This window comes from Sphingomonas folli (assembly GCF_019429525.1).
GTDB lineage: Bacteria > Pseudomonadota > Alphaproteobacteria > Sphingomonadales > Sphingomonadaceae > Sphingomonas > Sphingomonas folii.
Genome location: NZ_JAHXZL010000010.1, coordinates 167,858 through 208,970 on the forward strand (window position 1 = coordinate 167,858; position 41,113 = coordinate 208,970).

The 41,113-nt window shown below is 72.9% G+C and carries 38 protein-coding genes and 1 pseudogene; 12 read left to right on the forward strand and 27 right to left on the reverse strand.

The features are described 5' to 3' along the window. Window positions 1-478 precede the first annotated feature (478 nt). The 6 genes from KZ813_RS15645 to KZ813_RS15670 form a co-directional block, all read right to left on the reverse strand. Window positions 479-1,774 (reverse strand): DUF1996 domain-containing protein, encoded by a 1,296-nt coding sequence (locus tag KZ813_RS15645; RefSeq protein ID WP_219755911.1) that lies wholly within the window; start codon window positions 1,772-1,774, stop codon window positions 479-481. A gap of 95 nt (window positions 1,775-1,869) precedes the next feature. Then, window positions 1,870-3,225: an O-antigen ligase family protein gene (locus KZ813_RS15650; RefSeq protein ID WP_219755912.1), complete on the reverse strand. Its 1,356-nt coding sequence runs from the start codon at window positions 3,223-3,225 to the stop codon at window positions 1,870-1,872. Continuing rightward, window positions 3,222-3,947 carry a glycosyltransferase family protein gene (locus KZ813_RS15655; protein WP_219755913.1) on the reverse strand — a complete coding sequence of 242 codons (726 nt, stop codon included), beginning with the start codon at window positions 3,945-3,947 and terminating at the stop codon, window positions 3,222-3,224. The genes KZ813_RS15650 and KZ813_RS15655 overlap by 4 nt, the downstream gene beginning before the upstream one ends. A 10-nt stretch (window positions 3,948-3,957) precedes the next feature. After that, window positions 3,958-5,169 (reverse strand): glycosyltransferase family 4 protein, encoded by a 1,212-nt coding sequence (locus tag KZ813_RS15660; RefSeq protein WP_219755914.1) that lies wholly within the window; start codon window positions 5,167-5,169, stop codon window positions 3,958-3,960. Next, window positions 5,166-6,149 carry a glycosyltransferase family 2 protein gene (locus KZ813_RS15665; RefSeq protein WP_219755915.1) on the reverse strand — a complete coding sequence of 328 codons (984 nt, stop codon included), beginning with the start codon at window positions 6,147-6,149 and terminating at the stop codon, window positions 5,166-5,168. Before KZ813_RS15665 ends, KZ813_RS15660 begins: the two co-directional genes overlap by 4 nt. Next, the gene (locus tag KZ813_RS15670; protein ID WP_219755916.1) at window positions 6,149-7,492 is read right to left on the reverse strand and encodes an oligosaccharide flippase family protein; all 1,344 of its coding nucleotides are present in this window, start codon (window positions 7,490-7,492) and stop codon (window positions 6,149-6,151) included. Before KZ813_RS15670 ends, KZ813_RS15665 begins: the two co-directional genes overlap by 1 nt. A 133-nt stretch (window positions 7,493-7,625) precedes the next feature. On the opposite strand from KZ813_RS15670, the gene KZ813_RS15675 reads away from it, so the two are divergent. After that, a complete protein-coding gene (locus KZ813_RS15675; RefSeq protein ID WP_219755917.1) occupies window positions 7,626-8,720 on the forward strand; it encodes a glycosyltransferase family 4 protein in 1,095 nt (364 codons plus the stop codon). A 95-nt stretch (window positions 8,721-8,815) separates the two neighbouring features. Here KZ813_RS15675 and KZ813_RS15680 read toward each other — a convergent pair. After that, window positions 8,816-9,438, reverse strand: a pseudogene (locus KZ813_RS15680) (IS110 family transposase). 238 nt (window positions 9,439-9,676) lie between these two features. Then, window positions 9,677-10,225, reverse strand: a complete 549-nt coding sequence (locus KZ813_RS15685) for a hypothetical protein (protein ID WP_219755918.1) — start codon at window positions 10,223-10,225, stop codon at window positions 9,677-9,679. Between the two features lie 355 nt (window positions 10,226-10,580). Here KZ813_RS15685 and KZ813_RS15690 point away from each other — a divergent pair, with 355 nt between their 5' ends. The 5 genes from KZ813_RS15690 (at window position 10,581) to KZ813_RS15710 (ending at window position 14,883) form a co-directional block, all read left to right on the forward strand. Next, window positions 10,581-11,252 (forward strand): glutathione S-transferase family protein, encoded by a 672-nt coding sequence (locus KZ813_RS15690; protein WP_219755919.1) that lies wholly within the window; start codon window positions 10,581-10,583, stop codon window positions 11,250-11,252. Beyond that, window positions 11,252-11,623, forward strand: a complete 372-nt coding sequence (locus KZ813_RS15695) for a tRNA-binding protein (protein WP_219755920.1) — start codon at window positions 11,252-11,254, stop codon at window positions 11,621-11,623. Before KZ813_RS15690 ends, KZ813_RS15695 begins: the two co-directional genes overlap by 1 nt. Before the next feature lie 165 nt (window positions 11,624-11,788). Continuing rightward, window positions 11,789-13,180, forward strand: coding sequence for a vanadium-dependent haloperoxidase (locus KZ813_RS15700; RefSeq protein ID WP_219755921.1), 1,392 nt, complete (start codon window positions 11,789-11,791; stop codon window positions 13,178-13,180). Between the two features lie 50 nt (window positions 13,181-13,230). After that, on the forward strand, window positions 13,231-13,647 hold the full coding sequence (locus tag KZ813_RS15705) for a secondary thiamine-phosphate synthase enzyme YjbQ (protein WP_219755922.1): 417 nt from the start codon (window positions 13,231-13,233) through the stop codon (window positions 13,645-13,647). 267 nt (window positions 13,648-13,914) lie between these two features. Further along, entirely contained in the window at window positions 13,915-14,883 is a 969-nt protein-coding gene (locus tag KZ813_RS15710; protein WP_219755923.1) for a glucokinase, read from the forward strand. A 181-nt stretch (window positions 14,884-15,064) separates the two neighbouring features. Here KZ813_RS15710 and KZ813_RS15715 read toward each other — a convergent pair whose 3' ends face one another. After that, window positions 15,065-15,793, reverse strand: a complete 729-nt coding sequence (locus KZ813_RS15715) for a class I SAM-dependent methyltransferase (protein ID WP_219755924.1) — start codon at window positions 15,791-15,793, stop codon at window positions 15,065-15,067. Window positions 15,794-15,812: 19 nt separating this feature from the next. Further along, window positions 15,813-16,187: a GtrA family protein gene (locus tag KZ813_RS15720; protein WP_219755925.1), complete on the reverse strand. Its 375-nt coding sequence runs from the start codon at window positions 16,185-16,187 to the stop codon at window positions 15,813-15,815. Window positions 16,188-16,321: 134 nt separating this feature from the next. Between KZ813_RS15720 and KZ813_RS15725 the strand changes: the two genes are divergently transcribed. Next, entirely contained in the window at window positions 16,322-18,139 is a 1,818-nt protein-coding gene (locus KZ813_RS15725; protein ID WP_258046843.1) for an AcrB/AcrD/AcrF family protein, read from the forward strand. A gap of 95 nt (window positions 18,140-18,234) precedes the next feature. Here the strand turns inward: KZ813_RS15725 and KZ813_RS15730 are convergent, their stop codons facing one another. The 7 genes from KZ813_RS15730 to KZ813_RS15760 form a co-directional block, all read right to left on the reverse strand. Next, window positions 18,235-18,690 (reverse strand): TM2 domain-containing protein, encoded by a 456-nt coding sequence (locus KZ813_RS15730; RefSeq protein WP_219755926.1) that lies wholly within the window; start codon window positions 18,688-18,690, stop codon window positions 18,235-18,237. A gap of 111 nt (window positions 18,691-18,801) precedes the next feature. Next, a complete protein-coding gene (locus KZ813_RS15735; RefSeq protein ID WP_219755927.1) occupies window positions 18,802-19,572 on the reverse strand; it encodes a 3'-5' exonuclease in 771 nt (256 codons plus the stop codon). Window positions 19,573-20,081: 509 nt separating this feature from the next. Continuing rightward, window positions 20,082-20,762, reverse strand: a complete 681-nt coding sequence (locus KZ813_RS15740; protein ID WP_219755928.1) for a DUF1013 domain-containing protein — start codon at window positions 20,760-20,762, stop codon at window positions 20,082-20,084. A gap of 189 nt (window positions 20,763-20,951) precedes the next feature. Beyond that, complete coding sequence (locus tag KZ813_RS15745) at window positions 20,952-22,001, reverse strand: glycosyltransferase family 4 protein (RefSeq protein WP_219755929.1); 1,050 nt, start codon at window positions 21,999-22,001, stop codon at window positions 20,952-20,954. A 10-nt stretch (window positions 22,002-22,011) separates the two neighbouring features. Further along, a complete protein-coding gene (locus KZ813_RS15750; RefSeq protein WP_219755930.1) occupies window positions 22,012-22,950 on the reverse strand; it encodes a UDP-2,3-diacylglucosamine diphosphatase in 939 nt (312 codons plus the stop codon). A 219-nt stretch (window positions 22,951-23,169) separates the two neighbouring features. Continuing rightward, window positions 23,170-23,649 carry a DUF1440 domain-containing protein gene (locus KZ813_RS15755; protein WP_219755931.1) on the reverse strand — a complete coding sequence of 160 codons (480 nt, stop codon included), beginning with the start codon at window positions 23,647-23,649 and terminating at the stop codon, window positions 23,170-23,172. A 478-nt stretch (window positions 23,650-24,127) separates the two neighbouring features. Beyond that, the gene (locus KZ813_RS15760) at window positions 24,128-24,958 is read right to left on the reverse strand and encodes an arylamine N-acetyltransferase family protein (protein WP_219755932.1); all 831 of its coding nucleotides are present in this window, start codon (window positions 24,956-24,958) and stop codon (window positions 24,128-24,130) included. A 100-nt stretch (window positions 24,959-25,058) separates the two neighbouring features. Between KZ813_RS15760 and KZ813_RS15765 the strand changes: the two genes are divergently transcribed. Continuing rightward, window positions 25,059-26,186, forward strand: coding sequence for a zinc-binding dehydrogenase (locus KZ813_RS15765; protein ID WP_219755933.1), 1,128 nt, complete (start codon window positions 25,059-25,061; stop codon window positions 26,184-26,186). A 249-nt stretch (window positions 26,187-26,435) separates the two neighbouring features. Here KZ813_RS15765 and KZ813_RS15770 read toward each other — a convergent pair whose 3' ends face one another. Continuing rightward, the gene (locus tag KZ813_RS15770) at window positions 26,436-26,885 is read right to left on the reverse strand and encodes a DUF2721 domain-containing protein (protein ID WP_219755934.1); all 450 of its coding nucleotides are present in this window, start codon (window positions 26,883-26,885) and stop codon (window positions 26,436-26,438) included. Between the two features lie 199 nt (window positions 26,886-27,084). Between KZ813_RS15770 and KZ813_RS15775 the strand changes: the two genes are divergently transcribed. The 4 genes from KZ813_RS15775 to KZ813_RS15790 all read left to right on the forward strand — a co-directional run bounded on the left by KZ813_RS15775 (window position 27,085) and on the right by KZ813_RS15790 (window position 30,777). Further along, on the forward strand, window positions 27,085-27,525 hold the full coding sequence (locus tag KZ813_RS15775; protein WP_219755935.1) for a hypothetical protein: 441 nt from the start codon (window positions 27,085-27,087) through the stop codon (window positions 27,523-27,525). Beyond that, the gene (locus KZ813_RS15780) at window positions 27,526-28,269 is read left to right on the forward strand and encodes a TorF family putative porin (RefSeq protein WP_308461913.1); all 744 of its coding nucleotides are present in this window, start codon (window positions 27,526-27,528) and stop codon (window positions 28,267-28,269) included. It abuts the gene before it with no gap. 108 nt (window positions 28,270-28,377) lie between these two features. Then, the gene (locus KZ813_RS15785) at window positions 28,378-29,271 is read left to right on the forward strand and encodes a LysR family transcriptional regulator (RefSeq protein ID WP_219755936.1); all 894 of its coding nucleotides are present in this window, start codon (window positions 28,378-28,380) and stop codon (window positions 29,269-29,271) included. Window positions 29,272-29,337: 66 nt separating this feature from the next. After that, the gene (locus KZ813_RS15790; RefSeq protein ID WP_219755937.1) at window positions 29,338-30,777 is read left to right on the forward strand and encodes an MATE family efflux transporter; all 1,440 of its coding nucleotides are present in this window, start codon (window positions 29,338-29,340) and stop codon (window positions 30,775-30,777) included. 199 nt (window positions 30,778-30,976) lie between these two features. Here the strand turns inward: KZ813_RS15790 and lptG are convergent, their stop codons facing one another. The 9 genes from lptG to obgE all read right to left on the reverse strand — a co-directional run bounded on the left by lptG (window position 30,977) and on the right by obgE (window position 40,789). Next, window positions 30,977-32,032, reverse strand: a complete 1,056-nt coding sequence (gene lptG, locus KZ813_RS15795) for an LPS export ABC transporter permease LptG (RefSeq protein WP_219755960.1) — start codon at window positions 32,030-32,032, stop codon at window positions 30,977-30,979. 35 nt (window positions 32,033-32,067) lie between these two features. Then, window positions 32,068-33,246 carry an LPS export ABC transporter permease LptF gene (gene lptF / locus KZ813_RS15800; protein ID WP_219755938.1) on the reverse strand — a complete coding sequence of 393 codons (1,179 nt, stop codon included), beginning with the start codon at window positions 33,244-33,246 and terminating at the stop codon, window positions 32,068-32,070. Window positions 33,247-33,542: 296 nt separating this feature from the next. Further along, on the reverse strand, window positions 33,543-35,477 hold the full coding sequence (locus KZ813_RS15805; protein WP_308461914.1) for an ATP-binding protein: 1,935 nt from the start codon (window positions 35,475-35,477) through the stop codon (window positions 33,543-33,545). 35 nt (window positions 35,478-35,512) lie between these two features. Further along, window positions 35,513-36,802, reverse strand: a complete 1,290-nt coding sequence (spt, locus tag KZ813_RS15810; protein WP_219755939.1) for a serine palmitoyltransferase — start codon at window positions 36,800-36,802, stop codon at window positions 35,513-35,515. 5 nt (window positions 36,803-36,807) lie between these two features. Then, window positions 36,808-37,050 carry an acyl carrier protein gene (locus tag KZ813_RS15815; RefSeq protein WP_183946111.1) on the reverse strand — a complete coding sequence of 81 codons (243 nt, stop codon included), beginning with the start codon at window positions 37,048-37,050 and terminating at the stop codon, window positions 36,808-36,810. Between the two features lie 43 nt (window positions 37,051-37,093). Next, window positions 37,094-38,011: an SDR family oxidoreductase gene (locus KZ813_RS15820; protein WP_219755940.1), complete on the reverse strand. Its 918-nt coding sequence runs from the start codon at window positions 38,009-38,011 to the stop codon at window positions 37,094-37,096. Beyond that, the gene (gene proB / locus KZ813_RS15825) at window positions 38,008-39,111 is read right to left on the reverse strand and encodes a glutamate 5-kinase (protein ID WP_219755941.1); all 1,104 of its coding nucleotides are present in this window, start codon (window positions 39,109-39,111) and stop codon (window positions 38,008-38,010) included. The genes KZ813_RS15820 and proB overlap by 4 nt, the downstream gene beginning before the upstream one ends. A gap of 35 nt (window positions 39,112-39,146) precedes the next feature. Continuing rightward, complete coding sequence (locus tag KZ813_RS15830; protein ID WP_219755942.1) at window positions 39,147-39,710, reverse strand: Uma2 family endonuclease; 564 nt, start codon at window positions 39,708-39,710, stop codon at window positions 39,147-39,149. 26 nt (window positions 39,711-39,736) lie between these two features. Further along, window positions 39,737-40,789 (reverse strand): GTPase ObgE, encoded by a 1,053-nt coding sequence (gene obgE, locus KZ813_RS15835; protein WP_219755943.1) that lies wholly within the window; start codon window positions 40,787-40,789, stop codon window positions 39,737-39,739. Window positions 40,790-41,113 lie beyond the last annotated feature (324 nt).

The window sequence follows — 41,113 nt, forward strand, 5'->3', positions numbered from 1 at the left end:
GATTGCCGCGCGGCGGCCGGTGCATCAAGGCGCGACCGTTACGCCCCTGTCCCGGTATCGGACCCGTGCGACACTCGGCACGTCGAGCCCCGGTACGCCCCTGCGCGGAGGCCGGGACCCGGACGCGCGGGCCTGTGATGGAGGCGGCACCTCACCCCACCCGTGTCATCCCTGCGGAGGCAGGGACCCGGACGCGCGAGCATGTGGAAGGAGGCGCCGCGTCACGCCACCCGCGTCATCCCTGCGGAGGCAGGGACCCAGACGCGCGGGGCTGTGGATGGAAGGCGGCACCTCACCCAACCGCGTCATCCCTGCGGAGGCAGGGATCCAGACGCGCAGGCCTGTCGATGGAGGCGCCACGTCCGCGCGTCTGGATCCCCGCCTGCGCGGGGATGACGGGACGGGCGACGATGGCGTCAGCGAAGGGGACCGCGACGCCGCCGCGACCGACATCGCGGCGCCCGCCCGGCTCCCCCGCTCACTTCGGCAGCGCGACCACGTGCGGCGTGCTGGTCCAGGCGAAGGCGTCGAACATCTTCATCTGGCGGCCGTTGCCGAGGTCGCCGCCCGAGCAGTTGAGCAGCTTGTTGATGCAATTGTCGACCCACATCTTCATCACCTCGTCGTCCCAGGCGCCGAACCAGTCGGCGTGGAAGGTCGAGCCCGGGCGCATCGTCGCCATGCCGGGCATCTCGTCCGAGGCGAGGTGCCAGCCGCTCGTGCCGCCGTCCCACGTGCCGCTGCGGTTGAGGTCCGAGTCGACCGTGTACCAGGCGCCCATGGTGAAGGTGGGGATCACGTACGGGTGGTCCGCCGGGCACTTCTCGTAACCCCAGTCGCCGTAGCTGGTGTAGGCGACGTGCGAGCGATGGTCGGCGCTGTCGAGGTTCTTGCCGTCCCAGCAGTTGGGCGCGTTGATCACCGCGCCGATCTGGTTGCCGACGCCGCAATGCTTCCCCGCCTCGATCAGGTCGGCGTAATGGCCGGGCTCGGCGGTCGGGCCCTGGCAGTTGTAATAGCCCGCGCCGGTCGGCGGCGTGCCGTTGATCATGTCATAGCCGAACACGAAGCGCAGCCCGCGCGGCAGGTCGACGCACGCCTTGCCCATGCGCTGGCACTCGGGGTCGCTCGCGGGGCGGCGCTTGTAGTAGATCGAGACATAGTCGGGGCGCACCACGCCGCTTTTGCCGTTGAGCATCGCCGGCATCCAATAGGCCGAGCGGTTGAGCGCGTTGGTGCAGGTGCTGTCGCCGGTGGTGCGCAGGCTGCGATAGGTCGAGTTGGCGTCCGCGAGCGAGTTGCCGAAGAACTGGTGGAGGTGCGAGCGGCCGGGCTGGCCCGGGAAGACGATCGGGTCGTCCTTGGCCTCGTGGCTGGGCGTGCAGATGAAGCGGAAGGCACCGACCACGTCGGGCGCGCCGCTCGACGGGATCGCGCCCGTGCCCCAGGCCGCGACGAGCTGCTGGCTGACGTCGAAATTGCTCGGGATCGAGTCATAGTCGCCCACCACCGGCAGGCTGCCCGGCGCCACCGCCGCGCCGCCGCCGGCGGGGCTGGGGGTCGGGGTGGGGGAGGGGGTCGGCGTCACTGTCGGCGCGGTCGGCGCGCTCGCCACCGGGGTGGTCCCCGCGGTCGCGCCGCTGCCGCCGCCGCCGCAGCCGGCGAGCGCCAGCGCGAGCAGCAGCTGCGGCACGAGGCCCGCGGCGCGCGTCGGCATGGTCCCAGGGGCGCGCGTCAGCACAGGGCGCGCGCGCGCGCCCAGCAGCGTCATCATCCGAGTAACTCCCAGTCGCCGCGGGCGAAATCGAGCCCGGCAGCCGTTCAGGCCACGCTAGGGGCGCTGGGTTAAATTGACGTAGATGATGAGGCTTAAGCGATGTTAGGGATTGGCTCCGCGTGGATCTCCGCCGCCTCCTCGGGCGCCGCCACCGCCGCGCGCTTCCGCCGCGGCGCCCAATAGCCCATCTCCGCGGCGATGCCCGCGATCAGCCCGACCGCGATCGCGTACATATATTGCGTGACGTAGAGCACGAAGATCCACTCGTAGAGCGAGTGCAGGCTCACCATCACCAGCGCCACCGCCAGGCCGAGCAGCACGTCGCCGCGCGGGTCGCGGCGGAAGCGCCAGGCGCAGCGCAGCGCCACGATCACCGGCCACACCAGCATCAGCACGAAGGCGACCACGCCGGCATAGCCGGTCTCCGCCGCGGACAGCAGATAGGCGTTGTGGACGTGCGCGCTGCGGCTGCCGAACACCGCCGCGACGCCGGCGCGGTCGGAATAGCCCTGGGTGTTGGCGACGATGACGTAATGGTTGCCGCCGACGCCGAGCGGGTGGTCGTGGACGATCGCCTTGGCGGCGCGCTCGAAGGCGGCGCGCTCGTCATAGTCGCCGGTGTCGGTCGACTTGCTGAAACGCTCGCCCAGCGTGGCATAGGCCACCGGGGCGGCGACCGCGAGCGCCAGCACGCCCGCGAGCGCCACCGTGGTCTTGCGCCCGCTCGGCTGGCGCATCATCGACAGCAGCAGCGTCAGCACCACGCCTATTGCGGAGAAAGCGATCGTCGCGCGCGAGGCGGTCAGCACCACCGCGGTGAGCCCGGCGACCGGGCCGAGCCACAGGCCGCGCGACTTCCTGGTCGCCAGCAGCATCGCCAGCGACGGGAAGATCACGAAATGGGTCAGCATGCCCAGCAGGTTCTGGTGCCCCAGCGTGCCCGCCGCCTGGATCGCGCCCCCCGCGTGCGCCTTGAGCGACATCACCGCCTGGAAGCAGATGCCGATGATCAGCCCCAGGATCAGCCCGCGCACCGCCCTCGGGTCGCGGCAGGTCATCGCCACCGCGGTGAGCACCAGCACCATGCGCGCGAGCTGCCAGACGTAGAAGAAGGTCGACATCGGCACGTCGTTCTGGAGCATGCTCAGCAGCACCAGCAACGTGTAGGCGACCAGCGGCCAGCGCAGGTGGACGCGGCGGAACTTGCGCGGGGTGGAGACGATCAGCGCGATCGCCAGCGCGTCGATCAGCGTGACCTCGGCGCCCTTCACGAAACCCGGCCAATAGGCCCAGGAGATCGGTGCGACGAGCAGGTGCCAGGTGCTGGTGACGAACGGCAGCGCGCCGAACACCATCATGACGCGCGGCAGGTGGCGCCGGTTGGTGCGCAGCCAGCCGATCAGCACCGGCAGCATGCCCAGTACTGCGAGGAGCGCGACCCACTTCATGCGAACACCGCCACCAGCGCCGCCGCGCCGCCCACGCCGACGACCGCGAGCACGATCGACTCGCGCAGCCCGAAGCTGCGCCGCGCCGCCGCCCGCTTGAACGCGCGCGCCGCGCCCGCGCCCTCGCGCAGCAGCGGCAGCCGATCGAAGAAGCGCAGCGCCGCGATGTCGGTGCGCGACGGGCGCTGCTCGGCCAGGACCGGTTCGGCGAAGACCGTGCGCACGTGCGGGTGGGCGCGGCGGTACCACACATAGGCGCCGTCGACCGGCGGGTGGTCGTCCAGCGTCAGCAGGTGGCGCAGATAGGCGGCGAGCGGCGCGACCGTGTCTGCGCTGAACGCCATGCAATGCGCGCCGATGATGTCGCTGGCGGGCAGGTCGTCGGGCGTCGCGGCATCATAGCCGCCGTAGAGGATCTGCCAGCCCGGCGGCACCGTCACGTCGCGCGCGGCCGGGGTGAAATCGGCGTCGTCCTCGAGGATCAGCACGCTCTCGCCCGCCGCCGCGGCCTCCTCCAGGATCGCGAGATGGCTGTGGTACACGCCGCGCGCGCCGCGCGAGGTGAAGCTGCCCGCGTCGTCGAAGCGGCACGCGTCGAAGAACGCGACCCTGGAGTCATGCTCGGCGCCGAGCCGGCGCAGCTCGCCCAGCATCTGCGCGCGCCGATCGGTGCGGTGCGCCAGGTTGATGATGCGGACTCGGTCGACATGGTCGAACAGCATGAGGATCAGCCTATCGGGCGGCGAAGCGGGAGACGAGCGGGGCGACCGCGGTGGCGATGTCGAACTCGCGCTCGACCTTGGCGCGCGCGGCGGCGGCGAGCCGGTCGCCCAGCGCGGCGTCGTCGCGCAGCCGCGCGATCTGGCGGCGCAGGTCGTCCCAGTCGCCGGGGCGGAAGAGGAGGCCCTCGTGGCCGTCCTCGATCAGCTCGGGCACGCCCGCGACTCGGCTGCCGATCACGGGCAGGCCGAGCGCCATCGCCTCCATCAGCACGATCGGCAGGCCCTCCATGAAGCTCGGCAGCACCAACATGTCGTGGCGCGCGATCTCGGCCAGCGTCGCGGCCTCGTCGAGCCGGCCGGCGAAGCGGACGCGCTCACCCAGCCTCAGCCGCGCCACCGCGGCGTCGATCTCGCCGCGCAGCGGGCCGTCGCCCACCAAAGTGAGGTCGACGTCGAGCGGCGCGATCGCCTCGAGCAGGCCGAGATGCCCCTTCTCCGCCGACAGCCGCGCGACGCACACCAGCCGGCGGCGCTCGCCGGCCGCGCGCGCGCCTGGCGCGGCGAGCGCGGGCGCGGCCAGGTCGAGCCCGCAGCGCACCACCTGGAACTTGTGCCAGTGCGCCGGCGCGGTGACCCGCATCGCCTGGGCGCGGCCGAACCAGGAGACGCAGGCGGCGAACTCGGCCTGCTCCAGCTTGGCGCCGAGCGTCAGCCCGGCGGGATAGTCGGTCTCGGAGATGCCGTGCAGCGTCAGGCTCCACGGCACGCCGGCGAAGCGCGCCGCCATCATGCCGACGGTCGCGCCCGCGTTGGCGAAATGGTTGTGGACGTGGTCGACCCGGTCCGCGCCGAACATGCGTGCCAGCACCACCGCCTCGGCGAAGTGGAACAGCGCCCACAGCGCCGCGCGCAGCCCCGGCGCGCGGTGGCGCAGCGCGAGCCGCAGCAGCGCGAGATAGGCGCCCGGCCGGCGCACCATCGCGCCGAGATGCGCGCCGAGCAGCGCGCCCGCGCCGAGCGGCAGCACGAAGCGCGTCGTCTCGGCCGAGGCGCGGTCCTCGGGCGCGACCAGCTCGGCCGCGCCCGGGCGCCGGACGCTGTAGGTGCGCACGTCGACGCCGTGGCGGCGCAGGCTCTCCACCTCGCGGCGGATGAAGGTGTGCGACGAGGCCGGATATTGGCTCACCACATAGGCGATGCGGGGCGAGGGGGCGTCGGTCATTTGTAGGTGATCGCCGACCCGGCGGCGCGGCGGCGGCGCGCGTAGCGCAGCATGCCCTGCAGCTCGGGGAATTTCGCCAGCATCGTGTAGAAGGCGTTGGGCCAGGCCATCGCCCCGTCCCCCGCGTGCCGCCCGCGCCGCGCCACGCGCGTCACCTGCAGCGCGAGCAGCAGCACGGGCAGCAGCAGCAGCGAAGGGTGGACCAGGAGCGCCAGCACCACGCCCGCGAGCGGCAGCGCGCCCGCCCACAGCGCAGCGCGGCGGCGCTCGGCGCGGTAGAGCGGGTGCGACAGCGCGCGCGTCGCCTCGCCCGCCTGGGCATAGCCGAAGCCGCCGCGCACCGCGCGCCACCACCATTGGCCGAGGCGGAGCATCGCGGCGTCGTGCAGCGTCATCTCGGCGTCGATCCGCCACACGCGCCAGCCGGCGGCGCGCAGCCGCGCGCACAGCTCGGGCTCCTCGCCCGCGGTGAGATCGTCGCGGAAGCCGCCGACCGCGCGCACCGCGTCGGCGCGCATCAGCGAGTCGCCGCCGCACGCCGCGGCCACGCCGACCGGCGTGTCCCACTCCAGGTCGCACAGCCGGTTGTAGACCGAGGCCTCGGGGTGGCGCTCGCGCCGCCGCCCGCACACCACCGCGACGTCGGCGTGCGCGGCGAGGAAGCCGGTCGCCGCGGCGAGCCAGCCCGGCGCCAGCTCGCAGTCGCCATCGATGAACTGGACCAGGTCGCAGTCGGCGGGCAGCGCCGCGAGACCGGCGTTGCGCGCGCGCGCCGCGGTGAAGGGCAGCGCCATGTCGAGGTCGACCACCCGCGCGCCGAGGTCGCGCGCGCGCGCGGCGCTGCCGTCGGTCGAGGCCGAGTCGACGTAGACCACCGCCGCGGCGCCGCTGCCGGCGAGCGAGCGCAGGCAGCGCACCAGCCGCTCGCCCTCGTTGCGGCCGATCGCGACGATGCCGATCCGGGGTGTCGCGCCGCTCATCACCACGGCAGCAGGCTCGTCACGTCGCCGGTCAGCCCGACGCCGTACAGCGCCTCGCGGAAGAGCACGGCCAGACCCAGCATGACGAGCGTCATAGCAAGGTCCTGCCGCGCGAACGACAGCCCCTCGCGGCGCTGCGCGACCCACAAAGGCACGTAGCGGACCAGCTCGGCGCTGGCGATCACCACCACCGCGCCGGCGATGCCGTAGAAATTGACCGCGAGCGGCAGGCCGACCAGCAGCCAGGCGAACTTACCGATATTGGCGCTGGCGCCATAGACCGGCTTGCCGATGCCGAGCAGCACCGACTCGTTGATCGTCGACAGGATCGCGAACCACACGCCGAACGACAGCGCCGGCAGCATCTGCCCGGCCGCCTGGTAGCGCTGGTCGTACAGCAGCGCGGTGAGCAGGTCGGAGATCGCGATGAACCCGGCCACCGCGCCCGCCGCGCCGAGCAGCAGCAGCGGGCGGTGGCGCGCCAGCCGCGCGCGCAGCTCGGCGGTGGTGTCGAACGAGGCCGCCACCATCGGGAACACGATCATGTTGCCGAAGCGCGCGACCAGCAGGTTGAGGATGTCGGCGAGCGAGCGCGCGATGCCATAGGTGCCCAGCACCGCCAGCGACACCGCGCGCGCCATGTACAGCCGGTCGAAGTTCATCGCCAGGAAGTAGACGATCGACGACAGCGCCACCCAGCGGCCGAACGACAGGATCTCGCGCATCGCCCCGCGATCGATCAGGAAGCGGTGGCGCATGCCGGGGATCAGCAGGTAGCTCGCCACCATCACCGCCGCGCTGGAGGCGATGCCGCCGAACACCAGCGCCCAGATCGTCGGTGTCGCCAGCGCGAACAGGATGTGCGCCACGGTCGACACCGCGGTATAGCCGACCTCGAACGCGGTCAGCGCGGCGAGCCGCAGGTGCTTCTGCGCGATGAACCGCCCGGTCGATTCGAACCCGGCGAAGACGAAGAACAGCGACGCCACCGCGAAGATGCCGGCGAGCTCGGGCTTGCGGTAGAACCACGCCACCGGCCAGGCCAGCGCCGCGCACAGCATCCCCAGCGCGATGCCGCGGACCAGCTGGAGCGTCCAGGCGGTGTCGTAGAAGTCGGGCTGCTCGGCGCGCGGGTTGCTGATGATGTTCTGGCCGATGCCGATGTCGGAGGCCAGCTCGATGCCGGTGCGCACCGTGTTGACGATGATCATGATGCCGAACAGCTCGGGCGCGAGCAGCCGCGCGAGCACGACGTTGTTGACGAGGCGCAGCGCTTGCACCACGCCATAGCCGGCGGTGGACCAGCCCAGCCGCGTCAGGATCGATCGGGAAAGCAACTTCATGCGCGGGCGGACGATCCCAGGAACGAGCCGCCCGACGCGGCCGAATCGACTCGCGCCGGATCGGCAGCGCGGTCTCTAGCAGCCCAAGCCTTAAAATCGAGCACACGACCAGCCAGGCGTTTGAGGAAGAGTGATGCGGATCCTGTTCGCCCTGCCGGGCTTCCATCGTTTCGAGCGCGGCGCCGAGGTGGCGCTGCTCTCGCTCGCGACCGAGCTGGCGCGCGGCGGCGACGCGGTGACCGTGATCGGCGCGGGCGCGCCCCGCGCGGACACGCCCTATCGCTTCCGTCACGCCGGCGCGCTGCGGCGCGAGCGGCTGGAGCGGATGCCGCGCGTGCCCGCGCTGCGCAGCGAGACCGGCTGGGAGGAGGCGAGCTTCGTCCCCGGGCTGCTGCGCGCCTATCGCCCGCGCGACCATGACGTGACCGTCACCTGCTCCTTTCCCTTCACCAACTGGGTGCTGCGCCGCCCGGTGCTGTTCGGCCGTCGCCCGCCGCACGTCTTCGTCACGCAGAACGGCGACTGGCCCGCCTTCTCCGACGACGCCGAGTATCGCACCTTCGGCTGCGAGGGACTGGTGTGCACCAACCCCGACTATCTCGAGCGCAACCAGGACAAGTGGCGCTGCGCGCTGATCCCCAACGGGATGGACGCCGAGCGCTTCACCCCCGGCTCGCCCGAGCGCGCGCGCTTCGGCCTGCCCGCGCGCGGCACGGTGGTGCTGATGGTGAGCGCGCTGATCCCGACCAAGCGCGTGGCCGACGGCGTGCGCGCGGTGGCACAGCTGCCCGACGCGCACCTCGTCGTGGCGGGGGACGGGCCCGAGCGCGAGTCGGTCGACCGGCTCGCCGCCGAGCTGCTGCCCGGCCGCTTCAAGCGGCTGACGGTGGGGGCGGCGGAGATGCCGCTGCTGTACCGCTCGGCCGACGTGTTCCTCCACCTGTCGCGCGAGGAATCGTTCGGCAACGTCTATATCGAGGCGCTGGCGTGCGGCGCGCCGGTGGTGGCGCATGACTCGCCGCGGCTGCGCTGGATCGTCGGCGACGACGCGGTGCTGCTCGACACCGGCGACCCCGCGGCGGTGGCGGCGGCACTGGCGCACGCGATCGCGGCGCGCTCCGACCTCGCCCCGCGCGGCCGCGTCCGCGCGCTGCGCTACGCCTGGCCGCGCGTGGCGGCGCAGTATCGCAGCTTCCTGGCGGAGGTGATCGCGGCGGCGCGGAAGTAGGGAGCATCTGCCCCCGCGGTGTACGAGGGCTTCTCATCCTTCCCTGCAAGGCAAGGTGGCACGCCGAAAGGATGACGGAGCGACCATCTGGGGGGTCAAGTAGAGGAGGCGAGGGCCAGGCGGGTTTCTCGCGCCACGGCGTTCAGGCGGACGAGCAGCGTGCGTGCGAGGGCGAGACGGACGACCATGTTGGGCTGGCCCTGGGCGAGGAGCCGGTCGCGGAAGGCGGCGAGGTCGCTGTCGTATTCGCGGGCGACGTGGGCGACGAGGAAGAGGATGGAGCCCACCGAGGCGCGACCGCCGCGGATGGCGCGTGCGCCGTGACGTTGGCCGCTGTGGTCGGCGAGCGGGGCGAGGCCGGCCATTTCGACGACGGCCTTGTTGGGGAAGGCGGTGGCGTGGCGACGGGCCGGCGCGCCTCGGCGTAACGCGCGATCATCTCGGCGTCGATCCGGTCGGTTTTCTCCGGCCGGCCCATCGCGCACCGCCCGCGGATTGGTGACGGTGCAGGGCTGGCCCTCGCGCCATAGCGCCAGGAACGCGGCCCCCTCGACCCCGCCCGACGCCTCCATCACCACCAGCCGGACCGCCGCTCGCGGCAGAACGCCAGCAGCTCGGCCACGCCGGCGGCGGTGTTGGCAAAGCGCTGATACTGCCCCGCCGCCCAGCCATCGAGCCGGGCCTCGGACGCGTCCACTCCACGAAGGGTCTGCGTCACGGTAACCTGCTGTCTGTACGATAGGAGACCAACCGCCTGTTCGGTCGTACGTGACAGCGGCGCTGATCCCAGGCTCCGTCGCGGTGAGCGCCTGAGCGGTAACGGGCGTCAGCGCCGCCGCGCCGGAGAGGGTGGCCACCCTCCCCGGCGCTTCCTCCTTCCCAGCGGAAACTCGTCGGGTGCGTCCAGATACATGGGGTGTCGCGGGTCGCGGGTCCATCGCTCCTCACCGACCGGGTCAGCCCTTCGGGCCGCCACCTCCCCTCGCACGGGAGGACGAACGCCCCCGCACCACCGCGACCGTCGCCGCGCCCACCAGCGCGAGCACCGGCCAGCCGCCGGGATCGTGCCACAGGTAGCGCAGCGCAGCGGCGAGCGCCGCCACGCCCACCAGCGCGCGCGCGAGCGGGGCGTGGAGCCGCCGCGCGCACCACGCCGCGAGCAGCAGCGCCGCCGCGGCGTTGAGCGCGAGCCAGGCGTAGGACTCGAGCGGCGACAGCGCGCCGAGCAGCGGCAGCTTCACCGTGGCATAACCGATCATGCGCCGCGGGAAACAGTCGGCGGCGAGGTGCACGCCCACCCCCGCCGCGATCCCGCAGGCGGCGGCGCGCTGGCGCCAGACGAGCGGCAGCAGCGCGGGCAGCAGGCTGTGGGTCAGCGCGCTGCGATGGCCGAGCCCGAGCCGCAGGTCGACGTCGGGCAGCGTCAGCCCCACCGCGAGTGCCACCAGGGTGACGAGCGCGGCGAGCGCGGTGGGTAGCGCTGGGGAGGGCTCGGTGGACGGCATCGGCGCCGCCGCTGCCACGCCGCGGCGCCACGGTAACCCCGAAGCGTGACCCGGCGGGGCGGGCGCGCCTTCGCCCTCATAACCTGGCGTCATCCTGAACTCGTTTCAGGATCCACGGTGCTGCGCATCCAGAGCCGGGAGGCACATGCCGCCTGGTGGATCCTGAGACGAGCTCAGGATGACGCCAGTTCGTCGGGGTAGCGCTCGCCATGTACCGCTCGCCACCCGCGACCCACTCACGCCCCCGCCCGCGCCGCCCTCTCCCACCCCCACCGCGCCACCCCGACACACCGGCGCGCCGCACGCCCACGAAGCCGCTTCCCCCGCGCCGCGCTTTCGGCCTAAGCGGGCGGGCATGTGGCAGCTCTACCAGTTCCCTCTGTGCCCGTTCACGCGCAAGGTCCGCACGCTCCTCAACGAGAAGGACGTCGGCTATCAGCTGATGCGCGAGAACCCGTGGGAGCGGCGCGACGCCTTCATCGACATGAACCCCGCCGGCCAGACCCCGGTGATGACCGACAATGAGCGCGGCGTCGTCCTCGTCGATTCCATGGCGATCTGCGAGTATTTCGAGGAGACCGTCGAGCGCGTCGCGATGATCAACGGCACCGCCGCCAACCGCGCCGAGATCCGGCGGCTGGTCGCCTGGTTCGACACGCATTTCTACCGCGACGTGACCCAGCCGCTGCTCGACGAGCGGATGATCAAGCGAGTCGTCCATCGCACCGCGCCCGACGCGTCGCGGCTGCGCGAGGCGATGAAATCCTCGGTCGGCCACCTCGACTACATCGATTTCCTGCTCGACCATCGCAAGTGGATCGCGGGCGCGACGATCAGCCTCGCCGACCTCGCCGCGGCGGCGCAGATCTCGGTCGCGGACTATCTCGGCGGGATCGACTGGACCGGGCACGCGCACACCAAGGCGTGGTATTCGGCGTTCAAGAGCCGGCGCAGCTTCCGCCCGCTGCTGGCCGAGCGCATCACCGGGATCGAGCCGCCGAGCTACTACGAGAACCCGGACTTCTGATGCACGTCACGCACGATCCCGCCGCCGCGGCCGAGCCGACCATCGCCTTCGACGACTTCCTCAGGGTGGACGTGCGGGTCGGCACGATCGTGTCCGCCGAGCCCTATCCCGAGGCGCGCAAGCCCGCCTACAAGCTCGTGATCGACTTCGGCGCCGCGATCGGGCGCAGGCGCTCCTCGGCGCAGATTACCGAGCATTACGCGGTCGAGGAGCTGGTCGGGCGCCAGGTCGCCGCGGTGGTCAACTTCCCGCCGCGCCAGATCGGCAAGTTCCTCTCCGAGGTGCTGACGCTCGGCTTCCCCGACGCCGACGGCAAGGTGGTGCTGGTGTCGCCGAGCGAGCGCGTGCCCGACGGCGGGCGGCTGTTCTGAGCCGAGCCGCGCGGATAGTAAGAAGAGTCCGTTCCGGCCCCGTCCCGCGCGTGCTATAACGCGGGCGCTCGGTCGGCAGAGATCAGCCACGATCCAGTCCGCGTTCCACGTCCGCTGCCCGGACATCAACCATAAGGGTCGCTTGCTCTAGCGAGAGGAAGCGAGATGAATCCCGTTCTCTACTGGAATGCCGTGCTGCTCGAGGCATCACGGCGCGACTTCACGCGCGGCTTCACCGGCGGGCAGCAGCCCGGCCCGATCCGCACCGCCTACGCCATGGCGATGGTGCATCTGGCGATCCACGACGCGGTGGCGTTCAAGCAGAAGCCCGGCGCGGCCTATCTCAACAAGAAGGGCTTCGCGCACGGCATCACCGCGCCGCTGACCGGCGACCTCGAGGACATCATCGCCGGTGCCGCGGTCACCGCGCTCAAGCGCCTCTACCCCCGGTTCGAGCAGCAGTTCGACGACGCGCTCGAGGCGGTCGGCGCCGCCGCCTTCGCCGAGGGCGCGCAGGTGGCCGACGCCCTCTTCCTGGAACGACAGGGCGACGGGGCCGACCATATGCTGATGGGCGCGCAGCCGGCGATGGCCGCCTATGGCGAGCATCGCGCCGACCCCTATGCCCCGGCCCAGATGCAGCTCGGCCCCGCCTGGGGCAACGTGCGTCGCTTCGTCGGGGGAACCCACCAGCCGCTTGACCCGCCCCCCGGCGCGTCGACCGCGAGCGGCACCTATCTCGCCGACCCGCATTATCGCGCCGACTATGACGAGGTGCGCGATCTCGGCGCGGTCTCGCGCGGCGGGCGCACCGCCGAGCAGCAGCGGATCGGCGTCTATTGGGGATATGACGGTGCCAACAACCTCGGCGTGCCGCCGCGCCTCTACAACCAGGTCGCGCGCGCGATCGTGCTGGCGCGGGACCCGGCGCTGAGCCTGCGCCGCCAGGCCGAGCTCTTCGCCGCGGTGAACGTCGCGCTCGCCGACGCGGGGATCGACTGCTGGCACTATAAGTATCTCCATAAGCTCTGGCGCCCGGTCGTGGGGATACGCGCCGAGGCCGCGCCCGAGGGCGATCCCTTCTGGGCGCCGCTCGGCATGCCGCAGACCAACGCCGCCCGCGCCACGCTGACCCCGCCCTTCCCCGCCTACCCGTCGGGTCACGCGACCTTCTGCGCCGCGATGATGCAGACGCTCCGGCTCGGCCTGAAGACCGCGCCGGGCGCGCTCACCGTCCACGACGTGCTCGACGTCGAGGGCGGCACGTCCGCGCCGATCGCGGCCGAGCAGTTCCACCTCGTGTCGGACGAGCTCGACAGCATCGCGCTCGACCCGGACGGCTCGGTACGCCAGCGGGTCGAGCAACGCTTCCGCAACTTCGCCGAGGCGGTGTGGGAGAATTCGGTCAGCCGCGTCTATCTCGGGGTCCACTGGCGCTTCGACGGCCTGCCGCGCGACGCGGGCGACCGGATCGGCGGGGTGCCGCTCGGCCTGTCGGTCGGCGAGGAGGTGCACGGCTTCTTCGACGCCGCGCCGTCGCTCGGCGGCAGCGGGTGACGCCGTGGCGGGGGCGGGGAACCACCGCGCTCTCGGCGCGTGCTTCCCCGATGCGACAGGCGACACATGAGATCGAGGTGGCGACGCGCGGCGCCGGGCTGGTCGAGATCACGCGCGCGGTGGCGGCGTGGCTCGACTCCGAGGCGTTCGCCACCGGGCTGCTCACCGTTTTCTGCCGCCACACCTCGGCGTCGCTGCTGATCAACGAGAATGCCGCCCCCGCGGTGCGGCGCGACCTCGAGCGCTGGCTCGCGCGGGTCGCGCCCGAGTCGCGCGACTATGAGCATGACGACGAGGGGCCCGACGACATGCCCGCGCACCTGCGCAGCGTGCTCACCGGCGTGTCGCTGTCGATCCCGGTGGCGCGCGGGCACATGGTGCTGGGGACGTGGCAGGGCATCTACCTCGCCGAGCACCGCGCCGCGCCGCATCGCCGACGTGTGGCGCTCCACGTGATCGGGGAGTGAGGAAGAGCACGATCCTCCCCGCCCCCAGGGAGGGGGGACCGCCGGCCGCAGGCAGGTTGTAGGGGGGGCTTCCGCACACGCGATGCGCGATGGGACAAGGTGACCGACGCGCATCGCGCGCTCTCCCCGCCGCGCAGCGCTGGTGGATACCCTCCTGCCCGCCCTGCGAGGAGAAGGTGAACACCCGCCCCGAGATAAAGCTAACCCCCTGTTAGTGCTGAGCTGATAGCGATATCACCCGGATAAGAACCGGGGGGAGGGCGCCGGATGGCGGAGGCGGGAACGGCGCTGGTCGGGCATGTCGGGCGCAAGCGGATGCGCTTCGCGCTCACCGACCCGGCCGGGCGCGTCCGCCGCGACAGCGTGCGCAGCTTCACCGCCGACACCACCGTCAGCATCTCCGGCGCGATCATGGACTTCCTCCGCGACGCCCGGCCCGACGAGGCGCCGCGCCGTTCCGCCTTCGCGGTGGCGGGGCTGCCGCGCGGCGAGACCGTGTCGATCACGCGCGGGCGCTGGTACGTGTCGCGCTCGGGGCTGCGCGGGATGCTCGGGCACGCGCCGCTGATCCTCAACGATTTCGAGGCCGAGGCCTGGGCGTTCCACGGCGCCGACGTGCGCGCCGAGGAGCGGTTCGCCGGCGACGAGCCCTCGCTGCGCCGCGCCGGCACCTATTGCGTGCTCGGCATGACCTCGGGGCTGGGCGTCTCGGTGCTGAGCCGCGACGAGGGCGGCGCGGTGCGCGTGCTCGCCACCGAGGCGGGGCACGGCGGCTTCGTCGCGGTGACGGAGGAGCTGGCGCGGCTCGCCGCGGAGATCTTCCCCGGCCGCTACCCGGTGGTGGCGGAGGACCTGCTCTCCGCGCCGGGGCTGGTGCGGCTGTACCAGGCGCTGGCGCGCCGCCGCGGCACGTCGCCGCGCTGGAGCAGCGCCGAGGACATCACGCGCGCGATGGCGTCCGACCCGCTCGCGGGCGAGGCCTGCACCTGGCTGTGCCGCGCCTTCTGGAGCTACGCGGGTCAGCTGACGATCGTCTACGGCGCGTGGGACGGGGTGCTCGTCACCGGCGGGGTGGCGGCGGCGCTGCGCCCGCTGCTGCGGCTGGCGGAGATGGCGCCGCTGTTCGCGGGGAGCGGCAAATATGCGCGGCTGCTGGCGACGGTGCCGCGCGTCTATGCCGCGCTCGACGACGGCGAGCTGGCCGGCGCGGCGGAGGCGCTGCGGCATCGGGGGTGAGGGGGGTGACGGAGCGGTCGACGCGCGCTCGCCCCACTCTGCCCGTCATCCCCGCGAAGGCGGGGATCCAGACGCGCCGTCGTCCCGTTCGATATCGCGCCGGTCGCGCTTCTGGATCCCTGCCTTCGCAGGGATGACGGTGCGGGGCGGGCGAGCCACCGCGACGCTGCCCTCTCCCCCCCTATACCGGCTCGGCCAGCGTCAGGATCGACACGCCGATCGGCATCGGCACCCGCCCCACCAGATGGCGCTCGACACGGAAGACACGCTCGAACAGCGCGTTGAGCGGCGCCGCCGGGGGGGAGTCGTCGCTGTCGTCGCGCCCGGTCAGCCGCCCCGCGACGCGCGCCGCGGCGGCCAGCGGGAACAGCAGCGAGTTGAAATAGGTCAGCCCGCGCTCCCTCAGCCCGGCGGCGCGGATCGCGCGCACCAGGCCGGGCTTGGAATAGCGGCGGTGGTGGTGGTTCACCACGTCGTGCGCGCTCCACATCCACTGGTGCGCGGGCACCGCGATCAGGATCTTGCCGCCGGGCCTCAGGCACGCGCGCATCGCCGCGAGCGCGGCGACGTCGTCCTCGATATGCTCCACCACGTCGAGCACCGCGACCAGGTCATAGCCGCCGCGCTCCACGCCGGGCAGCTCGGGCAGCGGCGCGGCGCCGACCGGCCGGCCGAGCCGCTGGCTCGCGATCGCGCGCGCGGCGGGGTCGATCTCGATCGCGTCGACCGTGCCGAAGCGCGCCAGCATCGGCAGGTTGTGCCCGGTGCCGCAGCCGATCTCGAGGATGCGCGCGTCGGCGGGGAGCCGCGCCTCGCGCGTCAGGAAATCGGCGAGCACGTCGCGGCGCGCGCGATACCACCAGTGGGTCGAATCATGCTCCGCCATGCGGTCGTAGACGCGGCGGTCCATCAGCGATCGCCCCTCATCGTCACGCGAACACCCAGTTGCGCTGGAGCCAGAAGGTCAGCAGCGGCACCACCGACACCGCGGGCACCAGCGGCCACCAGGTCGGCCCGTGGAAGAAGGGCCCGGTCACCAGCACCCAGGTGAACCCCTGCTGGAGGAAGAAGCCGAACAATTGCACCAGGAAGAAGCGCCGCGCGGTGCGCGCGCTGCGGGTGCCGTGGCCGCGGAAGCTCACCGCGCCGTGCGCGAAGCGACCGATGAAGGTCACGCTGAGGAAGGCGACCACCACCGCCAAGTTCGGGTTCATCACATAGGTGGCGAGCGGCCAGTAGACCAGGGCGTACAGCGCGGTCATCACCCCGCCCGTCACGCCGAAGCGCACCAGCTGCCACACCATCTCGCGCTGTGAGGACGACGGCGCGGACGCCGGGGATGAGTGAGACGCTGTCAAAACCTTGCCCTTTGCGCCGCCGGGGCTAGACGCGGCTGCGGCTCTATCGCGCGCGGCGGCCGGAAGGAAGCGTTTTGGACATGCAGGGGCGGGACGCCGGGCCGGGTGAGCGCCATGCCGCGCGTGACTGGCTGGAGCGGGCGGCGCGCGTGATCGACCGCGACTGGCTGCGGCTGTCGCTGCTCGCCTGGGTCGCGATCGCGGCCTGGTTCGTGTGGCAGCGCTGGGCCGCGATCCACTGGCTGTCGCTGGGCGACACCGACGACAACATGCGGCTGATGCAGGTGCGCGCGCTGCTGAACGGCCAGGGCTGGTACGACCTGCGCGACTATCGGCTGAACCCGCCGGGCGGCTTCGACATCCACTGGTCGCGGCTGGTCGACCTGCCGATCGCGGGGCTGATCCTGCTGCTGCGCCCGCTGGTCGGCTACGCGGAGGCGGAGCGGCTGGCGTGCGGCATCGCCCCGCTGCTCCCCGCCGCGGTGACGTTGGTGGCGCTGGGCGCGACGCTGCGGCGGCTGGTCCACCCGCTCGCCTGGGTACTCGCGCCCGCGCTGTTCCTCGCCACCAACGTGACGCTCGGCATGTTCCTGCCCGACCGCATCGACCATCACGGCTGGCAGCTGGCGATGCTGGCGGTGACCGTGGCGGGGCTGTGCGACCCGCGCGGCGCGCGCGGCGGCGCGCTGGTGGGGATCGCCACCGCGGTGTCGCTGACGATCGGGCTGGAGATGCTGCCCTATGCCGCCATGGCGGGCGCGATCATCGCGCTCGCCTGGGTGATCGACCGCGGCGAGCGCGACCGGCTCGCGGTCTACGCGCTGACGCTCGCGGGGGGCGCGGCGGCGGGCTATGCCGGCTTCGCCTCCTACGCCAACCGCGTGCTGCGCTGCGACGCGCTGACGCCGGTGTGGCTGTCGGTGGTGGTGCTCGCGGGGGGGCTGCTGCTGCTGCTCGCGCTGGTCGACCCGAAGCGGCCGGCGGCGCGGCTGGTGCTGGCGCTGGCGGCGGGGGCGGCGGTGGCGGCCTTCTTCGCGCTCGCCTTCCCGCAGTGCCTCGGCCGCCCCGAGCAGGTGTCGGACGAGCTCTACACCACCTGGCTCGCCAACGTGCGCGAGGCCAAGCCGATCTATCGCCACCCGCTGCGGATCGCGCTGCCGATCGTGACGCTGCCGATCATCGGGCTGATCGGCGCGCTGCTCGCGACCTGGCGCGCGCGGCGCGCGCCCGCGCTGCGCGGCTGGGCGTGCGTCGCCCTGTTCGGCGCCTTCGCCGCGCTGATGCTGCTGTGGCAGGCGCGCGCGGGGCCGGCGGCGCAGCTGCTCGCGATCCCCGGCGCCGCCGCGCTCGCCTGGGCGACGCTGCCGTGGCTGCTCGCGCCGCGCTACTGGCCGGTGAAGGCCTTCGCGGCGGTGGCGGTGTTCGTGCTGGTGTCGGGCAGTTTCGCGCAGCTGGCGGTCGACTGGTTCAGGATCGACCGGCCCAGCGCCTATGTCCGCCGCGTCAACAAGGCGACCGGGCGGTGCATGACGATCCCCGCGATGGCGCCGCTCAACCGGCTGCCGCGGCAGACGATCTTCACCTTCGTCGACATCGGCCCGCGGCTGATCACGCTGACCCACCACGACGCCATCGCGGGGCCGTACCACCGCAACGGCGACGCGATCCTGGACGTCCACCACGCCTTCAAGGGCACGCCCGAGCGCGCGCGCGCGATCATGAAGCGCCACCGCGCGACGCTGCTGCTGGTGTGCCCCGACATGGCGGAATCGACCAACTATCGCGCCAGGGCGCCCGGCGGCTTCTACGCGCGGCTGGCGCGCGGCGAGCATTTCGACTGGCTCGTGCCGGTGCCGCTGCGGAAGGGCTCGCCGTTCCGGGCGTTCCGGATCGAGTAGGGCGGCTTCCTCCCCCCGCGGGCGAAGGGTGAGGCGCCGCGCCCGCGGGCGGCGTGCGCGACGAGCCCGTCAGGGGAGCGAGGACCGCGCTCGCCTCACAAGCGCCCGTAGCGCGCGGCGAAGTCGCGGTCGGACATCATCAGGTAGCGCACCATGTCGACGATCGACAGCGGCACCGTCACCAGCGCGCCGATCACGGTGAAGGTCAGCACCGCCATCACGATCCCCGAGGTGACGCGGCCGAGGTAGAAGCGGTGGATGCCCAACATGCCGAAGAGCAAGGCCAGCACCGCGGCGATATATCTGTTGCGATCGGTGGTCGGCACCGGCGCGGCGACGGGCAATGGCGCGTCCCTCGCCGCGGGCGCGACCGGCACCGGGTAGACGTTGCGCGCCCGCCCCGCCGCCGCCTCGAAGTCGACCAGCTGCCCGCGCGACGGCTCGCCGTGCTGCGCCCAGTCCTCGGGCGCGAAGGTGTAGCGCTGCCCGTCCTCGCCCGCGACCAGCCCGTCGCCGCTGCGTACGTCTACCCCGAGTATCTGTCCGCGCATCCGTGACTCCGTCGTGCGACGCCGGTGTTCCCGCAGCCGCGCGCGAAAGGCAAGGGGAGGGGAGCCCGCGCTCCGGCGCAGGCGGGAGCCCAGCGCCGCGGACAGGCTATGCTACAGCAGCAGTTCCTGCGGCGTCATCCGCCCGACGTGACCGCCGCCGCGACGCCGCGCCATCTCGGTCTCGGCGGTGTAGCGCACGTCGGGGTCGCGGTCGGTGAGGAACTTGACCAGGCTCTCCTCCTCGATCTCGCGCCACTCCTTGCCGCGGTCGGGCCCGTAGCGGACGCGCGGCAGCAGCCCGGGCTCGCTGGTCCATTGGATCAGCTGCGCCACCGAGGCCTCGTTGAGCTGGTCGCGCAGATGGTGCGCGGTGACATAGGCGTCGGGGAAGGCGCGGTGCGCGGGCAGGCCGCGCTCATGCTCCAGCCCCGCGGGCTTGCGCCAGTAGCGCAGCACCTGGTTGGAGAAACTGGGACTGTCGGGCCACAGCCGCAGCGCGCATTTCCAGGTGCAGATCCAGTCGGCGCCATGGGTCAGCGCGGCGGTGCAGAACTGCTCCTCGAAGGCCGAGCGATGCGCGGCCAGCGCGACGCGGCGCGGATAGGGATCGAGCACCTGGCGCGCGACGTCGTGCCACCACGGCGCCTCGGCGACGTCCTCGTCGCGGATATGATGGATCGCCTGGGTGATCGCGGGCATCGGCCGGCCCGGGTTGACGAGGATGTTGCCCCCCTCGCCGTACAATTCCCACCGCCCGTCGGCGCCGAGCGCGACGTCCTGCCAGCCGACCTCGCACACCGCGTGCGCGGGCGGGGCCGCGCCGGTGGTCTCGAGGTCGATGACGCGGACGATCTGCGGCTGCGGGCGGCGGGCGTAACTCATGTGAGCCGCTATGTGGGGCCGCGGCGGGGCGAATGCCAGCGCGCGGCGAGGAGGGGGCAGGCTGCGCCGTGGGGGCGGGGGGGGCGGGGCCAGGACGGCGGAACATGCCCGTTCGCACCGGCCCGTCCTCACTGGCGGGGGCACGCGCGGTCTCGGACCGCGCTTTCCCGGTGGCCCGGACGCGCGGCGGTCCGCACCGCGCTCTCCCGACTAGCGGGCGCGGGCCGGTGCGCACCGCCACATCCGCCGGCGTCATCCTGAGCTTGTCTCGGGATCCACCGGGCCGCGAGCCCTGTCGCCCCGCCGTCGACGAGGGTGCGTGCCGCGAGCGGTCGGCGTTCGGGCCGCACCGTGGCATCCTCTCACCGGCGAGAGGAGCAGGCGGATGAGGGGATCCTGAGACCAGCTCGGGATGGCGCCACGGGGGGTGGTGAGTGCGGAGATCCCGGCGCCGGCGCGGATCCGCCGGCGGCTCGTCGCCTCGGCCCAGCGCCGCCTCGACCCTCGGCTCAGCGGCGGAAGGGGTCCTCGAACGGCGAGACCGGGCCGCGCAGCTCGGCCGCCTCGGCCGCCTCGGCGTCGCGCGCGGCCTGCTCGCGCTCGGCGCGCAGCGAGGCGATCAATGCCTCGCGGTCGCCGTCGAGCCGCGGGTCGTTGGCCTGCTGCTCGATCCCCGCCGCCTTGGCCGCCTTGGCCACCGCCGCGTCCAGCTCGCGCTGCGTGGTGAGGCCGAGCGTCACCGGGTCCTTGGGCGTGATGTTGCCGATGTTCCAGTGGCTGCGGTCGCGGATCGCGGCGATCGTGGTGCGCGTCGTGCCGATCAGGTTGCTGATCGCGCCGTCGGTGATCTCGGGATGGTTGCGGATGATCCAGGCGATGCCGTCGGGCTTGTCCTGGCGCTTGCTCACCGGCGTGTAGCGCGGGCCCTTGGTGCGACGGACCTGGTCGGGGCCCTTGGTCATCTTCATGCGATAGCCGGAATCGGCCTGCGCCTTCTCGATCTCCTCCTGCGTCACCTCGTGCGCGCGGACGGGATCGCGCCCGGTCAGCTTGGTGGCGGCGGTGTCGTCCGCGATCGCCTGCACCTCGAGGATGTGCAGCCCGCAGAAATCGGCGATCTGCTCGAACGAGAGCGAGGTATTGTCGACCAGCCAGGAAGCGGTGGCGTGGGGCATGAGCGGCTGGGCCATGCGGGATACTCCATAAATGCAAAGGGCCGCCCCTTCCCGGAGCGGCCGCCTGTTGCCGAACGACTTAGTGCCTGGCGCGCGCGAGGGCAAGCGGGCGTGGGGGGCGGGTGAGCGCAGCGGAGGGTGCGGCGTAGGCGAGATGGCGAGGGAGGTCCTCCCCGCATGTCGGGGAGGATGTGGGTCGATCCCCTATGCCGCGACCCGCGCCTCCGCCCCGAAGGGCGCGAGCGCGTCGAGGAACTGGCGCGCGCTCGCCGCCCAGGTGAAGCCAGCGCCCGCCGCGGCGCAGGCGGCGCGGTCGAGCATCAGCGCGCGCGCGATCGAATCCTCCAGCCGCTCCGCCATCGCGCCGGTCGCGGGGGTCAGCACGTCGACCGGGCCGGGCACCGGATAGGCCGCGACCGGCGTGCCGCATGCCAGCGCCTCGATCATCACCAGCCCGAACGTGTCGGTGCGGCTCGGGAAGACCAGCGCGTCGGCGGCGCGATAGGCCGCGGCGAGGTCGTCGCCGAACAGCGCGCCGAGGAACAGCGCCTGGGGGAAGCGTCGCTCGAGCGCGGCGCGCGCGGGGCCGTCGCCCACCACCACCTTCACCCCCGCGACCTCGGCGGCGAGGAACGCCTCGATGTTCTTCTCCACCGCGACGCGGCCGACGTGGAGCAGCACCGGCGCGTGCCCGGCACCCTCGGCCAGCGCCGCGCGCGCCGCCGCCATGCGCGGATCGACCGCGCCCTCGGGGCCGAAGGCGGGTCCGACGCCGCGACCCCAGCGCCGCACCCGCGGCAGGCCGTGCGCGCGCAAGGTGCGCTCGATCGTGGCGGTGGAGGCGAGCACCGCCGCGGCGGGGGCGTGGAACCAGCGGACGTAGCGCCACACCCACTCCGGGTCCGCGCCCGTGCGCGCCGCGACATAATCCGGGAACTGCGTGTGATAGGCGGTGGTGAAGGGCAGGCCGCGGGCGCGACACCAGCGCCGCGCCGACAGCCCGAGCGGCCCCTCGGTGGCGATGTGCACCGCCTCGGCGCCGAACGCCGCGATCCGCCGCCCCACCGCGGCGGGGGTCATCAGCGCCAGTCGTATCTCGGGATAGGTCGGGCAGGGCAGGGACCGGACCCCGCTGGGCGAGACCACCAGCACCTCGTGCCCGCCCGCGCGCAGCTCGGCGATCACCGCCTCGAGCGTGCGCACCACGCCGTTGACCTGGGGCGCCCAGGCGTCGGTGACGATCGCGATCCGCACCGCGCCGGGCTCAGGCGGCGAGCGCCGCGCGCGCGGGCACCGGCGCGGCGAGCGCGACCGCGGGCCGCTCGGCGCGACCGCGCATCTCCTCGCCCCAGTCGAGGATCTCCATCCGGCCGTCGAAATGCTCGACGAGCGCGGTGCAGCCCTCGACCCAGTCGCCGTCGTTGTAATAAGAGACGCCCGCGATCTCGCGCATCTCGGCGGTGTGGATATGGCCGCATACCACGCCCTGGACGCCGCGGCTGCCCGCCGCCTCGGCGACGATCTCCTCGAAGCGCGAGATGAACGCCACCGCGTTCTTCACCTTGGCCTTGGCGTGCTTGCTCAGCGACCAATAGGGCATGCCCCAGCGCCGCCGCACCGCGCTGACCCAGCGGTTGAGCGCCATCAGCATCGTGTACGCCGCGTCGCCGACATGCGCGAGCCAGCGGTGCGACAGCGTGATCGCGTCGAACTCGTCGCCGTGGAGCACCAGCAGGCGGCGGCCGTCGGCGGTCTCGTGGATCGCCTTGCGGCGGATCTGGATGCCGCCGAAGTCGAGCCCGGCGAACTGGCGGAACATCTCGTCGTGGTTGCCGGGGATATAGACCATGCGCGTGCCGCGGCGCGCGCGCTTCATCAGCCGCCAGATCACGTCATTGTGCGCGGCGGGCCAGTAGAAGCGCTTCTTGAGCTGCCAGCCGTCTATGATGTCGCCGACCAGGTACATGGTGTCGCTGTCGACATGGTCGAGGAAGTCGATCAGCATGTCGGCGTTGCAGCCGCGCGTGCCGAGATGCACGTCGCTGATCCACACGGTACGGTAGTGGCGGCGCGCGCCGCCCAGGTGCTCGGGGATCGCCTGCTCGGGCCGGTGCGGGCGCGCGTCGGGGTCGAACAGGTCGGCGATGTCGCCCAGGGGCGAGCCCGCGGTGAGCGCGCTGATCGAGTGAACCGTCGTCGGCATGGCAGCCTCCCTCGCTGCCCTGCCCTACGCCGCCTGTGTTACGCGCGTGTCACCGCGGCTTGACGCTGGGGTGACGCTCAGGTGACGGTTCGGCGTCAGCCCGTAGGGAGGCGGGCGCGCGACGACCCGTTATGGCAACGTCGGTCACGGCGGTATCCCGGGCGACGCGGGCGACGTCTGCACCCTACGGGCCCGCGCGCGCGGGCGCCCGCCGCCCGCTCAGTCGCGCGCGAGCAGCGCGTCGGCGCCGCGCCGAACGCCCTCCACCGTCGCGGCGAAGACGAGGTGCGAGGCGAGCGTGTAGAGGTTGCCCTTCGCCTCGGCCTCGGGCCACGGCCCCCAGCCCGCGGCGGGGACGAGCAGGTCGTCGAGCAGCAGCATCGTCATCGCGCCGAAGGGCAGGCCGAAGCCGGTCGCGGTCTCGGGCCAGCGTTCCGCCGCGGCCACGTAACCGATCCCCAGCGCGGCGCCGACGCCGTAATGGATCGCGCCGCCGGCGACCTGGCGATGCTTCTGCGTCACCGGCCGGCCCTCGACGATCTGGCTGACGCTGTCGGCGGCCTTGACCGTGGCGGGGTCGTCGTCGCCCGAGTCCTGGCCGAGCGCGGGGGCGGCGACGGCCTGGAACCGGTCCATCACGAGGGAGGCGACGAGCCCGGCGCCGAGACCGATCGCGACGGTGGAGAGGAGTGAGCGCATGGGGATCTCCGCTGATGACGCGGCGCCCAACGCGCGAGCGGCCGGGGCGGGTGCGGGCGGCCCGATCCTCCCGCTCGCGATGGGCTGCGCGAGCGCTACGCTCCTGGACAGAGCGCACCCGTGCGAGCGTCCTGTGAGGGCGCGCTTGCGGCGTGGGGCGAGGTTCTGCGGGCCATGGTCCTCGCGGTCGCGCGCGGCGCGAGCGCGGGCGAACAGCGCCAGCTCCGTACGATCCTCCGCCCCGCACGACGCCGTCGCCAGCGCCACCACCATCACCGCGAGGAATCATGCCGCGTATCGACCGCGTCGCCGACGTGACCGGCAGACCTGACCATCTCCCATCTGCCCGACCACGGGAGATATCGTCGGAACCGCTGCACGTGCCACTCGCGGGTCAGATGCGATGCCCCACCTCTCGCGAGGAGGATCGATGATCGCCTTCCCGACCCGCCTCTCGCCAGGCCTCTCGCACGCCTCCTCAGAACAGCCCCAGCGCGGCGACCTCCTCCTTCGCCAGCTCGATCCCGAACATCAGGCTCAGCCGCATGCGGTACACGCGCGGGTCGGTGATCTCGCCCTCGGCGGTGTTGCCCGCGGCGCGGCGGCGATAGCCGCGATCGGTCAGCGCGGCGAAGCCGTGCGGCAGCACGATGCTCACCACCGTGCGCTGGGTGAAGCGGCTCGCCGGCGCGGTCATCGCCCAGTGGTTGCCCATGGCCAGGTCGCTGTCGTGCACCACCTCAGTGGTGAAGCTGTACTGCGGCTGCCAGCGCGTGCCCTGCCAACCCGGCGCGGTGCGCCCGTCGGTGCTCACCGGATCGCCGTCGCGCAGCAGCAGCCAGCCGCCGTCGTCCTCGCGCGCCAGCCGGAAGCGCGCGCCGTCGGGCGCGGTCGCCTCCTGGTCGGCGACGAGCGGCATCACCGGCGCGTAGCTCGCACCGAAACCGGTGTCGGCGATCCACTCGGTGCCGTCGATCGTCACCAGCGACAGCGCGTGGTTGCGCGGCGGGGTCGCCTCGGCGCCGAGCCACACGCGCGCGAGCAGCGGGCGCGCGCGCATCTCCAGCGCGGCCAGCGCGTCGAGCAGCAGCCGGTTGTGCTCGAAGCAATAGCCGCCGCGGCGCGCGCCGACGAGCTTGGCCGCGACCGACCCGCCGTCGATCGCGATCGCGCGGCCGAGCCGCACGTCGAGATTCTCGAACGGGATGGTGAGCCGGTGCGCGAGCTGGAGCCGCGCCAGCCCTTCGGCGTCGCGCGTCGGCCGGGCGGGCAGCTCGATGCGGGAGAGGTAAGCGTCGAGGTCGAACATGGCGCCCGCGCTACCCCAGCCGCGCACGGATGAGAACGGGTTTGACCGCGAACCCTCGCGGCGGCATCCCCGGGGGTAAGCACGCGAGCAGGAGGCGATGATGGACGAGGTGACCGGGCTGGAGCTGCGCTCGACCGTGGACGAGGGCGGCACGCTGACCGTGTCGCTCGAGCCCGTGACGCTGTCGCCGCCACAGGGCGACGAGCTGATCGTCCGCGTCGAGGCGGCGCCCATCAACCCCTCGGATCTCGGGCTGCTGCTCGGCCCGGCGGACGTCGCCACCCTGGAGCGGGGCGGCAGCGCCGAGCGGCCCGAGCTGCGCTTCCAGGTGCCGCGCGAGCGCATGGGCGGGGTGCGCGCGCGGCTCGGCCAGTCGCTGCCGGTCGGCAACGAGGGCGCGGGCACGGTGGTCGCCGCCGGGCCGGAGGCGCAGGCGCTTGTCGGGCGCACGGTGGGGATGATGGGGGGCGCGATGTACGCCCAATATCGCAAGCTGCGCGCGCGCGACGTCGTGCCGCTGCCCGACGGCGCCCGCGCGGCGGACGGCGCGGCCATGTTCGTCAACCCGCTGACCGCGCTCAGCTTCGTCGAGACGGCGCGGCGGGAGGGGCATCGGGCGATCGTCCACACCGCGGCGGCGTCGAACCTGGGGCAGATGCTGCAGAGGATCTGCCTCGCCGACGGCGTGCCGCTGGTCAACGTCGTGCGCAGCGAGGCGCAGGCGGCGCTGCTGCGCGACATCGGCGCCACCCACGTGCTCGACAGCCGCGGCGAGGACTTCCGCGCGCGGCTGGCCGACGCCATCGCCGAGACCGGCGCGACGATCGCCTTCGACGCGATCGGCGGCGGCACCCTGGGCAGCGACATCGTCCAGGCGATGGAGCAGGCGGCCAACCGTCGCGCCACCGAGTACAGCCGCTACGGCTCGGACGTGTTCAAGCAGCTGTACATCTACGGCGCGCTCGACACCGCGCCGACCGTGCTCAACCGGCTGGCGTTCGGCTTCCAGTGGAGCGTCTCGGGCTTCCTGCTGACGCCGTGGCTGCGGAACGCGGGGCACGAGACGGTGGCGCGGATGCGCCAGCGCGTGGTCGACGAGCTCACCACCACCTTCGCCAGCCGCTACACCCGCACGATCGGCCTGGCCGAGGCGCTCGATCCCGAAGTGCTGCGCGCGTACGAGCGCAAGGCGACGGGGGAGAAATACCTGATCGACCCGACGCGGTGAGGGGGCGGGGGCGGGGCGTGAGCGGTAACGCCATCGCGCCCCACTCGCCGCCGTCATCCCGAACTCGTTGCGGGATCCACCGCGCCGCTCACTCAGGCGCCGAGTTACCCGCGGGACGGTGGATCCTGGGACGAGCTCAGGATGACGCCGGTTGAAGGCCGAGCATGGCCTCACGCCGGTCGGTAAACACCCCTCCCCTGAAGGGCAGGGGTGAGTCCGCTCGTCTCTCCCGAACGGACGAGGGTCCCCCTATCGCAGCAGCTCGTCGCGCACGCGGATCGCGTGGATCGACAGCCGCACCTCCACCATGAACGCCACGAACGCCGCGATCAGCAGCGACATCGCCAGGATGAAGCTGAACGCCACCCACTGGCCGATGTGATAGCGCGTCAGCGCGCCGATGAAGAGCATCGCCACCACGGTGCAGGTCGCCACCGCGCTCGCCACCGCGAGGAACAGCGAGGCGTTGATCACCTTCATGCGGCGCGCCAGCCGGCGCAGCTCGGCGGCGGCGCGGGTGCGGTCGTCGCGCTGGAGCGCGGGGTGCCGCTCCTCCAGCACGCGCGCCCGGTCGATCACGCGCGCCAGTCGCCCGGTCAGCACGTTGAGCAGCGCGCCGATGCCGGTGAGCATGAACACCGGGCTGAGCGAGGCCTGGATCGCCTCGGCGATGGTGGGCAGGGCGGGGGCATAAGGCATCGCGCGCGACTGTGCCGCGCCGCCGCGGCGGGTACAACCGTTACCCAGGCGTCGCCCTGACCCGCGGCCAGCAACATTGGCCGTATCGCCGGTGATGAATCATTGCGCCGTGCGGCGGCTTCGTTGAAGCGGGCGCGCACCCCCTCATCTCGGCGGTGCCACCGGGCAGCATGGCCCGGGGCAGCGCAAGGAGAAGCCTATGTCTATCCCCCTCGTCGTCGGGCTCGCCTCGGCCCTCACCGCCGCCGCCCCCGACGCGTCGCATCAGGTCCAGCTCGATCATCGCGGCCAGCGCGTCGACGTGACCTATCGCGGCGACGTCGGCGTGACGCACCGCCAGCTCGGCGCGGTCGGCGCGCCGGGGCGCCCCAGCGCGCTGCGCTGCGCCTGGCAGGCCTCGATCGCGGTGCGGCGCGAGGCACGCCATCCCGCCGGCCACGTCCTGGCGCGCACCGTCAGCGCCGTGAAGCCGCTGACCGGCTCGCGCCCGGGCTGGTGCGCGACGCAGCGCGACGCGATCGCGCGGGACGTCGCGGCGCGCGGCGGTGCGTTGCGGGAGCATCTGCTCGCGGTCGCCGCGCGCGACCAGGACTCGCTCGTCGCCGAGCTCGACGCGGCGCATGACCGGAGGCGCGGCTGAGTGCGGCGCGGTCCTATCCTCCTGGCGGCGCTGACCGGCGCCGCGCTCGTCCCCCCCGCGGCGGCGCAGCTGGCGCCGCACGCCGGGGTCGAGGTCGCCACCGACGAGCGCCGTCGCGGGCTGAGCTGGAGCGACTCGCGGCTCGCCCCCGCCGCCTGGGCACGGCTCGACCTGCCGTCGGGGATCGACCTGGGCGCGCGGGTCACCGGCACGCGCGGCGACCCGCGCCACGGCGGCGCCGACGCGGTGATCGAGCCGACGCTGGGCTATAGCAGGCTGGCCGGCGGGTTCCGGCTCGACGGCTTCGTCACCGGCCATCTCTTCTCCGGCGCGCGCGGGTCGCTCGACTATGGCGAGCTCGGCGCGGGCGCCAGCTACACGCTCGGCCCGGTCGAGGCGGGCGCGGAGGCGCGCTACGCCCCCTCGCAGGGCGCGATCGGGGGCGACAATCTCTATCTCGGCGTGCGCGGGCGCGTCGGCATCCCCGTCACGCCGTGGACGCTCACCGCGAGCCTCGGCCGCTCCTCGGGCAGCGTCGACGATCCGATCCGCGCGGCGCGGCTGCGACCGACCGGGAGCTACCGCGACTGGTCGGTCGGGCTCGAGCATATCACCGGGCCGGTGACGCTGGCGCTGGTCTACACCGGCACCGACATCAGCGACGACGCGGTCGTGATCTCGCCCTACGCCGCGCTCGACCACGCGGGCGACCGGATCGCGGCGCGGGCGTCGATCGGCTTCTGAGCGACGCGCCGTTTCCGCTGGCGGGCTCGTGGGCGCTAAGAGGTTAAGCGACAGATTGGATTGATCCTCCCCTGCAAGGGGAGGATCAGACACCGCGCCGGAGACGTGATGGACCTGCTCGCCCTCGCCGACTTCACCCTGGTCGCCCGCCACGGCGGGGTCGGCCGCGCCGCGCGCGCCGCGGGGCGCCCCAAGGCGACGCTGTCGCGCCGCGTCGCCGAGCTGGAGGCGGCGCTCGAGCTGCGGCTGTTCGAGCGCGGCGGGCGCGCGCTCAAGCTGACCGAGGAGGGCCGCGCGCTCTACGAGCGCACCGCCGCGCTGCTGACCGAGCTGGACGAGACCGCCGCGGCGGTGGCCTCGGGCGCGCGTGCGCCGCGCGGGCGGCTGCGCGTGAGCGCGCCCCTGCTCTTCTCGCAGACCGCGATGGGGCGGCTGGCCGCCGGCTTCGCGCTCGCGCATCCCGAGGTGCGGCTCGAGGTGACCAGCGAGGACCGCGCGGTGGACATGATCGAGGAGGGCTATGACCTCGTCATCCGCGTCGACCCCGCGCCCGACGCCGCGCTGGTGGGGCGCCCGTTCCTGCGCGACCGGCTCGTCGCGGTCGCGGCGCCCGCGCTCGCGCCCCCCGCGCCGGGCGAGCGCGCGCGCGCGGTGGTGCGCGGCGCCGCGGGAGCGCCGGCGGACTGGCGGTTGCGACCCGGCGGCGTGGCGGAGACGATCGCGGTGGCGCCGGTGCTCGGCCTGTCGTCGCTGGTGATGGTGCGCGACGCCGCGCTGGCGGGCGTGGGCGCGGCGCGGCTGCCGATCTCGCTGGTCGCGCGCGACCTCGCCGCGGGGCGGCTGGCGCTGTGGGGCGAGGTCGATGCCGCCCCGATCCGATTATGGGCGCTCTACCCGACGCGGCGGCTGCTGAGCGCGCGCGTCGCCGCCTTCCTCGACCATCTCCGCGCCGCCTTCCCGACCGGCAGCGCGGAGGAGCTCGCCGCCTATCTCGCCGACTGAAGCCCGCTATCCCGCGGCGCGATAAGCCTCTACAGCCGGCGCGGGGGACGGGGAGGAACAGGACCGATGGCGCGACCGCCGCAGCGCGACCTCACCGCCGGGCCGATCGGGCGCACCCTGCTGCTGTTCGCGCTGCCGACGCTCGGCTCGAGCGTGCTGCAGTCGCTCAACGGCTCGATCAACGCGATCTGGATCGGGCAATTCCTCGGCGAGCGCGCGCTGGCCGCGACCACCAACGCCAACATCATCATGTTCCTGCTGGTCGCCGCGGTGTTCGGCTTCGGCATGGCGGCGACGATCCTGATCGGGCAGAACATGGGGCGGCGCGACCTCGACGCGGTGCGGCGCGTGCTCGGCACCTCGCTCGGGCTGTTCGCGGGCGTGTCGCTCGTCACCGTGCTGCTCGGCTGGTTCGCCGCGCCCGCGATCCTGCGCGCGCTCGCCACGCCCGCGGAGGTCTACCCGCTGGCGCTCGCCTATCTGCGCGTGATCTTCGTGGCGATGCCGCCGGGCTTCCTCTCGGTGCTGCTGACGATGGCGCTGCGCGGCACCGGCGACTCGATCACGCCGCTCAAGTTCATGGCGCTGGGCTCGGCGATCGACGTCGCGCTCAACCCGCTGCTGATCCGCGGGCTCGGGCCGCTGCCCGCGCTGGGGATCGAGGGCTCGGCGCTGGCGACACTGATCGCCAACACGGTCTCGCTGCTGGCGCTGCTCGGCTACGTCTATCGCCGTGACCTGCCGGTGCGGCTGCGCGGGGCGGAGTGGCGCTACGTGCTGCCCGACCCGGCGCTGCTGCGGACGATCGTCGCCAAGGGCGTCCCGATGGGGTTGCAGATGCTGGTGGTCTCCACCTCGGCGCTGGCGATGATCGGGCTGGTCAACCGCCACGGCACCGCCACCACCGCCGCCTATGGCGCCGCGAACCAATTATGGACCTATGTCCAGATGCCCGCGATGGCGGTCGGCGCGGCGGTCAGCGCGATGGCGGCGCAGAACATCGGCGCGGGGCGATGGGACCGCGTCGGGCGGATCACGCGCACCGGCATCCTCACCAACCTGGCGCTGACCGGCGGGCTGGTCGCGCTGCTCACCCTGCTGGACCGCCACCTGCTGTGGCTGTTCCTCGGGCAGGACGGCGGCGCGGTGGACATCGCGGTGCGGATCAACCTCATCGCCGGGTGGAGCTTCGTGCTGTTCGGCGTGTCGATGGTGCTGTCCGCCACGGTGCGCGCCAACGGGTCGGTGATCGGTCCGCTGGTGATCCTGGCGGTGGCGATGTTCCCGCTGCGGCTGGGGCTCGCCGCGGGCCTGTCGCCCAGCTGGGGTGCCGACGCGATCTGGTGGAGCTTCCCGGCCGGGTCGGTGGGCTCGATGCTGATGATGATCGGCTTCTACCGGCGCGGCGGCTGGCGCCGCGGCGGTCTGCCCGCGACCCCGCACGAGGCGGAGGAGAAGGCGCTGGCGGGCTGCGAGCCGACCGCCAGGTCGATGCCGGTGGGGTGAGGGGGCCGTCTCCGCGCGCGGGTCGCTCCCGCTGGGCCACTGGCGGCGCGATCGTCTCGTCCGATCCTGAACCCGTCTCGGGTCCGGCGGATCCTGGAACGGGTTCAGGATGACCGCGCACGCAGGAGCCCAGAGTCGTCGCGTCCACCGCACGCCGCCCAGCGATCCCTGCGCCTACCGGACACCCGCGCGAACGGCCTCACTCCTCCGTGCGCAGCAGCACCGCCTCGCCGATCAGCAGGAACAGCAGGAACGGCGCCCAGGCCGCCAGGAAGGGCGGGTAGGCGCCGAGATTGCCCATCGCCAGCGCGAACTTGTCCGCCATGAAATAGGCGAAGCCCAGCGCCATGCCGATCACCGCGCGGACGAACAGCGCGCCCGAGCGCGCGATGCCGAACGCCGCCACGGCGCCGAGCAGCGGCATCAGCACCGACGACAAAGGTCCCGACAATTTGTGCCACAGCACGCCCTCGAGCGACTTGGTCGGTCGCCCCGCCTCCTCCAGGTCCGAGATGGCGGCGCGCAGCCCGGTGAAGGAGAGCGCGTCGCCGTCGACGCTGGCGAGCGTGAACTGGTCGGGGGTGACGCCGCGCGCCACCACCGTCTCGCCCAGCGCGGTGAGCCTGCCCGAGGCGACGTCGAAGCGCTTGGCCGGCCACACCTTCCATCCGTCGCCCTGGCGCAGGCCGTTGGGCGCGGTGATCAGCCCGCGCAGCCCGCCGTCGGGGTTGCGCTCGTAGACGGTGATGCCCCCGAGCCGCGCCGCCTCGCCGCGCCCGCTGATCCGGTCCGCCGAGATCAGGTTGTTGTCGGCGCGCACCCAGACGTTGGCGCGGTCGCCGCGGTCGGGCGGCATGGCGCCGTAGTTCACCTTCTGCCACGCGCTCAGCTCGGCGGTGGCGCGGCTGACGATCCGGTCGTTGAAGGCGAAGGTGAGCAGCGCGATGCCGACGCTGGCGATCACCAGCGGCGCCAGCACCTGGTGCGCCGAGAGGCCCGAGGCCTTGAGCGCCACAACCTCGCTGTTCGCGTTCATCGTGATCAGCGTCAGCACGGTGCCGAGCAGCACCGAGAAGGGCAGGAAAGTCGAGATGATCTGCGGCGCGCGCAGCGAGACGTAGCGCCACACCTCGGCGTCGCCGTTGCCCGCGCTGGCGAGGATGCGCCCGCTCTCGCTCAGCAGGTCGAGCGTCTGCAGCACCAGCACCAGCCCGAACAGGAGCCCGAAGGTGCGCGTGAGGAACAGCCGCGCCATGTAGATGGCGACGGTGCGCGAGGGGAAGAAGGCGCTCACGCGCGCGCCTCCCTGCGGCGGCGGCCGGGGAGGTAGCGCGCGATCATCTGCCAGGCCTTGCCGAAGAACCGCTCCAGCGCGCCGATCGGCTGGCCGCCCGGCACATAAGCGAGCGTGTAATACATCCACAGGATCAGCGCGCCGAAGAGCAGGAAGGGCGCCCACAGCGCGATCAGCGGGTCGACCCCGCCGCGCTCGCCCACCGCGGCGGCATATTGGTTGATCTTGTGATAGGTCACCACCATCACGATCGACAGGAACACGCCCAGCGCCGAGCTGGAGCGCTTGGGCGGCACGCCGAGCGACACCGCGAGCAGCGGCAGCAGGAACATCATCGCCACCTCGACGACACGGAAGTGGAACTCGGCGCGACTGCTGTCGCGCTGCGCGGCGCTGGCGTTGCTGGCATGGCCCAGCTTGGCGAGCTGCGGCAGCGTATATTCCAGGTTCTTGCCGCCGCGCGTGCGGAAGCTCTCGAACCGCGGCAGGTTGATCGGCAGGTCGTGCGAGCTGAAGGTCAGCACGCGCGGCGTCGGGAAATCGGGGCGGTTGTGGATCAGCGTGCCGTCGGTGAGCCGGAAGGTGATCACGTTGGGATCGTCGGTGGCGAGGAACTGGCCCGTCTCGGCGGTGACGCCGACCCAGTCGTTGCGCGGGGTCAGCGCGTGGAGGAAGATGCCCGACAGCCGGCGGCCGCTATCCTGGCTGCGCTCGATGCGCAGCGTCATGCGGTCGCCCAGATGGGTGAACTCGCCGACCTTGATCGAGGCGCCGAGCGCGCCGGTGCGCAGCTCGAAGCGCAGCTTCTCGTAATTGTAGCGCGCCAGCGGCTGGACATAGCCGACGATCGCGATGTTCAGCGCGGCCAGCACGATCGCGTACATGTACGGCACGCGCAGCAGCCGCGAGTAGCTCATGCCGACGCCGCGCATCACGTCGAGCTCGCTCGAGGTGGCGATGCGACGGAAGGCGAGCAGCACGCCCAGCATCAGCCCGATCGGGATGCCGAGGCCGAGATATTCGGGCAGCAGGTTGGCGAGCATCTGCCACACCACGCTGACCGGCCCGCCCTGGGTGATGACGAAGTCGAACAGGCGCCCGATCCGGTCGAGGATCAGCAGCATCGAGGCGATCAGCAGCGTGGCGAACAGCGGCAGTGCGATCAGCCGGGCCATGTAGCGGTCGATCGAGGTGAACAAGGTGCGGCGCTGCCCCGTGGCGTCGGGCGGTGAAGGCCCTGGTGAGGCTGCGGCTATACGGGGCCGCGACGCGCGCGTCAGCAGCGAAAAGCGTGACGGTGAAGGGGAATGTGGGGCGTTGAGATCCTCCCCGGGACGGGGAGGGGGACCAGCCGCAGGCTGGTGGAGGGGGGCTTCCGCGTAGCAGCGGTGGCGTCCGCGGAGAGCCCCCTCCACCACCGGCCCGCGGCCGGCGGTCCCCCTCCCCGTGCCGGGGAGGATCGGGAATGCCCTCACGCCGCCGCGCGGGTCTCCCCCGGCCGGACGGCGGCCTGCGCCACCGCGCGCTCCAGCGCCGCGAGGGTGAAGGGTTTGCGCAGCACCGGGCGGCCGGCGAGATCGACCGCCTCGTCGGCGCCGCCGGCGAAGCCGGTGACGAACAGCACGGGCACGCGCGGGTGCGTCGCGGCCAGCTTGGCGACCATCTCGGGGCCGGTCAGCGTCGGCATCAGCACGTCGGACAGGATCAGGTCGACCCGCTCCATGGCGGCGAGCAGCGCGGCGGCGCGGGTGGGGTCGTCGCAGGCGCGCGGGTGGTGGCCGAGCTCGCTCAGCGCCTCCATCGTCGCGGGCAGGACGCGCGGGTCGTCCTCCACCACCAGGATATGCAGCCCGGTGGCGTCGCGCCCCGGCCCCGCCGCCACCGCGGCCACCGGCACCGCCGGTGCGGCGCGGGGCGGCAGCACCGCCGCGGCGGGCAGCGCGCGCTCGCGCGGCAGCAGCAGCGTCACCGTGGTGCCGAGCCCCACCACCGAGTCGACCGACACGTCGCCGCCCAGCCCGCGCGCGAAGGAGAACACCTGGCTCAGCCCCAGGCCGGTGCCCTTGCCGATCGGCTTGGTCGTGAAGAACGGCTCGAACACGCGCTCCACCAGCTCGGGCGTCATGCCGCAGCCGGTGTCGCTCACCGCCAGCGCGACATAGTCCGCGCCCGCGACGGTGCGGCGCAGCGCGCGCACGGTGAGCGTGCCGCGCCCCTCCATCGCGTCGCGCGCGTTGACCGCGAGGTTGACCAGCGAGTTCTCGAGCTGGACCCGGTCGGCGCGCGTGCACCAGCCGTCGCTCTCGTCGCCGAACCGCACGGTGACGCCGTCGCCCAGGGTGCGCCCGATCAGGTCGGCGAGCCCCTCGAACAGTGGCGCGGCGGCGATCGTCTCGGGGTTGATCGCGGTCTCGCGCGCGAAGGCGAGCAGTTGCTGGGTCAGCGCGGCGGCGCGCTGCGCGCCGTCGTGCGCGCTCGCCAGGTGGCGCGCGGCGGTCGTCGGGTCGATCGTCACGGCGCGCTGCGCCAGCTCGATCCCGCCCAGCACCACCGCGAGCATATTGTTGAAGTCGTGCGCGATGCCCCCGGTCAGCTGGCCGACCGCCTCCATCTTCTGGATCTGCCGCAGCCGCGCCTCCTGCACGCGCAGCTCCTCGGTCGCCTGCGCCACCGCGCTGGCCAGTTCCTCGGCGCGATCGCGCTGCAGGTCGGCCTCGGCGCGTGCCACCGCATGCTCCGAGAGCGCCGACACCACCGCCCAGCCGAGCCAGATCACGCCGACCACCAGCAGCAGCCCGAAGGCGGCGAGCACCTTGGCGATGATGCTCGATCGCCGCACCGAGGCCTGGGCGTGGCTGGTGCGCGCCTCGAGCAGCACGCGCTCCTGCGCCACCAGCGAGTCGAGCCCCGCGTTGATGCGCGTGAGCGAGTCGGCCTTGCTGCTGTGGTAGAAGCGCGCCAGGGCCTGGTTGTTCTTGCGGTAATTGGTGTTGAGCGCGGTCAGCGCGAGCTCGTCGCCGCGCTCGCGGAAGGCGTCGCGGACCTCGGCGAGGTGGCGTGCCTGCACCATGTTGTCGCGGGTCAGCTTCTCGAGCCGGTCGATCGTCTCGTCCGCGCGGCGCCAGTCCTCGAAATAGAGCCGGCCGAGCTGCTGGTCGCCCGAGATCACGTAGCGCCCCAGCGACGCCTCGGAGCGCGCGATCGTGCCCTGCAGCGTGCGCACCAGGATCATCACGTCGTAGCTGTGGCGCTGCGCCGCCAGCGCGTCGTCGCGGCGGTGGTTGGCCTCGCGCAGCGTCAGCAGCAGCGCGGCGAGCACCGCGACGCCCAGCAGGCCCATCACCCACAGGGCGATCGTCCCCCAGGTGGAGGTCGGGCCCCCGCGCTCGGCGTCCTCGTCGGTCACCGCCGGCGATTTACCGCCGTTTACCTTACCAAAGGTTAAAGCGCCCCCGCTGAGGCCCCCGTGATCGCGCCGACCTGCTGACCCGCCGCGGCGAACATCGCGATCACGCGATCGATCTGGTCGGCGCTATGCTCGGCGCAGATCGAGCAGCGCAGCAGGAAGGTGCCCGTCGGGGTGGCGGGCGGGCGCGCGACGTTGACGTACAGCCCGGCCTCGAGCAGCCCCTGCCACATCGCCACCGCCTGCTCCTGGTCCTCCAGGATCACCGCGACGATCGCCGAGTCGGGCGCGTCGGTGCCGAGCCGGAAGCCCAGCGCCTTGAGCCCGCCGTGCAGCCGGCGCGCATTGTCCCACAGCCGCGCGCGCTTCTCCTGCGCGTGCATCAGCTTGCGGATCGAGGTGGCGGCGGTGGCGACGACCGAGGGGGGCAGCGAGGCGGTGAAGATATAGGGGCGGCAGGAGAGGCGCAGCGCCTCGAACTTGGGATGGTTCGAGATGCAGAAGCCGCCGACCGTGCCGACCGACTTGGAGAAGGTGCCGATCACGACATCGACGTCGCGGCCGAGCTCCAGCCCCAGCTCCTCGTACACGCCGCGGCCGTGCGCGCCGAAGAAGCCCATCGAGTGCGCCTCGTCGACCAGCACCATGCAGCCGTGCTTGCGCGCCACCGCGACCATCTCGCGCAGCGGCGCGATGTCGCCCAGCATCGAGTAGACGCCCTCAAGCACCACCAGCTTGCCCGGCGCGGCGGGCAGGCGGCCGAGGCGCTTGTCGAGGTCCTCGACCGAATTGTGGCGGAAGCGGACGATCTCGGCGTCGCCCATTTTGCAGCCGTCGTAGATCGAGGCGTGGCTGTCGGCGTCGAGGATGACATATTCGCCGCGGCCCGCGATCGTCGAGATCACGCCGAGATTGGCCTGGTAGCCGGTCGAGAAGACCATCGCGTGCTCGGCGCCGTAGAACTCGCGCAGCGCCGCCTCGGCCTCGACATGGTCGCGGAAGGTGCCGTTGAGCATGCGGCTGCCGTTGGTGCCGCTGCCGAACTGATCGAGCGCGCGCTTGCCCGCCGCGATCACGTCGGGGTCGAAGGTCATGCCCATGTAATTGTAGGTGCCGAGCAGGATCGTCTCCTGCCCGCGGATCACCGCGGTGGTGGGCGAGCGGACCTCCTCCATCACGATGCCGAAGGGATCGCGCACGCCCGAGGCCATCAGCCTGTCGCGCTCGGCGATCAGCGGGTCGAACTTGGCGAACAGGTCGTGCGCGGTCGGCGCGGGCGCGACGGTCTCGGGCAGCGCCTCGGGCTGGAGGCCGGTCTCGGTCATCGCGCTCAGCCCCGCAGCTTCTCGACCGCGTCGGCGAGCTGCCCGACGGTCTCGATCTCGGCCTGCATGTTCATCGTGATGATGATGTCGAACTCGTCCTCGATCGCGGCGACGAAGTCCATCACGGTGAGCGAGTCCCACTCCAAGTCGCCCTGGAAGGTGGTCGCCTCGGTGATCTCGATGCCCTTCTTGTTGAAGGGTTCGATCTGCGCGCGGAGCGTGTCGAGGATCGCGGTACGGTCGGTCATGGGCTCGGCTGTGGCCTTGAAATGCGGCGGATGTCGGGCCGCGCTATAGCAGGCCCTGGGCGCGATACCATCGCGCCGTGGCCGCCAGCCCCGCGGCCGCGCCGATCCGCGCGCGCCACAGCTCGGGCGGCGGCGCCTTGGCGGGATCCGCGGTCCAGTCGGGGTGGAGCATATAGGCGACTCGGTCGGCGGTGAGCTTGGCACCGCGCCCGCGGATCAGCGCGTCGCCGCGCGCGGCGAGGCGGAGCAGCGCGGCGGGGAGCGGCAGCGGCAGCGCGCGCCGTCCCACCGCCGCGCCGATGGCGCGCGCGAAGTCGGTGTAGCGCAGCGCGCCGTCGGGGCTGGCGGGCTCGTAGGTGGCGTGCGTGCCCGCGTTCCCCGCTGTGCCGGGCCGCGCGGCGAGCGTCAGCAGCAGCCGCGCGAGATCGTCGACGTGGATGATCGACAGCCGGCCGTCGGGCGGCAGCGGTACCACGCCGCGCCGCGCGGCGCGGAACAGGTCGCGCTGCTCCATGTCGCCGGGGCCGTAGACGCCGGGCGGGCGGACGATCGTCCAGTCGAGCCCGCTGTCGCGGACGACCGTCTCGGCGCCCGCCTTGGACCAGCCGTAGTGGGACAGGGCGGGCTCGCGCGCGGCGAGCGACGAGACGTGGACGAGGCGCGCCACGCCCGCCACCTTCGCCGCCCCGACTACGGCGCGCGTGCCGTCGACGTTGGCGGCGGCGAAGCCGGCGCGGTCGGGCGCGTTGACCGCGCCGGCGACGTGGACCACCGCGTCGGCGGTCGAGACCAGCGCCGAGAGCGCCGCGGCGTCGTCGAGCGCGCCGCGCACCCAGGTCACGCCGTCGCGCTCGGGCGGCGCCCGCCGCGCCAGCGCGCGCACCGCGTGGCCGGCCGCGAGCGCCTGTTCCAGCAGCGCGCCGCCGACGAAGCCGGTCGCCCCGGTCAGTGCCAGGATCACAGCAGCGCCATATGGTTGCGGTGGACCAGCGCGGCGCGCGGGGCATAGCCGAGCAGCGCCGCCTGCTCGTCGCTGCGCCGACCGAGCAGCCGCGCCGCCTCGGCCGAGTCATATTCGGCGAGCCCGCGCGCGATCGTGCCCGCAGGCCCCTCGATGGTGACGAGGTCGCCGCGCGCGAACGCCCCCTCGACCCGGGTGGCGCCGGCGGCGAGCAGGCTGCGTCCCTCGGTCAGCGCCCGCGCCGCCCCGGCGTCGACGTGGATCGCGCCGCGCGCGGTGAGGCCGCCCGCGAGCCACGCCTTGCGCGCGGGCGCGGCGCGCTCGGCGGCGAAAAGCGTGTGGCGCGCCGCGGCGGACAGCGGCGCGTCGGCGCGGCCCGAGGCGATCGCGAGCGCCGCGCCCGCGGCGTTGGCGATCCGCGCCGCCGCGATCTTCGAGACCATCCCGCCCGAGCCCATGCCCGAGGCCGAGCCGCGGTCGGCCATCGCCTCGATCGCGGCGTCGATCCGCTCGACCCGCGCGACGTGGCGCGCGCCGGGCAGCGCCGGGTTGCGGTCGTACAGCCCGTCGACGTCGGAGAGCAGCACCACGCCCTGCGCCGCCGCCGCCTGCGCCACGCGCGCGGCGAGCCGGTCGTTGTCGCCGAAGCGGATCTCCTCGGTGGCGACCGAGTCGTTCTCGTTGATCACGGGCACGACGCCGAGCTGGAGCAGCCGGTGGAGCGTCGCCGCGGCGTTGAGGTAGCGGCGCCGCTCCTCCAGGTCGCCGAGCGTGACGAGCATCTGCGCCGCGGTGAGCCCGCGCGCGCCGAGCACCTCGGCCCATACCCCGGCGAGCGCGATCTGCCCGGTCGCGGCGGCGGCCTGCGCGTCCTCCAGGCTCGCGCGGCCGCCCTTGGCGAGCCCGAGCCGGCGCGCGCCGAGCGCGATCGCGCCCGAGGAGACCACCGCGACCTGCTGCCCGGCGGCGACCCGCTCCGCGATGGCGGCGGCGATCGTCTCGAGCCAGGTCCGGCGCACCCCGCCGGCGTCGTCGACGAGCAGCGCCGAGCCGATCTTGACGATCAGGCGCGGGCAGGCGGCGGGCGGGAACAGCGACATGGCGCCGCGAGCGGTAGCGCGCGGGCGCGCCGGGCTCAATCGCGCGCGAAGATCTCGGCGTGGGGGAGAGTGAGGCTCAGGGCGGGCAGGGGAAGGTCGACGGGACTGTCGTGGGCGACGTCGCTCCACGCGCGCGGGCCGGTCCGCTGCAGGACGCGCAGGCGCTCGACCGCGATGTCGACGAACACGATCGTGTCGACGCTGGGGAGGGCTCTATATTCCTCCAGCTTGACGGTGAGGTCGGTCCGCGCGGTGCTGCCGGAGAGCACCTCGAACAGGATGCGCGGGTCGGTGAAGGCCTTGGACGAGTCGAGCGCGGGATCGTTCTTGCCGCAGAAAACCGCTACGTCCGGAAGACGCACGGAGAGGTCGTGCGTCCTCAGCGCCATATCGGATCCATGGGGTTTGCAGCCGCTGCCACGCAGGAGCAGTCGCAAGGTCGATATGATGTTGATGGCAACCTCGGAATGGCGCGCCGACCCGCCGGCCATCATCCGCACGACGCCGTTGTCGAGTTCCGCCTTGTCCTCCCCGAAGTCCATCTCGAGGAAGCGGTCGGCGGTCAGCAGCGGATAGTCCGGGGTGATCTGCGTGGCCATGACTCCCTTGTAGGCGGCGCCTCAATTTACCCCCGCAGCGGCGACCATTCCAGCGCTTCCTCCTCGCCGTCGTCGTCGACCGGCGACTCGCTCGTCGGGATCGCCTCGAGCAATCGGTCGAGCGCCCAGTCGACGCCGACGCCGCTCGCGCCCGAGAGCGGGATCACCTCGGCGCCGCTCGCCTCCTCCAGCTCGGCCGACAGCGCCGCGATCAGCTCGTCGTCGAGCATGTCGATCTTGTTGAGCGCCACCACCACCGGCTTGTCCTCGAGCCCGCCGCCATAGGCCGCCAGCTCGTCGCGCACGATGCGATAGCTCTCCGCCACGTCGTCGTCGCTGGCGTCGACGAGGTGGAGCAGCACGCGGCAGCGCTCGATATGGCCGAGGAAGCGGTCGCCGATCCCCGCACCCTCGGCGGCGCCCTCGATCAGCCCGGGGATGTCGGCGACGACGAACTCGCGCATCTTGTGGCGCACCACGCCGAGCTGCGGGCGAGTCGTGGTGAAGGCATAGGCGCCCACCTTGGCCTGCGCGTTGGTGACCTGGTTGATGAAGGTCGACTTGCCCGCGTTGGGCAGCCCGACCAGCCCGGCGTCGGCGAGCAGCTTGAGCCGCAGCCACACCCACGCCTCGTCGCTGGGCCAGCCGGTGCCGTGCTGGTGCGGCGCGCGGTTGGTCGAGGTCTTGTAGCTGGCGTTGCCGCGCCCGCCGTCGCCGCCGCGCAGGAAGACGACGCGCTCGCCGACCTTGGTGAGGTCGAGCAGCAGCGTGCGCTCCTCGTCGTCGGCGAGCACCTGGGTACCGACCGGCACCTTGATCACCAGGTCCTTGCCGCCGCCGCCGGTGCGGTTGCTGCCCGAGCCGCCGGTGCCGCGCGGGGCGCGGAAATGCTGGGTGTAGCGGAAGTCGATCAGCGTGTTCAGCCCGGCCACCGCCTCGAAGATGATGTCGCCGCCCTTGCCGCCGTCGCCGCCGTCGGGGCCGCCATATTCGATGAACTTCTCGCGCCGGAAGCTGACCGCGCCGGGGCCGCCCGCGCCCGAGCGAACGAAAATCTTTGCCTGATCGAGGAAATGCATGGCGCGCTCCGTACCGCGTCGCGGCGGTTAAAGCGACAGCGTCCTGGCAGCGTCGCGACGCCCGCGACGCGCTCGGGCCGAATTGTACCCCGCGTGCGCAGGCGCACGACGGGGTTCAAACTGAGGACGTCCTATCCTAGGAGCGGACCGCGGCGCGCAGGGGCGCCAGTGGAGCGAGCCTTGGTCGACAGCAGCTGGAACCGGGGCGGATCAGCGGGCGAGCAGCGCGACGCCGGCACGCGCGCCGAGGAGCGCGCGCGGTCGAGCGAGGCGCGCGCCGCCGGGCGCGCCGAGTCGACGGCGGCGCGGCTCGAGGCGCGCGCC

What these genes read in the sequence shown, in the direction of transcription:
- KZ813_RS15645 (WP_219755911.1), bottom strand. Translation starts at nt 1,774, where the DNA reads ATGATGACGCTGCTGGGCGCGCGCGCGCGCCCTGTGCTGACGCGCGCC.
- KZ813_RS15650 (WP_219755912.1), bottom strand. Translation starts at nt 3,225, where the DNA reads ATGAAGTGGGTCGCGCTCCTCGCAGTACTGGGCATGCTGCCGGTGCTG.
- KZ813_RS15655 (WP_219755913.1), bottom strand. Translation starts at nt 3,947, where the DNA reads ATGCTGTTCGACCATGTCGACCGAGTCCGCATCATCAACCTGGCGCAC.
- KZ813_RS15660 (WP_219755914.1), bottom strand. Translation starts at nt 5,169, where the DNA reads ATGACCGACGCCCCCTCGCCCCGCATCGCCTATGTGGTGAGCCAATAT.
- KZ813_RS15665 (WP_219755915.1), bottom strand. Translation starts at nt 6,149, where the DNA reads ATGAGCGGCGCGACACCCCGGATCGGCATCGTCGCGATCGGCCGCAAC.
- KZ813_RS15670 (WP_219755916.1), bottom strand. Translation starts at nt 7,492, where the DNA reads ATGAAGTTGCTTTCCCGATCGATCCTGACGCGGCTGGGCTGGTCCACC.
- KZ813_RS15675 (WP_219755917.1), top strand. Translation starts at nt 7,626, where the DNA reads ATGCGGATCCTGTTCGCCCTGCCGGGCTTCCATCGTTTCGAGCGCGGC.
- KZ813_RS15685 (WP_219755918.1), bottom strand. Translation starts at nt 10,225, where the DNA reads ATGCCGTCCACCGAGCCCTCCCCAGCGCTACCCACCGCGCTCGCCGCG.
- KZ813_RS15690 (WP_219755919.1), top strand. Translation starts at nt 10,581, where the DNA reads ATGTGGCAGCTCTACCAGTTCCCTCTGTGCCCGTTCACGCGCAAGGTC.
- KZ813_RS15695 (WP_219755920.1), top strand. Translation starts at nt 11,252, where the DNA reads ATGCACGTCACGCACGATCCCGCCGCCGCGGCCGAGCCGACCATCGCC.
- KZ813_RS15700 (WP_219755921.1), top strand. Translation starts at nt 11,789, where the DNA reads ATGAATCCCGTTCTCTACTGGAATGCCGTGCTGCTCGAGGCATCACGG.
- KZ813_RS15705 (WP_219755922.1), top strand. Translation starts at nt 13,231, where the DNA reads ATGCGACAGGCGACACATGAGATCGAGGTGGCGACGCGCGGCGCCGGG.
- KZ813_RS15710 (WP_219755923.1), top strand. Translation starts at nt 13,915, where the DNA reads ATGGCGGAGGCGGGAACGGCGCTGGTCGGGCATGTCGGGCGCAAGCGG.
- KZ813_RS15715 (WP_219755924.1), bottom strand. Translation starts at nt 15,793, where the DNA reads ATGGACCGCCGCGTCTACGACCGCATGGCGGAGCATGATTCGACCCAC.
- KZ813_RS15720 (WP_219755925.1), bottom strand. Translation starts at nt 16,187, where the DNA reads ATGGTGTGGCAGCTGGTGCGCTTCGGCGTGACGGGCGGGGTGATGACC.
- KZ813_RS15725 (WP_258046843.1), top strand. Translation starts at nt 16,322, where the DNA reads ATGCAGGGGCGGGACGCCGGGCCGGGTGAGCGCCATGCCGCGCGTGAC.
- KZ813_RS15730 (WP_219755926.1), bottom strand. Translation starts at nt 18,690, where the DNA reads ATGCGCGGACAGATACTCGGGGTAGACGTACGCAGCGGCGACGGGCTG.
- KZ813_RS15735 (WP_219755927.1), bottom strand. Translation starts at nt 19,572, where the DNA reads ATGAGTTACGCCCGCCGCCCGCAGCCGCAGATCGTCCGCGTCATCGAC.
- KZ813_RS15740 (WP_219755928.1), bottom strand. Translation starts at nt 20,762, where the DNA reads ATGGCCCAGCCGCTCATGCCCCACGCCACCGCTTCCTGGCTGGTCGAC.
- KZ813_RS15750 (WP_219755930.1), bottom strand. Translation starts at nt 22,950, where the DNA reads ATGCCGACGACGGTTCACTCGATCAGCGCGCTCACCGCGGGCTCGCCC.
- KZ813_RS15755 (WP_219755931.1), bottom strand. Translation starts at nt 23,649, where the DNA reads ATGCGCTCACTCCTCTCCACCGTCGCGATCGGTCTCGGCGCCGGGCTC.
- KZ813_RS15760 (WP_219755932.1), bottom strand. Translation starts at nt 24,958, where the DNA reads ATGTTCGACCTCGACGCTTACCTCTCCCGCATCGAGCTGCCCGCCCGG.
- KZ813_RS15765 (WP_219755933.1), top strand. Translation starts at nt 25,059, where the DNA reads ATGGACGAGGTGACCGGGCTGGAGCTGCGCTCGACCGTGGACGAGGGC.
- KZ813_RS15770 (WP_219755934.1), bottom strand. Translation starts at nt 26,885, where the DNA reads ATGCCTTATGCCCCCGCCCTGCCCACCATCGCCGAGGCGATCCAGGCC.
- KZ813_RS15775 (WP_219755935.1), top strand. Translation starts at nt 27,085, where the DNA reads ATGTCTATCCCCCTCGTCGTCGGGCTCGCCTCGGCCCTCACCGCCGCC.
- KZ813_RS15785 (WP_219755936.1), top strand. Translation starts at nt 28,378, where the DNA reads ATGGACCTGCTCGCCCTCGCCGACTTCACCCTGGTCGCCCGCCACGGC.
- KZ813_RS15790 (WP_219755937.1), top strand. Translation starts at nt 29,338, where the DNA reads ATGGCGCGACCGCCGCAGCGCGACCTCACCGCCGGGCCGATCGGGCGC.
- lptG (WP_219755960.1), bottom strand. Translation starts at nt 32,032, where the DNA reads ATGGCGCGGCTGTTCCTCACGCGCACCTTCGGGCTCCTGTTCGGGCTG.
- lptF (WP_219755938.1), bottom strand. Translation starts at nt 33,246, where the DNA reads ATGGCCCGGCTGATCGCACTGCCGCTGTTCGCCACGCTGCTGATCGCC.
- spt (WP_219755939.1), bottom strand. Translation starts at nt 36,802, where the DNA reads ATGACCGAGACCGGCCTCCAGCCCGAGGCGCTGCCCGAGACCGTCGCG.
- KZ813_RS15815 (WP_183946111.1), bottom strand. Translation starts at nt 37,050, where the DNA reads ATGACCGACCGTACCGCGATCCTCGACACGCTCCGCGCGCAGATCGAA.
- proB (WP_219755941.1), bottom strand. Translation starts at nt 39,111, where the DNA reads ATGTCGCTGTTCCCGCCCGCCGCCTGCCCGCGCCTGATCGTCAAGATC.
- KZ813_RS15830 (WP_219755942.1), bottom strand. Translation starts at nt 39,710, where the DNA reads ATGGCCACGCAGATCACCCCGGACTATCCGCTGCTGACCGCCGACCGC.
- obgE (WP_219755943.1), bottom strand. Translation starts at nt 40,789, where the DNA reads ATGCATTTCCTCGATCAGGCAAAGATTTTCGTTCGCTCGGGCGCGGGC.